This window comes from Pseudoflavonifractor sp. SW1122 (assembly GCF_012027765.1).
In the GTDB taxonomy this organism is placed as follows: Bacteria; Bacillota; Clostridia; order Oscillospirales; family Oscillospiraceae; genus Enterenecus; species Enterenecus faecium.
Genome location: NZ_SJOS01000006.1, coordinates 1 through 56,453, shown reverse-complemented (window position 1 = coordinate 56,453; position 56,453 = coordinate 1). Strand labels below are relative to the sequence as shown.

52 protein-coding genes, 2 tRNA genes and 1 pseudogene are annotated in these 56,453 nt (G+C 59.6%); 29 read left to right on the top strand and 26 right to left on the bottom strand.

Features of this window, described 5'->3' with window-relative positions:
* Window positions 1–98: 98 nt before the first annotated feature.
* On the top strand, window positions 99–575 hold the full coding sequence (locus E0L15_RS02785; protein WP_347565967.1) for an SLOG family protein: 477 nt from the start codon (window positions 99–101) through the stop codon (window positions 573–575).
* A 361-nt stretch (window positions 576–936) separates the two neighbouring features.
* Here the strand turns inward: E0L15_RS02785 and E0L15_RS02780 are convergent.
* Window positions 937–1,013, bottom strand: a tRNA-Arg gene (locus E0L15_RS02780).
* 194 nt (window positions 1,014–1,207) lie between these two features.
* On the opposite strand from E0L15_RS02780, the gene E0L15_RS02775 reads away from it, so the two are divergent.
* The 9 genes from E0L15_RS02775 to pgsA all read left to right on the top strand — a co-directional run bounded on the left by E0L15_RS02775 (window position 1,208) and on the right by pgsA (window position 10,416).
* The gene (locus E0L15_RS02775) at window positions 1,208–2,578 is read left to right on the top strand and encodes a VCBS repeat-containing protein (RefSeq protein WP_168124481.1); all 1,371 of its coding nucleotides are present in this window, start codon (window positions 1,208–1,210) and stop codon (window positions 2,576–2,578) included.
* Between the two features lie 14 nt (window positions 2,579–2,592).
* Window positions 2,593–3,282 carry a response regulator transcription factor gene (locus E0L15_RS02770; protein ID WP_087232548.1) on the top strand — a complete coding sequence of 230 codons (690 nt, stop codon included), beginning with the start codon at window positions 2,593–2,595 and terminating at the stop codon, window positions 3,280–3,282.
* A gap of 31 nt (window positions 3,283–3,313) precedes the next feature.
* A complete protein-coding gene (locus E0L15_RS02765) occupies window positions 3,314–4,783 on the top strand; it encodes a HAMP domain-containing sensor histidine kinase (RefSeq protein ID WP_168124480.1) in 1,470 nt (489 codons plus the stop codon).
* A 104-nt stretch (window positions 4,784–4,887) separates the two neighbouring features.
* A complete protein-coding gene (locus E0L15_RS02760; RefSeq protein ID WP_168124479.1) occupies window positions 4,888–5,868 on the top strand; it encodes a DUF1385 domain-containing protein in 981 nt (326 codons plus the stop codon).
* A 31-nt stretch (window positions 5,869–5,899) separates the two neighbouring features.
* Window positions 5,900–6,793: a peptide chain release factor N(5)-glutamine methyltransferase gene (gene prmC, locus E0L15_RS02755; protein WP_087232539.1), complete on the top strand. Its 894-nt coding sequence runs from the start codon at window positions 5,900–5,902 to the stop codon at window positions 6,791–6,793.
* 3 nt (window positions 6,794–6,796) lie between these two features.
* Window positions 6,797–7,897, top strand: coding sequence for a recombinase RecA (recA, locus tag E0L15_RS02750; protein WP_087232536.1), 1,101 nt, complete (start codon window positions 6,797–6,799; stop codon window positions 7,895–7,897).
* Window positions 7,894–8,550 carry a regulatory protein RecX gene (locus tag E0L15_RS02745; RefSeq protein WP_087232533.1) on the top strand — a complete coding sequence of 219 codons (657 nt, stop codon included), beginning with the start codon at window positions 7,894–7,896 and terminating at the stop codon, window positions 8,548–8,550. Before recA ends, E0L15_RS02745 begins: the two co-directional genes overlap by 4 nt.
* Before the next feature lie 13 nt (window positions 8,551–8,563).
* Window positions 8,564–9,889 carry a 30S ribosomal protein S12 methylthiotransferase RimO gene (gene rimO, locus E0L15_RS02740; RefSeq protein WP_168124478.1) on the top strand — a complete coding sequence of 442 codons (1,326 nt, stop codon included), beginning with the start codon at window positions 8,564–8,566 and terminating at the stop codon, window positions 9,887–9,889.
* 5 nt (window positions 9,890–9,894) lie between these two features.
* The gene (gene pgsA, locus E0L15_RS02735) at window positions 9,895–10,416 is read left to right on the top strand and encodes a CDP-diacylglycerol--glycerol-3-phosphate 3-phosphatidyltransferase (RefSeq protein ID WP_087232527.1); all 522 of its coding nucleotides are present in this window, start codon (window positions 9,895–9,897) and stop codon (window positions 10,414–10,416) included.
* Between the two features lie 686 nt (window positions 10,417–11,102).
* Here the strand turns inward: pgsA and E0L15_RS02730 are convergent.
* The gene (locus E0L15_RS02730) at window positions 11,103–12,140 is read right to left on the bottom strand and encodes an aldose epimerase family protein (protein WP_168124477.1); all 1,038 of its coding nucleotides are present in this window, start codon (window positions 12,138–12,140) and stop codon (window positions 11,103–11,105) included.
* Between the two features lie 66 nt (window positions 12,141–12,206).
* Window positions 12,207–12,773 carry a manganese efflux pump MntP family protein gene (locus tag E0L15_RS02725; RefSeq protein WP_168124476.1) on the bottom strand — a complete coding sequence of 189 codons (567 nt, stop codon included), beginning with the start codon at window positions 12,771–12,773 and terminating at the stop codon, window positions 12,207–12,209.
* 328 nt (window positions 12,774–13,101) lie between these two features.
* Here E0L15_RS02725 and E0L15_RS02720 point away from each other — a divergent pair, with 328 nt between their 5' ends.
* Genes E0L15_RS02720 through E0L15_RS02710 form a run of 3 tightly spaced genes read left to right on the top strand, consistent with a single transcriptional unit; the run spans window position 13,102 to window position 17,512 of the window.
* The gene (locus E0L15_RS02720; protein ID WP_206020539.1) at window positions 13,102–13,803 is read left to right on the top strand and encodes an ABC transporter ATP-binding protein; all 702 of its coding nucleotides are present in this window, start codon (window positions 13,102–13,104) and stop codon (window positions 13,801–13,803) included.
* Window positions 13,797–17,012 carry an ABC transporter permease gene (locus tag E0L15_RS02715; protein ID WP_168124475.1) on the top strand — a complete coding sequence of 1,072 codons (3,216 nt, stop codon included), beginning with the start codon at window positions 13,797–13,799 and terminating at the stop codon, window positions 17,010–17,012. Before E0L15_RS02720 ends, E0L15_RS02715 begins: the two co-directional genes overlap by 7 nt.
* A 2-nt stretch (window positions 17,013–17,014) precedes the next feature.
* The gene (locus tag E0L15_RS02710; RefSeq protein ID WP_242961594.1) at window positions 17,015–17,512 is read left to right on the top strand and encodes an N-acetyltransferase; all 498 of its coding nucleotides are present in this window, start codon (window positions 17,015–17,017) and stop codon (window positions 17,510–17,512) included.
* A 36-nt stretch (window positions 17,513–17,548) separates the two neighbouring features.
* Here E0L15_RS02710 and E0L15_RS02705 read toward each other — a convergent pair whose 3' ends face one another.
* On the bottom strand, window positions 17,549–18,577 hold the full coding sequence (locus tag E0L15_RS02705; RefSeq protein WP_168124474.1) for a sugar-transfer associated ATP-grasp domain-containing protein: 1,029 nt from the start codon (window positions 18,575–18,577) through the stop codon (window positions 17,549–17,551).
* Window positions 18,578–18,714: 137 nt separating this feature from the next.
* On the opposite strand from E0L15_RS02705, the gene E0L15_RS02700 reads away from it, so the two are divergent.
* On the top strand, window positions 18,715–19,272 hold the full coding sequence (locus tag E0L15_RS02700; protein ID WP_168124473.1) for a biotin transporter BioY: 558 nt from the start codon (window positions 18,715–18,717) through the stop codon (window positions 19,270–19,272).
* Between the two features lie 20 nt (window positions 19,273–19,292).
* Here E0L15_RS02700 and E0L15_RS02695 read toward each other — a convergent pair whose 3' ends face one another.
* The 14 genes from E0L15_RS02695 to rpmG all read right to left on the bottom strand — a co-directional run bounded on the left by E0L15_RS02695 (window position 19,293) and on the right by rpmG (window position 33,765).
* A complete protein-coding gene (locus tag E0L15_RS02695) occupies window positions 19,293–21,488 on the bottom strand; it encodes a hydratase (protein ID WP_243155363.1) in 2,196 nt (731 codons plus the stop codon).
* A 153-nt stretch (window positions 21,489–21,641) separates the two neighbouring features.
* Window positions 21,642–22,934 carry a zf-HC2 domain-containing protein gene (locus E0L15_RS02690; RefSeq protein WP_168124471.1) on the bottom strand — a complete coding sequence of 431 codons (1,293 nt, stop codon included), beginning with the start codon at window positions 22,932–22,934 and terminating at the stop codon, window positions 21,642–21,644.
* A complete protein-coding gene (locus tag E0L15_RS02685) occupies window positions 22,918–23,409 on the bottom strand; it encodes a sigma-70 family RNA polymerase sigma factor (RefSeq protein ID WP_168124470.1) in 492 nt (163 codons plus the stop codon). The genes E0L15_RS02690 and E0L15_RS02685 overlap by 17 nt, the downstream gene beginning before the upstream one ends.
* Before the next feature lie 354 nt (window positions 23,410–23,763).
* Window positions 23,764–25,890: a sodium-translocating pyrophosphatase gene (locus E0L15_RS02680; protein WP_168124469.1), complete on the bottom strand. Its 2,127-nt coding sequence runs from the start codon at window positions 25,888–25,890 to the stop codon at window positions 23,764–23,766.
* A 125-nt stretch (window positions 25,891–26,015) separates the two neighbouring features.
* Window positions 26,016–27,455, bottom strand: a complete 1,440-nt coding sequence (locus tag E0L15_RS02675; protein WP_168124468.1) for a TrkH family potassium uptake protein — start codon at window positions 27,453–27,455, stop codon at window positions 26,016–26,018.
* Window positions 27,452–28,837, bottom strand: coding sequence for a Trk system potassium transporter TrkA (gene trkA, locus E0L15_RS02670; RefSeq protein WP_168124467.1), 1,386 nt, complete (start codon window positions 28,835–28,837; stop codon window positions 27,452–27,454). Before trkA ends, E0L15_RS02675 begins: the two co-directional genes overlap by 4 nt.
* Window positions 28,838–28,881: 44 nt before the next feature.
* On the bottom strand, window positions 28,882–30,060 hold the full coding sequence (locus tag E0L15_RS02665; RefSeq protein ID WP_168124466.1) for a MalY/PatB family protein: 1,179 nt from the start codon (window positions 30,058–30,060) through the stop codon (window positions 28,882–28,884).
* 197 nt (window positions 30,061–30,257) lie between these two features.
* Window positions 30,258–30,629, bottom strand: a complete 372-nt coding sequence (rplL, locus tag E0L15_RS02660) for a 50S ribosomal protein L7/L12 (protein ID WP_087232494.1) — start codon at window positions 30,627–30,629, stop codon at window positions 30,258–30,260.
* A gap of 70 nt (window positions 30,630–30,699) precedes the next feature.
* Complete coding sequence (rplJ, locus tag E0L15_RS02655) at window positions 30,700–31,233, bottom strand: 50S ribosomal protein L10 (RefSeq protein ID WP_087232491.1); 534 nt, start codon at window positions 31,231–31,233, stop codon at window positions 30,700–30,702.
* A gap of 278 nt (window positions 31,234–31,511) precedes the next feature.
* A complete protein-coding gene (rplA, locus tag E0L15_RS02650) occupies window positions 31,512–32,210 on the bottom strand; it encodes a 50S ribosomal protein L1 (RefSeq protein ID WP_087232488.1) in 699 nt (232 codons plus the stop codon).
* 20 nt (window positions 32,211–32,230) lie between these two features.
* Complete coding sequence (gene rplK / locus E0L15_RS02645) at window positions 32,231–32,656, bottom strand: 50S ribosomal protein L11 (RefSeq protein WP_087232485.1); 426 nt, start codon at window positions 32,654–32,656, stop codon at window positions 32,231–32,233.
* Between the two features lie 83 nt (window positions 32,657–32,739).
* Entirely contained in the window at window positions 32,740–33,261 is a 522-nt protein-coding gene (gene nusG, locus E0L15_RS02640) for a transcription termination/antitermination protein NusG (protein WP_087232482.1), read from the bottom strand.
* Between the two features lie 12 nt (window positions 33,262–33,273).
* The gene (gene secE / locus E0L15_RS02635) at window positions 33,274–33,567 is read right to left on the bottom strand and encodes a preprotein translocase subunit SecE (RefSeq protein WP_087232479.1); all 294 of its coding nucleotides are present in this window, start codon (window positions 33,565–33,567) and stop codon (window positions 33,274–33,276) included.
* Between the two features lie 33 nt (window positions 33,568–33,600).
* Entirely contained in the window at window positions 33,601–33,765 is a 165-nt protein-coding gene (gene rpmG / locus E0L15_RS02630) for a 50S ribosomal protein L33 (RefSeq protein WP_087232476.1), read from the bottom strand.
* 298 nt (window positions 33,766–34,063) lie between these two features.
* On the opposite strand from rpmG, the gene ruvX reads away from it, so the two are divergent.
* The 9 genes from ruvX (at window position 34,064) to E0L15_RS02585 (ending at window position 42,736) form a co-directional block, all read left to right on the top strand.
* A complete protein-coding gene (gene ruvX / locus E0L15_RS02625) occupies window positions 34,064–34,483 on the top strand; it encodes a Holliday junction resolvase RuvX (RefSeq protein WP_168124465.1) in 420 nt (139 codons plus the stop codon).
* Window positions 34,484–34,505: 22 nt separating this feature from the next.
* Complete coding sequence (locus tag E0L15_RS02620) at window positions 34,506–35,150, top strand: hypothetical protein (protein WP_143482908.1); 645 nt, start codon at window positions 34,506–34,508, stop codon at window positions 35,148–35,150.
* 827 nt (window positions 35,151–35,977) lie between these two features.
* Window positions 35,978–36,346, top strand: coding sequence for a GntR family transcriptional regulator (locus tag E0L15_RS02615; RefSeq protein ID WP_168124464.1), 369 nt, complete (start codon window positions 35,978–35,980; stop codon window positions 36,344–36,346).
* Between the two features lie 2 nt (window positions 36,347–36,348).
* Window positions 36,349–37,701: a hypothetical protein gene (locus tag E0L15_RS02610; protein ID WP_168124463.1), complete on the top strand. Its 1,353-nt coding sequence runs from the start codon at window positions 36,349–36,351 to the stop codon at window positions 37,699–37,701.
* 142 nt (window positions 37,702–37,843) lie between these two features.
* The gene (locus tag E0L15_RS02605; RefSeq protein ID WP_168124462.1) at window positions 37,844–39,397 is read left to right on the top strand and encodes an ABC transporter substrate-binding protein; all 1,554 of its coding nucleotides are present in this window, start codon (window positions 37,844–37,846) and stop codon (window positions 39,395–39,397) included.
* 57 nt (window positions 39,398–39,454) lie between these two features.
* On the top strand, window positions 39,455–40,399 hold the full coding sequence (locus tag E0L15_RS02600) for an ABC transporter permease (protein ID WP_343223921.1): 945 nt from the start codon (window positions 39,455–39,457) through the stop codon (window positions 40,397–40,399).
* A gap of 6 nt (window positions 40,400–40,405) precedes the next feature.
* Window positions 40,406–41,206 carry an ABC transporter permease gene (locus tag E0L15_RS02595; RefSeq protein WP_168124461.1) on the top strand — a complete coding sequence of 267 codons (801 nt, stop codon included), beginning with the start codon at window positions 40,406–40,408 and terminating at the stop codon, window positions 41,204–41,206.
* Complete coding sequence (locus E0L15_RS02590) at window positions 41,206–42,012, top strand: ABC transporter ATP-binding protein (RefSeq protein ID WP_087369753.1); 807 nt, start codon at window positions 41,206–41,208, stop codon at window positions 42,010–42,012. Before E0L15_RS02595 ends, E0L15_RS02590 begins: the two co-directional genes overlap by 1 nt.
* Entirely contained in the window at window positions 42,005–42,736 is a 732-nt protein-coding gene (locus E0L15_RS02585; RefSeq protein WP_087232452.1) for an ATP-binding cassette domain-containing protein, read from the top strand. The genes E0L15_RS02590 and E0L15_RS02585 overlap by 8 nt, the downstream gene beginning before the upstream one ends.
* Window positions 42,737–42,790: 54 nt before the next feature.
* On the opposite strand, the pseudogene E0L15_RS02580 reads toward E0L15_RS02585, so the two are convergent.
* Both E0L15_RS02580 and treP read right to left on the bottom strand, forming a co-directional pair.
* A pseudogene (locus tag E0L15_RS02580) lies at window positions 42,791–44,162 on the bottom strand (alpha-amylase family glycosyl hydrolase).
* A gap of 10 nt (window positions 44,163–44,172) precedes the next feature.
* Window positions 44,173–45,891, bottom strand: coding sequence for a PTS system trehalose-specific EIIBC component (treP, locus tag E0L15_RS02575; RefSeq protein ID WP_168124460.1), 1,719 nt, complete (start codon window positions 45,889–45,891; stop codon window positions 44,173–44,175).
* Window positions 45,892–46,137: 246 nt separating this feature from the next.
* Between treP and E0L15_RS02570 the strand changes: the two genes are divergently transcribed.
* Window positions 46,138–46,881: a UTRA domain-containing protein gene (locus E0L15_RS02570; protein ID WP_168124459.1), complete on the top strand. Its 744-nt coding sequence runs from the start codon at window positions 46,138–46,140 to the stop codon at window positions 46,879–46,881.
* Window positions 46,882–46,939: 58 nt separating this feature from the next.
* On the opposite strand, the gene E0L15_RS02565 is transcribed toward E0L15_RS02570, so the two are convergent.
* Window positions 46,940–47,455: a hypothetical protein gene (locus tag E0L15_RS02565; protein WP_168124458.1), complete on the bottom strand. Its 516-nt coding sequence runs from the start codon at window positions 47,453–47,455 to the stop codon at window positions 46,940–46,942.
* A 161-nt stretch (window positions 47,456–47,616) separates the two neighbouring features.
* Between E0L15_RS02565 and E0L15_RS02560 the strand changes: the two genes are divergently transcribed.
* On the top strand, window positions 47,617–47,937 hold the full coding sequence (locus E0L15_RS02560) for a helix-turn-helix transcriptional regulator (protein ID WP_168124457.1): 321 nt from the start codon (window positions 47,617–47,619) through the stop codon (window positions 47,935–47,937).
* 261 nt (window positions 47,938–48,198) lie between these two features.
* Here E0L15_RS02560 and E0L15_RS02555 read toward each other — a convergent pair.
* Window positions 48,199–48,275, bottom strand: a tRNA-Pro gene (locus E0L15_RS02555).
* Window positions 48,276–48,460: 185 nt separating this feature from the next.
* On the opposite strand from E0L15_RS02555, the gene E0L15_RS02550 reads away from it, so the two are divergent.
* Complete coding sequence (locus E0L15_RS02550; RefSeq protein ID WP_168124456.1) at window positions 48,461–48,976, top strand: YcxB family protein; 516 nt, start codon at window positions 48,461–48,463, stop codon at window positions 48,974–48,976.
* Between the two features lie 48 nt (window positions 48,977–49,024).
* Here the strand turns inward: E0L15_RS02550 and E0L15_RS02545 are convergent, their stop codons facing one another.
* The 4 genes from E0L15_RS02545 to E0L15_RS12615 all read right to left on the bottom strand — a co-directional run bounded on the left by E0L15_RS02545 (window position 49,025) and on the right by E0L15_RS12615 (window position 52,098).
* Complete coding sequence (locus E0L15_RS02545; protein ID WP_168124455.1) at window positions 49,025–49,777, bottom strand: carboxymuconolactone decarboxylase family protein; 753 nt, start codon at window positions 49,775–49,777, stop codon at window positions 49,025–49,027.
* Between the two features lie 14 nt (window positions 49,778–49,791).
* Window positions 49,792–50,766, bottom strand: a complete 975-nt coding sequence (locus tag E0L15_RS02540; RefSeq protein WP_168124454.1) for an alpha/beta hydrolase — start codon at window positions 50,764–50,766, stop codon at window positions 49,792–49,794.
* Window positions 50,767–50,780: 14 nt separating this feature from the next.
* Window positions 50,781–51,317, bottom strand: a complete 537-nt coding sequence (locus tag E0L15_RS02535) for a flavodoxin family protein (protein WP_087390734.1) — start codon at window positions 51,315–51,317, stop codon at window positions 50,781–50,783.
* A gap of 169 nt (window positions 51,318–51,486) precedes the next feature.
* The gene (locus tag E0L15_RS12615) at window positions 51,487–52,098 is read right to left on the bottom strand and encodes a 4Fe-4S binding protein (protein WP_347565966.1); all 612 of its coding nucleotides are present in this window, start codon (window positions 52,096–52,098) and stop codon (window positions 51,487–51,489) included.
* Between the two features lie 68 nt (window positions 52,099–52,166).
* Between E0L15_RS12615 and E0L15_RS02525 the strand changes: the two genes are divergently transcribed.
* The 3 genes from E0L15_RS02525 (at window position 52,167) to trxB (ending at window position 56,349) form a co-directional block, all read left to right on the top strand.
* Window positions 52,167–54,914: a LamG-like jellyroll fold domain-containing protein gene (locus E0L15_RS02525; RefSeq protein WP_168124453.1), complete on the top strand. Its 2,748-nt coding sequence runs from the start codon at window positions 52,167–52,169 to the stop codon at window positions 54,912–54,914.
* A 168-nt stretch (window positions 54,915–55,082) separates the two neighbouring features.
* Window positions 55,083–55,406, top strand: a complete 324-nt coding sequence (trxA, locus tag E0L15_RS02520) for a thioredoxin (RefSeq protein ID WP_087369736.1) — start codon at window positions 55,083–55,085, stop codon at window positions 55,404–55,406.
* A gap of 13 nt (window positions 55,407–55,419) precedes the next feature.
* Entirely contained in the window at window positions 55,420–56,349 is a 930-nt protein-coding gene (gene trxB / locus E0L15_RS02515; protein WP_168124452.1) for a thioredoxin-disulfide reductase, read from the top strand.
* The last annotated feature ends 104 nt before the right edge of the window (window positions 56,350–56,453 follow it).

The following is a 56,453-nucleotide window of genomic DNA, read 5'->3' as shown; positions in this document are numbered from 1 at the left end:
ACACTCCTTGCACTAGTTCTGGTGCAGTTTGTGTTGATTCTATTCGATTCTTTCTTTATAATTGCACCTATATAGGTGCACAAAAGGAGAGAAAGAACATGGAGATGGGAATGAGGGATAAAACCTGTTGTTTCACTGGGCATCGAACTCTTCCTCAGAATGAGAAGAGCGAAGTCCAGGCGCATTTATACATTGTATTACAGAAATTGATTGAAAAAGGGATACAGTATTTTGGAAGCGGGGGAGCCATGGGATTTGATCTGTTGGCGGCGGAAGTTGTCCTAGAGTTGAGAAAGCGGTATCCCCACATTCGTCTCATTATGGTCTTACCGTATGAGAATCAAGAGCGGGGGTGGGATGAGGAGGAGGTGAGACGCTATCACACGGTTTTGGAGCAGGCGGATAAGGTGGTATATTTGCAAAGGGAGTATCGCTGTGGATGTATGTTGAGGCGCAATCGGTATTTGGTGGATAACAGTGGAGTATGTGTGGCCTATTGTACCCGTGTGTTTGGCGGGACTGCCTATACGGTGAACTATGCCAAGAGAGTGGGAATTCCCATTCTTTATATCTAAGAAAGAAAAAAGGAGCACTTGCCGCTGCAAGTGCTCCTTATATATAATCGGTGCCGCTATGCGGCACACCATACTTCTTCCCTATTCACTATCACTTATTCACTTCCAAAAATCGACCCATCAGATTTAGTGAAGAGTGAATAGTGAATAGTGAATAAGTAAAAATCGACAAGCTCCTTGCGGAACTTGTCGATTTTTGGTACGCCCGAAGCCGAAGCGAGGAAAAGGTGCCTGCGGCACGTTTTCCCGCTGCGGGTCCCTTCCCAAGAAGGCGAGTCCTGTGGACGAAGCCTGATTGGCGGTAGACGCAGAAGGCAGGAAAAGAAAAAAGCTAGGGTAGACCTTGCGATCTATCCTAGCTTGGTACGCCCGAAGGGACTCGAACCCCCAACATTCAGAACCGGAATCTGACGCTCTATCCAATTGAACTACGGGCGCATCTTCATGATGCTTAAATAGTATAGCAGGAAAATTTCCGTTTGTAAAGAAGAAAATAAAAAATAACTCCCAGAGACGGAAATAAGCATAGGCAAGGGCGGGGGATTGTGGTATCATATTATAATGGTAAGCTACGAAATTCCCCTCAGACAGCCGGAGGGGTCAAGCCCAGCAAAAGAAATGAGGTTAGAACGGTGAAAAAACGAGTGTTTCGCGGTGTGGGGCTGTGTGCCATGCTGCTGTGCCTATCGTTGAGCTTATGCGGTTGTATGTTTGAGCAGTCCGAGGGAATGTACGCCCTGCCCATCCTGCCCGAGGCGTATTCCCAGCTCCAGAGCACCATCCAGGACGTGATGGACCAGCAGGGGGCGGAGTACGCCACCATTAGCTCGGGCAGCAACACCTCCACGGTGCAGCTGCTGGACCTCAACGGAGATGGAGAACAGGAGATGGCGGCGGTGTTTCTCCGGGTCACCTCGGCAGAGGAGAAGCCGCTGCGGGTGTGCCTGTTCCGCAAGGGGGCGGACAACGACTACCGCCTGACTTATGTGGTGGAAGGGGACGGCACCTCCATCAACTCCGTGACCTATGAGGACGTGACGGGGGACGGGACTTTAGACCTCATCGTCTCCTGGCAGATGAGCGCCAAGGTGCACATCCTCTCCGCCTATGCCCTGTTGGACGCAGGGGTCAGCGAGCTGATGAGCACCACCTATAATGAGAGCTATCTGGTCACCGATCTGGACCAGGACGGCGCCAAGGAGATCGTGGTCTGTCACCAGGACAGCACCGGAGACGGGGCCAACCTGGCGGAATTTTACGACTATAACGGCGGTGTGATGACCATGACCTCCTCCGCCCCCCTGTCCAATGGCATCTATGGGGTGTACTCCATGGTGCCGGGCAAGCTGGCCGACGGCACCCCGGCGGTGTTTGCCTCCTCGCTGTTCTCCGGCGGGACCCTCACCGACGTGATGACGGTGGCGGACGGACGCCTGCACAATGTCACCTTGAACAAGCAGGCGGGCTACAGCGAGGTGACTTCCCGGGTGGACACCGGGGTGTCCCTGTCCGACATCAACAAGGACGGCGTGCTGGAAATCCCCATCCCCGTGAAGCTGCCCAGCGTCAAGGAGGGGGAGGAGTCCGAAGAGTCGGTGATTTACTGGTGCCAGGTCAACGCCAACGGCAGCCTGGCCATCAGCTGTGTCACCTACCACTGCCAGGCCGACGGCTGGTACCTGGTGTTGCCGGACAACTGGCCGGAGAACATCGCCGTGGCCCGGGACGACTCTCTCAGCCACCGGGGCGAGCGTTCGGTGGTGTTCTACTATAACTCCGGGGAAGAGGGCCAGGAGCCCAAGCCCTTCTTGACCATCTACCGCCTGACCGGCAGCAACCGTCAGGCCCGGGCCATGCTGCCTGGCCGCGTGACCCTGTACAGCGACAGTACCACCATCTACGCCGCCTCCCTGGAAGAGGGCGTGTGGGATTGCAAACTGAAAGCCAACGAACTGGCCCAGCGGTTCTTCCTCATCACCGTGGCCTGGGACAGTGAATCTTAAAGGAGTGAGCCACCATGAAAAAAGTATTGGTATTGGAGGACGAGTCCAACATCCGCAGCTTTGTGGTCATCAACCTCAAGCGTGCGGGATATGAGACCATTGAGGCGGGCACCGGGGAAGAGGCCCTGGAGCAGATCGCCCGGCACCCGGACATTCGGGTGGCGCTGCTGGACATTATGCTCCCCGGCGAGATGGACGGCTTTGAGGTGTGCCGCCGCATCCGGGCGGGCAATTCCCAGATCGGCATCATCATGCTCACCGCCCTCACCCAGGAGATGGACAAGGTCACCGGCCTGATGACCGGGGCGGACGACTATGTCACCAAGCCCTTCTCGCCCGCCGAGCTCACCGCCCGAGTGGACGCTTTGTACCGCCGCACCGGCGGAGAGACCACCCGGGAGACCGACGAGATTCATCAGCCTCCCTTCCTCCTCAACACCCGCAACCGCACCCTGGAGAAAAACGGCCAGCGGGTGAAGCTGACCCAGGTGGAATACTCCATCGTCAAGCTGTTTATGGACAACCCGGGGAAGGCCCTGGCCCGGGAGGAGATTCTGGATGCGGTGTGGGGCAAGGACTACATCGGAGAGCTGAAGATCGTGGACGTGAACATTCGCCGCCTGCGCATCAAGCTGGAGGACGACCCCCAGAACCCCACCTACATCAACACCGTCTGGGGCTTTGGCTATAAATGGGGCTGCTAATGCGGCGTGAAGAGCATGGAGAGGATATAAGATGATTTGGAAGAAGATCCCCCTTCCCGGCAAGCGGAAGAAGGAGGGACAGGAGCAGAAGAAAAAGGCGGTGCGCCGGGGCGTGCTGCGTCGCCGCTGGCTGGTGAATACCCTGGTGACCACCTTTGCCATTGTGGCCATTGCCGTGTCCGCCTTCTCCCTGGCCATTTACAACTACTACCTGGCCACCATCGCCGCCACCCTGGAGAGCAAGGCCCAGACGGCGGCCGGGATGTTTCAGAACTACACCGAGACCACCTACCTCTATGCGGCCCGGCAGTTCATCAACCAGTTTGAGGAGAAAAACACCATTGAGGTGCAGTTCCTCACCCCCGACGGCGAGGTGCGCATGACCTCCCTCATGGACATCTCCGGTGCCACCCCCCAGGGGGATGACATTGAGGAGGCCATCCAGACCAAAGTGCTGTCCACCTGGCGGGGAGAGGACACCTCCACCCAGGACTACCTCATGGCCGCCTCCGCCCCCATCGTGTACAACGGCTCGGTGGTGGGTGTGGTGCGCCTGGTCACCTCTCTGCGCCTGCTCCAGGCCCAGATGTTGAAGGTGGTGGGCATCAGCGTGCTGGTGGGCATGGTCATCATCGCCCTGATGGTGCTCTACGCCTCCTACTTCATCCGCATGATTCTGGAGCCGGTGACCCGGGTCACCGAGACCGCCAAGCGCATCGCCGCCGGCAGCTACGGGGTCCAGATGGAGGTGCGGGGCGACGACGAGATGGGCCAGCTGGTGGACGCCATCAACGACATGTCCATGAAAATCGACCAGGCGGAGAAGACCCAGTCGGAGTTTATCTCCTCGGTGTCCCACGAGCTGCGTACTCCCCTCACCGCCATCAACGGCTGGGCGGAGACCCTGTACAACGGGGAAGTGCGGGACGCAGAGGACGTGAAAAAGGGCATGGGCATCATCGTTTCCGAGGCCCGACGCCTGACCAACATGGTGGAGGAGCTGCTGGAGTTCTCCCGCATTGAGACCGGGCGGTTCAACCTGTCCGTGGAGCCCATTGATATCAAAGCGGAGCTGGAGGACGCCGTGTACACCTACCGGGAGTTCTTCCGCCGCAAGGGCTTGAAGCTGGAGTATATCGAGTGCGAAGAGGAGTTCCCCCCCATCAGCGGCGACCCGGAGCGGCTGCGCCAGGTGTTCTGCAACCTGCTGGACAACGCCGACAAGCACGGCGGGTCCGGGGGCGAAGTGGATGTGTCCATCCACCCCGAGGGGAACATGGTGGCCATCCGGGTGCGGGACTTCGGCCCCGGCGTCCCCGAAGAGGAGCTGCCCTACGTCAAATACAAGTTCTACAAGGGCTCTTCCAAGGCCCGTGGCTCCGGCATCGGCCTGGCCGTGTGTGAGGAGATCGTCACCTGCCACGGCGGCACCCTGGATATTGAAAACGCCATGGGCGGCGGCTGCGTGGTCACCCTGCGCCTGCCCATGACCCTGGAATAATGAAACAAATGTACGAAAACCCTTGTCATTTTTCCCGCCATCTGCTAAGATGTTCCGTGGAAGGACGGGGGGGGAGTACGCCCGAGATAAAGGAGTTCAATCCCATGTCCAATCAGTCTGCGCCCCCCTGTGGGACGCCTTACAAGACCACCTGCGGTGGTCAGGCCCTCATTGAGGGCATTATGATGCAGGGCCCGGAGAAGCGGGCCATCGTGGTGCGCAAGCCCAATGGGGAGCTGGATATCACCACCAAGAAGATTCAGCCCCGCAGCCGCTTTGCCAAGCTGCCCCTGGTGCGAGGGGTGTTCGTCTTCGGCTCGGCCATGGTTCACGGAGTCCAGGCCCTGATGCACTCCGCCGAGGTGTCCGAGGAGGGGCTGGAGCAGGAGGAGGACGAGGAACCCGGCTGGCTGGAGAAGTGGCTGGACGCCCACTTCACCCAGGAGAAGGCCGCCTCCATTTTCATCACCATAGCGGCGGTCCTGGGGATCGCCTTTTCCGTGGGCCTGTTCATCCTGCTGCCCACCGCCCTCACCGGCCTCATCCGCCTGGTGTGGCCCCAGATGCCTCTGTGGGTCCAGGCGGTGGTGGAAGGCGTGATGAAGGTGGCCATTTTCCTGTGTTACCTGTGGCTGTGCTCCCGGACCAAGGAGATGCGCCGGGTGTTCTCCTACCACGGGGCGGAGCACAAGGCCATTTACTGCTATGAGAATGGCCTGGAGCTCACCGTGGAGAACGTGAAAAAGCAGCCCCGCCACCATCCCCGCTGTGGCACCAGCTTTCTCTTTGTGGTGATTGTGGTGTCCATTTTCCTCTCCATTGTGATTTTCACCCCCTTGCAGATCAAAAACACCCTGCTGCGCATGGTGCTCCACCTGGTGCTGCTGCCCATCATTGTGGGTGTGACCTATGAGTTCAACCGCTATGTGGGCGGCCATGACAACGCCCTGTGCCGTGCCCTGCGGGCTCCGGGGATGTGGATGCAGAACTTCACCACCTTTGAGCCGGACGAGAGCATGATCGAGGTGGCCATTACCGCTTTGAAGCTGGTGCTGCCCCGGGAAAAGGGCGCCGACGCCTGGTAATGGATGAGCAAGAGAGAGAAAGGCGGCAGACATGCAGACGTATAACGACATTTACTTAGCGGTACGGCGCACCCTCAAGGAGTCCGGCGTGGAGCAAGCCCAGCTGGAGGCCATGGAGCTGATGTGCGCCGCCCTGGGCAAGCGCCGGGAAGAGGTGCTCCGGGACCTGTCTCTCTATGCCAGCGAGGCCATCGAGGGGCAGGTGGACGCCCTGCTCCAGCGCCGACTGGCCGGGGAGCCCATCGCCTATATCCTTGGAGAGTGGGAGTTCTACGGCCTCACCCTCACCGTCACCCCCCAGGTGCTCATTCCCCGCCCCGACACCGAACTGCTGGTGGAGCGGGGGATTTTGGCGGTGCGGGACCTGCCCCAGGCCCGGGTGCTGGACCTGTGCACGGGCAGCGGCTGCGTGGGGCTGGCTCTGGCCTACAACTGTCCCAACGCCCAGGTGGTGCTGGCCGACTGGTCTCAGGACGCCCTGGAGGTGGCCCGGCAGAACCTGATGCGCTGCCAGCTGGCCGACCAGGTGGAGCTGGTCCAGGTCAACGCCCTCCAGCCGCCCCCCCGGGAGCTGGGCGAGTTTGACCTCATTGTATGCAATCCCCCCTACATCCCCCGCCAGGTGGTGGAGGAGGAGCTGGACCACTCGGTGCGGGACTACGAGCCCCACCTGGCTCTGGACGGGGGCGAGGACGGCCTGGACTTCTACCGGGCCATCACCCTGCACTGGAACTGGGCCCTGCGTCCCGGCGGCAAGCTGATCTTTGAGATCGGCTACGACCAGGAGGAAGCGGTGAAAAAGCTCATGGTGGACCGAGGCTTTCAGCAGGTCCGCAGTTTTCAAGACCCTGGCGGCCACTGGCGGGTCGTGGAGGGCATACTAGAACCCATACAGCCGGACGAGCCGGCAGGAAAGGAAGAATGACGCATGGCAGATAAGAAACGGCCCGTGGACCCTGTGGGGCCTGCATCGGATAAGAAGAAGGCGCTGGAGACCGCCATTGCCCAGATCGAGCGGGATTACGGCAAGGGCTCCATCATGCGCCTGGGAGAGAACGCCGACGTGATGGTGGAGGCCATCCCCACCGGCTCTCTGTCCTTGGACATCGCCCTGGGAATCGGCGGCGTGCCCAAGGGACGTATTATTGAGATCTATGGCCCCGAGTCCTCCGGTAAGACCACTCTGGCCCTCCACGTGGTGGCAGAGGCCCAGAAGCGGGGCGGCGAGGTGGCCTTCATCGACGCCGAGCACGCCCTGGACCCCACCTATGCCCGTGCCCTGGGCGTGGACATTGACTCCATGCTCATCTCCCAGCCGGACACCGGCGAGCAGGGCCTGGAGATCTGCGAGGCCCTGGTGCGCTCCGGCGCCATTGACGTGGTGGTGGTGGACTCGGTGGCCGCCCTCACCCCCCGGGCGGAAATTGAGGGCGACATGGGCGACTCCCATGTGGGCCTGCTGGCCCGCCTCATGAGCCAGGCCCTGCGTAAGCTGGCCGGCTCCATTGCCAAGACCAACTGTGTGGTCATCTTCATTAACCAGCTCCGTGAAAAGGTGGGCGTGGTGTACGGCAACCCCGAGGTCACCACCGGTGGCCGTGCCCTGAAGTTCTACGCCTCGGTGCGCATGGAGGTGCGCCGGGTGGAGGCCCTGAAAAACGGCACCGAGGTGGTGGGCAACCGCACCCGGGTGAAGATCGTGAAGAACAAGGTGTCCCCCCCCTTCCGGGAGGCAGAGTTTGAGATCATGTACGGCGAGGGCATTTCCAAGCTGGGCGAGCTGGTGGATCTGGGCGTGAAGCTGGACCTCATCCAGAAGTCCGGCTCCTGGTTCTCCATGGGCGACACCCGCCTGGGCCAGGGCAAGGACGCCGTGAAGAAGTACCTCACCGACAACCCCGAGATCGCTCAGGAGATCGAGGACCAGATTCGGGCCAACTCCTTCAAGCTCATGAGCCGTCAGTCCCAGATCGCCGCCCGGGCCGCCGGGCGGGCCGTGGACGTGTCGGCGGACGACTTTGAAGGATGAAACTAGTCAAGCTGGAGCCCTCGTCCCGGGTGGAGGGGCGGTGGCTTGTCTGGCTGGAGGACGGCTCTCTGCTGCGGGTAGGGGAGGGGGACGTGGTGTCCTTTTCCCTCTACGCCGGGATGGAGCTGAGTGAGGAGCAGCTGGAAGGGCTCAAACAGGCCCAGGAGAAGGCTAAGCTGAACAACAAGGCCCTCACCCTTCTGGCCGCCCGGCCCATGTCCCAGCGGGAGCTGGAGCGCAAGCTGTCCGCCAAGTCCCCCAGAACGAGAGACCCTCAGGAGGGGGAGGAGCAGCGGCAGCAGCGCCGGGAGCTGGCCCAGGAGGTGGCCCAGCGCATGGCCCAGGTGGGGCTGGTGGACGACCGGGAGTACGCCTCCACGGTGGTGCGCCACTACAGCCGCAAGGGCTACGGCCCGGCCAAAATCCGGGATGAACTGTACCGCCGTGGCGTGCCCAGAGAGTTCTGGGATGAGGCCATGGAGGAGCGGGACCAGGGGGACGACAAGCTCCGGGCCCTGGTGGAAAAGAAGCTCCGGGGGGCAGCGCCCACCCGGGAAGAACTGAAAAAAGTGTCCGCCTATCTGGCCCGCCGTGGCTTCGGCTGGGAGGAGATCTCCCGGGTGCTGAGCCAGGTGGAGCAAGAGGCGGAGTGAAAGGATGGAACCAATGAGTTATACCGTGGCATTCCAGTCTCTGGGCTGCTCCAAGAACCTGGTGAACACCGAGCAGATGATGGCCCTGTGCCGGGCCGCTGGCTATCACGTCACCGGGGAGCCCCGGGGGGCGGACGTGGCGGTCCTCAACACCTGCGGGTTTATTGAGGCGGCCAAGAGCGAGGCCATCGACTGCATTTTGGAGCTGGCCCAGCTGAAGAAAGAGGGGCAGTTGAAAAAGCTGCTGGTCACCGGGTGCCTATCCCAGCGCTACCCCCAGGACATCCGCACCGAGCTGCCCGAGGTGGACGGCCTGCTGGGCACCGGCAGCTACACCGACGTGGTGTCCGCCATTGAGGAGCTCATGGCCGGGGAAGAGGCCCAGCACTTCGGGGACATCCACCGCACCTATGAGGACGGGGAGCGGATGGTCACCACACCCCCCTATACCGCATACCTGAAAATTGCGGAGGGATGCAGCAACGGCTGTGCCTTCTGCATCATCCCCAAGCTGCGGGGCCGCTACCGTAGCCGCTCCATGGAGCACATCCTGGAGGAGGCCCAGAAGCTGGCGGACAACGGGGTGCAGGAGCTCATCGTCATCGCCCAGGACATCACCCGTTACGGCCAGGACCTGGAGCAGCCCACCACCCTGGCAGCGCTGCTCCGCGAGCTGTGCAAGTTGCCCTTCCACTGGATTCGCCTCCACTACCTCTACCCCGAGGCAGTGACTGACGAGCTCATCGAGGTGATTGCCAAGGAGCGGAAGATCGTCAAATACCTGGACATTCCCATCCAGCACGCCAACGACGGCATTTTGAAGGCCATGCGCCGCCGCAGCACCAAGGCGGAGATTGAGACCCTCTTTGCCAAGCTGAGAGCCGCCATGCCCAAGGTGGTCATCCGCACCTCCCTTATCTGCGGCCTGCCCGGCGAGGGCGAGGAGGAGTTTGAGGAGCTGTGCGAGTTCCTGAAAGAGCAGAAGATTCAGCGGGCGGGTGTGTTCCAGTTCTCCCCCGAGGAGGGCACCCTGGCTGCCGCCATGGAACACCAGGTGGACCCCGAGGTGGCCGCCCGCCGGGTGGAGCTGGTGGTGGACCTCCAGTCCCGCATCATGGATGAGTACAACCAAGAGCGTCTGGGCACCTGCATGGAAGTGTTGTGTGAGGGCTTTGACGCCAATGAGGGTTGCTTTGTGGGCCGTACCTATGCCGACTCGGTGGACATTGACGGCCGGGTGCTGTTCACCGCCGCAGGCGACGTGAAAGCAGGAGAATTTGTGTGGGTCCGCATCACCGGCACTGCCGACGGGGACCTCACGGGCGAGATTGAGGAGTGAGCGACATGGAATGGAATACCGCCAATAAACTGACCATGCTCCGGGTGATTTTGATTCCCGTGTACCTGGTGGTGTGGTACCTGAACCTGAAATACAGCGCTCTGCTGGCCCTGGCCGTGTTTGTCATCGCCAGCGTCACCGACTTCCTGGACGGCTATGTGGCCCGGCACTACAACCAGGTGACCACCTTCGGCAAGTTCATGGACCCTCTGGCAGACAAGATTCTGGTGATCACCGCCATGATCTGGTTTGTCTCCGTGGGGCTGCTCCCCGTGTGGGCCCTGGTCATCGTGGTGGCCCGGGAGTTTGCCGTGTCTGGCCTGCGGCTCATCGCCGTGGACAATGGCCGAGTCATCGCCGCCGCCTGGTCTGGCAAGGTGAAGACTTTCTCCACCATGGTGTGCCTGTGCCTGATGCACTTGCCCATTCCTGAGATTTTGGTGCAGGTGTGCGTGTGGGTGATCGTGATCACCACCGTGTACTCCGGCATTGAGTACTTCTGGAAGAACAAAGACGTGATGAAATAAGTGAATCGTGGAAGTGGCCGTTGTGGCTGCTTCCACGTTCTTTTTCTCTTCTGTGCACTTGCCAGTGCGGTGGGGACGCTCCCCGCTGGGGGTTTCTTTTGAGCGGGCAAAAGAAACCAAAACCCGCTTAGGGCGTTCCCCCCTAAGTACCCCCCTGAGGTACCAGGCTGTCAATGCGTCAAGACTAGGTTCGGCCCGTCACTCTTATTGTGGCTCCTGTTTCTGCCACCACACCAGGTCACCCTGGGAAGCTGGCCCTACAGCCAGGTGGTTTTCACAGCCGGGCCTACCCTGGAGAAGCGGCGTTCCCGCCGCCGGGAACCAGGCCGCCGAGCGCTGGAAACAGCAGCTCACCAGGGTAAGGCCCTGGTGAGAGAAGCATAGTTTTGCAGAGAAGCAGGTACATTCTGTAGCACTGCCATGCTATCTATGTGACCCCACCAAGCCAAGGGCCGAGAAGAGAAGAACGCAGGGGCTCCCAGTACCGCGGGGTGGATTCCACAAGGCGGGGGAAGACCCCGCCTTTGGCGATTCTTTCCCCGATTTCTCATCGGGGAGAAATCGGGCCCAGCGGAGCGCCCCCAGGCTGGCAAGCCGGAACAGGGTGATTCTGATAAGAAAATCATTCCAGGATAAGAGAAATGACCTGCTGCGTTGCCGCAACAGGCCATTTCTCATTTTATGTATTACACAAACTTGTACACGGTCTCCTCTTTATACTCCTGACCGGGCTTGAGCACGGCGGAGGGGAAGTTGGCGTGGTTGGGGGCGTCGGGGAAGTTCTGGGTCTCCAGGCAGAAGCCCCAGCGCTTGTCGTAGGGGGCGCCGTCCTTGCCCACGGGGCAGCCGTCCATGTAGTTGCCGGAGTAGAACTGCACGCCGGGAGTGGTGGTGTGCACCTCCATGGTGATACCAGTGGCGGGGGAGTGGGCGGTGGCCACGTGGCGCAGCTGGCCCGCCTCACCGTCCAGCACCCAGTTGTGGTCGTAGCCTCGGGCCATGGTCAGCTGATCAAAGTCGTCGTCCCAGTGGGCCCCCATGGCCACAGGGGTACGCAGGTCCATGGGAGTGCCCTCCACGCTGGCGATCTCCCCGGTGGGGATGGACCCGGCGTCGGTGGGGGTATAGGACTGGGCCTTGATGCAGATGGTCTGGTTATCTACCGGGCCGCTGTCGTGACCGGAGAGGTTGAAGTAGCAGTGGTTGGTGAGGTTGCACAGGGTGTCCGCGTCGGTGTTGGCGTGGTAGGAGATGGACAGCCCATCTTCGGTGAGGGTGTAGGTGACGATGACGGTGAGGGTGCCGGGATAGTTCTCCTGGCCATCGGGGCTGACCAGGGAGAGCACCACCTGGTTCTCGGTCTGGTCCTCTACGGTCCAGATCTGCTTGTCAAAGCCGATGTCGCCGCCGTGAAGGTGGTTGGGGCCGTTGTTGGTGGCCAGAGTGTAGTCCACCCCGTTGAGGGTAAATTTGCCCTGGTTGATACGGTTGCCGAAGCGACCAATGAGGGCACCGATGTAGCAGGTCTGGGTCATGTAGTCCTCGATGGTGTCGAAGCCCAGGGCCACGTCCACGGGGTTGCCGTCCTTGTCTGGGACCACCAGGGAGCGGATGGCGCCGCCATAGGTGAGGATGGAGCAACGCAGAGCGCCGCAGCGGAGGGTGAGTTCTTCCACCAGGTCACCGTTGGGCATGGTGGCAAAGAGGGTGCGATTGTCAGACATGGGAAAAACCTCCTTATGTGCTTTTTTCGATTGTAGCACTGGAAGGGCCCCTGCGTCAACTACCCCTTACAGGGCCAGCAGCCCCAGGTGCTCCAGCAAAATTTTGGCGCCGATGAGCACCAGCACCACGCCGCCCAGCAGCTCCGCCTTGGATTTGAAGCGGGCCCCGAAGACGTTGCCGATCTTTACCCCCGCCGCCGAGATGACAAAGGTGCACACCCCGATGATGGCCACCGCCAGCCAGATGTTCACCCGCAGGAAGGCGAAGGTGATGCCCACCGCTAGAGCGTCAATGGAGGTGGCCACCGCCAGCAGGAACATACCCGGGACAGCCAGGGAGGGGGAGACTTCCTCCTCGTCGCCGCTGAATGCCTCCCGAATCATATTGCCGCCGATGATGAGCAGCAGCACAAAGGCGATCCAGTGGTCCAGCACCTGGACCAGCTGAGTGAAGGCGGAGCCCAAAACGTACCCCAGCAGGGGCATGAGGGCCTGGAAGGCCCCAAACCACAGACCCACGATGACCATGTGGCGCAGATTGAGCTTGCGGATGGACAGGCCCTTGCAGATGGACACGGCAAAGGCGTCCATGGCCAGGCCCACGGCTAAAATCAACAGTTCCCAAATTCCCATACTCTTCTCGCCTTTCTGTTTTCCGATTTGGGCGGGCATAAAAAAAGAGACTACCCGCCCTTTGTAGCGGATAAGTCTCACTGTTTCAGACCCGGCCAGACGGACACGCCGCCAGTATGTTGACCAGGCCACGGCGCAAACACGCCGCCAATTACTCCCTTATCGTGTGGGTATTGTACCAGCGGCAAGAGGAGTTAGTCAACGATAACACAGGAGACCTCGGGGGATTCATAAACTTTCTTTAAACAATGGTAAGGAAGGATTGCAGGTGGAGGGGAGAACGTGTACTATATAGTTAAGATAACAATATAGCGGGATGGTGGTAATTATGAGTTATATCTCTTTCAAACAAGTACGCAAGGAATACGTCATGGGAGAGGTGACCATCAAAGCGGTGGATGGGGTGGATTTCCACATCGAAAAAGGGGAATTTGCCATCATTGTGGGGCCATCCGGCGCAGGTAAGACCACGGTGCTGAATATGCTGGGGGGCATGGACGCCTGTACCAGCGGAGAGATCCTGGTGGATGGCACCCAGGTCAGCGGTTTCAACGCCCGTCAACTCACCCAGTACCGCCGCAACGACATCGGATTTGTCTTCCAGTTCTACAACCTGGTGCAGAACCTCACTGCCCTGGAGAATGTGGAGCTGGCCGCCCAGATCTGCAAAGAGCCCCTGGACGCCAAGGACGTGCTGGAGCACGTGGGGCTGGGGCATCGCCTCAACAACTTCCCCGCCCAGCTCTCCGGCGGCGAGCAGCAGCGGGTGGCCATCGCCCGTGCCCTGGCCAAAAATCCCAAGCTGCTGCTGTGCGATGAGCCTACCGGCGCGCTGGACTACGTCACGGGCAAGGCCATTTTGAAGCTCTTGCAGGATACCTGCCGCCTGCAGGGGATGACAGTGGTGGTCATCACCCACAATACCGCCCTCACCCCCATGGCAGACCGGGTCATTCACATCAAAAACGGGCGTGTGGAGGAGATGACCTGCAATCCCAACCCCACCCCGGTGGAGGCGATTGAATGGTAAAGAGGAAAAACAGGCTGCTCACCGATTTTATTCGGGAAGTCCGCCATACCTACAGCCGCTTTCTATCCATTCTCCTCCTCTCCGCTCTGGCTGTGGCCTTTTTGGTAGGCCTGCGGGCCACGGCCCCGGATATGGAGTATACGGCGGACAACTATTACGACTCCCACCACCTCATGGACGGCTACATTCTGTCCACCATGGGGCTCACCCAGGAGGACTTGCAGGCCTTAGCCCAAGCCGACGGCGTAGATCAGGTGGAAGGGGCGTGGAGCGTGGATGCCACCGCGGTGGACTCCATCGTCTCCATGCGCTCCATGCCGGAAGAATTGAATTTACTCAACGTGGTGGAGGGCCGCCTGCCCCAGCAGGCGGACGAGTGCGTCACCGAGCAGATGCTCCTCACCGCTCTGGGGCTGGAGATTGGGGACACCCTCACCGTCACGTTGGACGAGGCGGACCAGGACAGCCTCACCCGCACCAGCTACACCATTGTGGGCACGGTGCAAAGCCCGCTGTATGTGGGCACGGACCGAGGCAGTACCACCCTGGGCAGCGGCAGCATCGATGCCTTTGTCTACATCCCTGGGGAGAATTTCAACCTGGACGTATACACCACCGCCTATTTCACTGGCGATGGAATGGAGGCCCTCAACAGCTACAGCCAGGCCTACGCCGACCAGCTCAGCGCCCTGGTGGACAGCCTGGACCCCTTGGCCCAGGAGCGGGCCAGCCTGCGGGACGAAGAGGTGCGCAGCGAGGCCCAGAAGGAGCTGGATGATGCCCGAAGCGAGCTGGCAGACGCCCAAAAGGAACTGGACGACGCCAAGAAGGAGCTGGACGATGCCCGAGCGGAGCTGGACAGCGGCTGGGCGGACTATAAGAGTGGTTTAGCCACCCTGGAACAGGAGATCAAGGACGGCCAAGCCAAGCTGGACGCCGCCCGGTCTCAGTTGGAGGAGTCCCAGACCCGGTATGAGCAGGGTAAAGTGGACTATCAGGAGGGTCTGGCCCAGTATCAGGATGGCCAGACCGCCTATGAGGAGAACCTGGCCCAGCTGGACACCCAGCAGGAAGAGGTGGCCAAGGGCTATGAGGAGTATTACGACGCTCTGAAGCCCTTTGAGGGCACCCCTATGTATGACCAGATGGTGGAGCAGTTGGCTCCTCAGAAGGCCAAGCTGGATGAAGCTGCCGCCCAGATTCAGGCGGGGTACACCCAGCTAGCCCAGGTAAAGACTCAGTTGGAGGAATCCAAGGCGGAGCTGGACGCTGCTCAGGCCCAGTTGCAAGATGCCGCCCAGCAGTTGGATACCGGATGGGCAGAGTACCAGTCCGGGCAGCAGACCCTGGACCAGGAGGAGGCCCGTGGCCGCAGCCAGCTGGCCGAAGCCAAGGCAGAGCTGGACGACGGCGAGGCGGAGTACCAGAAGGGCCTGGAGGAGTACGAGCAGGCCAAGGCCGACGCCCAGCCGGAGCTGGAGCAGGCCCAGGCGGACATCGACCAGGGCCAGAAGGAGTTAGACGCGATGGCCACTTGTGAGTGGTATGTGCTGGGCCGGGACACCAATTCCGGCTTTGTCAGCTACTCCCAGGACGCCGAGCGGGTGGATAACCTGTCCAGCATCTTCCCGGTCATCTTCTTTGTGGTGGCCGCGCTGGCCTGCCTGACCACCATGACCCGTATGGTGGAGGAGCAGCGCACCCAGATTGGCTCTTTGAAGGCTCTGGGATTCTCCCGGCTGGCCATCTCACAAAAGTACATTGGATACGCCTTTGTGGCCAGCCTGGTGGGCGGCCTCATTGGCTTAGGGGTAGGGGCTACCCTCATCCCGGCGGTGATCGCCAACGCCTTCCAGATCATGTACGCCATCCCCGGGCTGGACTATAAGATGCAGCTGCCCCTGTTTGTGTTGGCGGTGCTGGCGGCGGTGGCTTGTACCACCGGGGCCGCCCTGTGGGCTTGCCTGTCCACGCTGATTGACACCCCCGCCAACCTCATGCGGCCTCGGGCCCCCAAGGCGGGTAAGCGGGTCTTCTTGGAATACATCAAGCCCATTTGGCGCAGGCTAAGCTTTACCTGGAAGGTGACCATGCGCAACCTGTTCCGCTATCAAAAGCGGTTTTGGATGACGGTCATCGGCATTGGCGGCTGTACTGCCCTGATTGTCACGGGCTTTGGCCTGCACGAGTCCATTTTCGACGTACTGGATAAGCAGTTTGATGAGATCTCCCTGTATGACGCCACCGTGGGCCTGGACGAGGACCTGACGGAGGAGCAGAAGCAGGGGATTGAGGACTATCTGGACGGGGAAGAGGCTGTGGCGGACTATATGTTCACCTATCAGCAGATGATGGACGCCTCTACCACCGGCACCTCCTACGACGTGTACCTCTTTGCGGTGGACGACGTGGAGGAGTTCGGTCGCTTTGTGGATTTGCGCCACCGCTCGGACCACTCCCCGGTGGAGCTGGACGGCTCCGGCGTGGTCATTGACGAGAAGCTCTCCGAGCTGCTGGGTGTGTCGGTCGGGGACACCATCACCCTGGAGGGAGACCAGCGGGTGGAGGCCGTGGTGGCGGACATCACGGAAAACTACGTCTACCACTATGTGTACCTCACCCGGGACCTGTATACCCAGCTGTATGGGGAGGACTATCAGAACAATGTGATGCTCCTGGTCTACCAGGACGGCATGGGGGTGGACGTGTCCAACCAGACCTCGGAGACCCTGATGAAGATGGACGGTGTGGCCTCCTACTCCTACATTGCCACCATCCGGGACAGCTTTGAGGACAGTATGGACGCCATCAACTACGCCGTGGTCATCATCATTGTGGCCGCCGCCGCGCTGGCCTTTGTGGTGCTGTACAACCTGACCAACATCAACATCACGGAGCGCAGAAGCGAGCTGGCCACCTTGAAGGTGCTGGGGTTCTATGACGGAGAGACCACCGCATATGTATTGCGGGAGAACGTGTTCCTCACCATCTTTGGCGTGATTCTGGGGCTGGTGTTGGGCCGGTTCCTCCACAGCTGGATGGTGCTGACGGTGGAGGTGGACCTGGTGATGTTTGGCCGCACGGCGCCCCCCTATGCCTATGTGCTGGCTGCGGCCTTGACTGCCCTGTTCTCCCTCATTGTCAATGTGGCGGCACACTTTAGGTTAAAGAAAATTGATATGGTAGAAAGTTTGAAAACGGTGGAATGAACATGAACAGTGGAACCAATTTTTTGATTCGTCGGGGCAACATCCGGGACCTGCCTGCCCTGGAGCAGCTCTACGCCCAGGCCCGGGCCTTTATGCGGGAGTCCGGCAACCCGGACCAGTGGGGGGAGGATAAACCAACCCTGGAGCAGATCCAGCAGGATATCAACCTGGGGTACAGCTTTGTGTGTATGGAAAATGGCCGCCTGGCCGCGGCCTTCTCCTTCCACACCAAGGGAGAGCCCACCTACGCCCACATTGAAGGGGAGGGGTGGCCGGACAACGGGGACTATGGCGTGGTGCACCGCCTGGCCACCGGAGCCTCCCGCACCGGGGCGGCGGCCCACTGCCTGGCCTGGTGCCGGGCCCACTGCCGCCAGCTGCGCATCGACACCCATGAGAAGAACATCCCCATGCAGCAGCTGCTGGAGAAGATGGGGTTCACCCCCTGTGGCACCATCTATTTGGAGGATGGCAGCCCCCGACTGGCCTATTATCTATAAAAAATCCCTCGGCTTTCCGAAAAGCCGAGGGATTTTTTAGCGCTTAGCCTGCTGCTCCTGGGCCTCAATCTCCCGGAACCGGGGCATGATGCCGATCTTGTCCGGGGTGTGCACAGGCAGCTGATAGATGTCGTGGCCGGGGAAGGGGTTGCCCTCCACCAGACAGGGACCGTTGGGGGTAAAGCACACGTCCCAGCCCACATACCCCACCTGGGGGATGACCTGGGCGGCCTCGGACACCATGGCCACCGCCTTGTCCCAGTCCGGGAACTGAAAGCCCTTGATGGGGGTGCCGGTGGCGGGGTGGTTTTCATACAGGTTCTTGGCCTTGTCCAGGGCTCGGTCAATGACCACACCCCGCTCTGGGTCCATGGGGGCCACCATGCCGCCGCTGTTGAAGTTGTCCACAAACTTGCCGTTGCCGATGCGGAACATGGCGGTGACCAGATACACCTTGCCGTGTTTGCCCCGGATGGTCACCATGCGCACGGTGTTGATGGAGCCGGGGTAGATGGCGGACACCTGGGGGTGCTGCTCCAGCACCTCCTCCAGCTCCAGCTTTGGGGCCCGCTGCGCCAGATAGTCGTAGAGGGCGTCCAGAGAGGGATAGTCGGCCCGGCGGAGCTTCTCAATGCCCCAGCCGCAGCTGCCCTGGGAGGGCTTGGCCATAAACACCTCGTGGGCTGCCAAAAACGCCATCACCTGTTCCCGGTTGTCCCCGGTCACTGGCACCCAGTCCCGGTGCAGGTACTTGCCAAAGAGAGTGTTGAACTGCACCTTGTCATCAAATTGGCCCGTGTAGGCCTTGTCGTTGTACTTCACCACCAGGGCGTTGTTGCGGCCTCGGGTGAGGTAGGTGTCCCGCTGCTCCGGTGTGAGATTGTACATCTCAAACAGGTCGTAGTCCATATACCCCGCTCCGTACTTCACGGCGCAGTCCTTCATGTCCCGGAAAATGGCCAGCCGGGACCGCCCGGTCTTTTTGTGGATGGAGCTGATTTTCTCCCACATGGCCTTGTAGTTCATATTCATCACGCGCTGGAATAGATACTTCACGTTTGCCACGGTTCGTCCCTCACATTTTTCATAGAGTAATCCCATCTAAAGTATCACACATTGGGGGCAAAGGCAAGCGGTTGACAGGGGAAAAGTTATATTGTATACTTACAAGCAAATTTAGTATACAATCGGAGGGCTACCATATGAAGCATGAGACCATACAAAAGTTGTGCAGCTGCGGGGTACTGGCGGCGGTGATCTGTGTCCTCAGCCCCTTTTCGGTGCCCATTGGCCCGGTGCCCGTGGCCTTTGCCAACCTGGCCATCTTTCTGGCGGTGTATCTGCTGGGGTGGAAGTGGGGGACGGTGAGCTGCCTGGTGTATTTGCTGGTGGGTCTGGCCGGTCTCCCGGTGTTTTCCGGGTTTGGCAGTGGAGCGGCCAAGCTGCTGGGGCCCACCGGGGGCTATTTGCTGGGCTATCTGCCCATGGCCCTGGTGGGGGGCTGGATCATTGACCACACCCGCTCCAAGTGGCTCCACGCCCTGGGGCTGGTGTTGGGCACCGCCCTGTGTTATCTGCTGGGCACCGCCTGGTTCTGCTGGCAGGGGGGCTACACCGTGGGGGCGGCCCTGGGGCTGTGCGTGACCCCCTTCATTCCCTTTGACTTGGGGAAAATCGTCATTGCCATTGGTCTGGGCAGCCTGCTGCGCCACCGATTGGCTCAGGCGGGCTTTTATAAAGAGAAACGGGTTGCACGTTAAGTGCAACCCGTTTTGAGTTATTATTGTGCGTAGTAGTTGATGAGGCAGCCAGCCAGGATGATATCCCGCTCTTCCCGGGTCAGGCCGGGGAGGGAGAGAGTGACGGGGGTAGAGGTACCATCCCGCAGCACCTGGGCCTCCACGGTCTCGCCGTCTCCCTGGAGGAGGGCACGGATGCCGGGGATGTACACCCGGTCACCGGGCTGGAGGTTGAGCTGCTCCAGCTGGCTGGCGATGAAGGGGAGCATGCCCCAGTTGACCACGTTGGAGCGATAGCGCTTGGTGGCGTACTCCTGGGCGATGTTGGCGCAGCCGCCCAGCACCCGCTGGCAGGAGGCGGCCTGCTCTCGGGCAGAGCCGTCGCCGGGCTTCAGGGCCATCACCAGGGAGCCCAGTCCGGTGTTGGCGGGGTCGTAGCCCTCCAGAGCGGCCACCACCTGGGGGTCCTGGGGATTCTGGCGGCGCAGCTGCTCCACCTTCTGAATCTCCTTAGCTCGGGGCACATACTGGGGGTCCTTGCGGCTGAGGGCGAACTCCGACAGGCGCAGGGGGTTGGAGCGGTAAGAGGAGGTCTCACCGGAGGGGATGAGCTCGTCGGTGGTGGTGACGGGGTCGTAGATGGCGCAGGCCACGGTGAGCATCAGGTTTTCCGGCAGGGCGATCTGCTGGGGCCAGTCGGCGATGTTGGGGCCGAACACCAGCTCCTCGTCGGGGTTTGCCTTGCCCACGCCGTAGTAGACCCGGGCCTGGTAGGAGGAGCCGTCATAGGTCCACTGCTCGTCGGCCCGGTCGGCGGGCACGTCAGGCAACTGGTCGGCGGCGGTGAGCACGCCGCCCATCTTGGCGGTGGCGGCGATGGAGCGGGCGTCCATCAGGGCCACATAGGACACCTGGCCCTCGCCGGGCTTGGAGCCCTCCCGGTTGGGGAAGTTGCGGGTGGAGTGGCGGATGGAGAAAGCTCCGTTGGCGGGCACGTCTCCGGCACCGAAGCAGGGGCCGCAGAAGCAGGAGCGCACCGAGGCGCCAGCGGCCATGAGGGTGGTGATATAGCCCTGGCGGGTCAGTTCCTGCATCACGGGCATGGAGCCGGGGTAGCAGGACAGCCAGAAGTGGTCGGACCCGGTGGCGGTGGTGCCCAGAATCTCAGCGGCCCGGCGCAGGTTCTGATAGGTGCCGCCGGAGCATCCGGCGATGACGGCCTGGTCCACGTGGAACTTGCCGTCGCGGATCTTAGCGGACAGGGGAGCGGGGGGCTCGATGCCCAGTTGGTCCCGGGTGTTCTGCTCCACCATGTGGAGCATGTCCTCCATGTTCTCCTGGAACTCGGCGATGGGGAAGGCGTTGGAGGGGTGGAAGGGCAGGGCGATCATGGGCTGCACCTTGTCCAGCTCCACGCACACCACCCGGTCATAGTAGGCCCCCTCTTTGGGCTGCATGGGGTGATATTCCGCGCCACGGCCCAGGAGGGTGAGGGCGGTCTGGGTGTTGGTGTCGGTCTGCCACACCGAGGACAGACAGGTGGTCTCGGTGGTCATCACGTCGATGCCGGACCGGTAGTCCATGGACAGGTTGGCCACGCCGGGGCCGAAGAACTCCATGACGGCGTTCTTCACCGCGCCGGACTGGAAGGTGGCCTTGACCAGGGCCAGGGCTACGTCCTGGGGGCCCACGCCGGGGCGGGGAGCTCCGGTGAGGTAGATGCCCACCACCTGGGGATAGGCGATGTCATAGGTCTTGCACAGCAGCTGACGGGCCAGCTCGGGGCCACCCTCGCCGATGGCCATACAGCCGTAAGCGCCGTACCGGGTGTGGGAGTCCGAGCCCAGAATCATCTTGCCGGGGGCAGCGTACCGCTCCCGCATGTAGGAGTGGATGACGGCCTGGTGGGCGGGGACAAACTCGCCGCCGTACTTCTTGGCAGCGGACAGGCCGAAGTTGTGGTCATCCTCGTTGATGGTGCCGCCCACCGCACACAGAGAGTTGTGGCAGTTGGTGAGCACGTAGGGCAGGGGGAACTCCTTGAGACCGGAGGCCCGGGCGGTCTGGATGATGCCCACATAGGTGATGTCGTGGGAGGCCATGGCGTCAAAGCGGATGGAGAGCCGCTCCATGGAGCCAGAGGTGTTATGGGCTTTCAGGATGGAGTAGGCCATGGTGGACTCCACGCCAGCCTGAGTCTTTTCCGCCGGGACCAGCTGGCCCTTCTGCCAGCGCATGCCCTGGTTGTGAATGGTAATCATATGGGTTACCTCCTTGGGAGTAATATGACGCATTTGCTTTAGTGTAGCAAACAAACGAAGTCTTTGCAAGAGGGGGGCGGTGGAAATTGCAAAAAAATCCCCGAACCTCGGTTCGGGGATTTTGGAAGGTCACTGGGAATAGGGGACAGCCCAGGCGTGCATGCGCTCCAGAATGGTGTCGTCATAATCGAAGGAGAGGAAATAGGTGGCGTCCTGGCTGGGAAGGGAGCCTGCTTCAAACCCTACTTTCAGAAGGTTGGGGTATAGGATCAGTCGATCCAGGTCAAAGGCCTCCTCCATCTCCTGACGCAGGGTGGGGTCGGTGATTTCGGCCTCATCCAAAAGGGCCTGCTCCAACTCCTCCGAGGTGCAGGTGAACAGGTCTTCCATGTCCACCCGTTCTCCAGTGTCTCGGTAGAACGCCGTGCCCACCTCCAGATACGTGGAAGGTGCTTGGAGGGATGTGGTGAAATAGATTACCCTGGGACTGGATGCAGAGAGGTAGGTATCTTGGAGAATGAGACAGGTGGAGAAGGATGCAGGGGAGCCTGCCTCGAGATAGGACTGGTAGACGGCTTCCAGCTCTTCCAGTTCGTCATACAGAAGACCCTGTTTTTCGTAGTACGCTACAATATTGTCCTGAGCCTCCTGGGATAGTTCCTCCAGACCCTGGACACCGTCCAAAGCGATGTCGGGAGGATAGGGGGTATGCACGTCCAGCAGCTCCGGGCCTTTGGGAAGAGCGTACAACACGCCTCCGTTTTTCTGCCAGACCTCCACCTGGGTGCCATCCTGCAAGAGAATGGGGTCAGGGGTTTTATAGGCGTTGATTTCCACCAGTTGGGCGGAATAAGTGGGGAGTTTCTTCCCATCCCGGTTGCTGATGGACTCTTTGGAGTTGCCCAGTTCGGCGTAAATGCGCAGACCGTCGTAGATGGCTCCATCCAGGAAGTCCTGGTCGGTATAGGCATCAAAGAAGGATATAACTTTGGTGTACTCCTCCATGATCAGCCCAAACTGCTCTCCTCGGGAAGTATACACCACATAGGACACCTCTCCGGTGGTGTTGTTCACATGGGTCTCCACGATTCTTCCGGTCAACTCTCGGGGAGGGGTGTGGAACAAAAACCACAGGCCGATGAGGCTACTGATCACCGCCACCAGCACAGCGGCAATGACAAAGCCCTTGGAAAAGGCCCGCCGCCGCCCCCGCTTCCAGGCAGAGGAGGCCGCCTGGGCCACGGTGCGCTCCTCCACTTGAGGGTGAGCGGTGGGAATGGGGGCACTCATACGCTCCCACTCTGCCCGGCAGGTCTCACATTCCTCCAGGTGCTCGGCCACCAGCTGACGGCTCTCTGGGCTGCACACGCTGTCCTGGTACAGGGGGAGCAGGTCCCGGATGACGTTACACGGTGTTTTCATCGAAATCCCTCCTCAGCTTGGTTTTGGCCCGGTAGAAGATGACTCTGGCCCAGCTGTCCGTCTTGCCAAACAGTTCTCCGATTTGGGCAAAGGGTAGCTCGCCAAAGACCCGCAGGGAAAAGACCTCTTTGTACGGCTCCGGGAGCTGGTGGAGCAGCACGTGGAGCCTGCGGGCGGTCTCCTGGTCCATGAGGTCCCGCTCAAAGTCCGGGGCAATCTCCTGGGACAAGTCTGCCGCCTCCTCTGAGACCTGGCGTTTTTGCTTTTGGTGGTAGGTGAAATAGGTGTTTTTTGCGATTTGGCACAGCCAGACATACAGCTGACAGGTGCCGTCAAATTGGTCCATGTGCATCATGGCCTTGTAAAAGGCCTCTTGGGTCACCTCTTCGGCAGTCGCCGGGTTCCGACATAGGGAAAAGATGTATTTGTATACGCTGGGAAAATGGTCGGTGTATATCCGCTCAAAATCTGCCACACCATCACCCCCTTCACCCATAAGACTGGGAAGCTGTGAAAACGTTGCAAAGAAGTTCAAAAAAATTGTACCACGAATGCCAAGGCAGAAAAAGACCTCCCCGAACCGAAGTTCAGGGAGGCTGAGACAATGATAAGAGCCTAAAGATATGTGAAAATTTCCCGGAAGGAAAGCCCTCGGCAGAGTTTTCCCGCCAGGGGCGGGAAAATAAATTGAAATCCCTTTTTCCCGGGGACATGCGCATCGGGAAAAACACTTCTCAGCCCGCCAGTGTGGCCTTGGGTTGCCCTTTGACCCAAGGATGCATGCAGCGGGCTGCAATCCTCTCAAAAATGCTGGCATTTTTGAGAAGCGTCAGCTCATAAACGCCTGGACGGCTACGATCAAACCAGAGAACACGATGGAAACCGTGGACACCAGCTTGATGAGGATGTTCAGAGAGGGGCCGGAGGTGTCCTTGAAGGGGTCGCCCACGGTGTCGCCGATGACGGCGGCCTTGTGGCAGTCGGAGCCCTTGCCGCCGTGGTGTCCGGCCTCGATGTACTTCTTGGCGTTGTCCCAGGCGCCGCCGGCGTTGGACATGAACACGGCCATGGCAAAGCCGGTGACGGACACGCCGCCCAGCAGACCTACTACGCCCTCAGGGCCCAGAATAAGGCCGGTGAGAATGGGAACCACGATGGCCAACAGAGAGGGGGCCACCATCTCTTTCAGAGCGCCCTTGGTGCACAGACCCACACATGCGGCGTAGTCGGGGTCAGCGGTGCCTTCCATGATGCCCCGGATTTCCCGGAACTGGCGGCGTACTTCCATGACGATGGACTGGGCGGCCCGCTGTACGGCGCTCATGGTGAGAGCGGCAAAGACGAAGGTGAGCATGGCGCCCACAAACAGGCCCACCAGCACGGCGGGGTTGGTGAGGGACAGGTCAATGGCCAGGCCCTTGGCCTCCAGCTTCACGGATACAATGTCCACATAGGACACCAGCAGAGCCAGAGCGGTGAGGGCGGCGGAGCCAATGGCAAAGCCCTTGCCGGTGGCGGCAGTGGTGTTGCCCAGGGAGTCCAGGGCGTCGGTACGGTTGCGCACTTCCTCGCCCAGGCCGGACATCTCGGCGATGCCGCCGGCGTTGTCCGCCACGGGGCCGTAGGCGTCGGTGGCCAGGGTGATGCCCAGGGTGGAGAGCATACCCACAGCGGCGATGCCGATGCCGTAGAGGCCCTTGGAGAACAGCTCCGTGTAGTTGTCGGCGCTGGTGGTCAGAGTGCCGCCAGCGGCCACAAAGGAGACGATGACCGCCACGCCCACAATGAGGATGGGGGCGATGGTGGAGAGCATACCCAGGGACAGACCGCCAATGATGGTGGTGCCGGCTCCGGTCTCGGTGGCCTCAGCCAACTCACGGGTGGGTTTGTAGGTGTCCGAGGTGTAGTATTCGGTGAAATAGCCGATGGCACAGCCGCCTACCAGACCGCAGAGGATGGCCACGTACACGCCCCAGCTGCCCAACAGGAAGTAGGTGAGGGGGGCGGCGATGACGGCGGCCAGCACGGCAGCGGTGTAGGTGCCCCGGCGCAGGGTGGCCAGCAGCTCCCGCTGGGTGGCTCCCTCTTTGGTGCGGATGAGGAAGGAGCCGATGATGGAGCACAGAATGCCTACCACGGCCAGGGCGATGGGCAGCAGCATGGCCTCCCAGGCTTTGCCTGCCCCGGTGTAAGCGGTGACACCCAGGGCAAAGGTGGCCAGGATGGAGCCCACGTAGGACTCGTACAGGTCGGCGCCCATACCGGCCACGTCACCCACGTTGTCGCCCACGTTGTCGGCGATGGTGGCGGGGTTGCGGGGGTCATCCTCGGGGATGCCCGCCTCCACCTTGCCCACCAGGTCCGCGCCCACGTCGGCGGCCTTGGTGAAGATGCCGCCGCCCACACGGGCGAACAGGGCCATGAAGGAGGCGCCCATGCCGAACATCACCATGGTCTGGGCGATGCGAGCGGCGTCATAGTGGGCGATGTACCTGAGGATGTGGAACCACACCGAGATGTCAAACAGGCCCAGACCCACCACGGTGAAGCCCATGACGGCGCCGGAGGAGAAGGCCACGTTCAGTCCCTTGTTCAGACTCTCCGAGGCCGCCTGCGCCGTGCGGGCGTTGGAGGAGGTGGCGATTCTCATACCCACAAACCCGGAAATGGCGGAGTAGATGCCGCCGGTGAGGAAGGCAAAGGGGATAAACCAGTTGTCCAGAAGTCCGAACCAGCACAGCACAAGCAGGAGCAGGAACACCACGGCGAACACCTTGAACACGGTGGCGTACTGATGTCGCAGATAGGCGTTTGCCCCTTTGCGGATGGCGGCGGCGATCTTCTTCATGGTGTCACTGCCTTCCGAGTAGGCCAGCACCTTGCGGCTTTGCGCAAAGGCAAAGAGCAGAGCCAGAATGGCACCTAAAATGCCCAGCCAAAACAGGTTTTCCGTCATGAGAACTACAACTCCTTTTTCTGAATTTTGCCAATGGGTGAACACTCATAACACCCCTCCCAGGGGTGGCAGGGACTTCAAGAGCAAAGAGCTGAGGGGACTTGTATTCGATTGTGAAAGGGAACTTAAGAGCGCTTCCAGGCGCTGCGGCTGAAGAGCACCAGGATGGGGAAGATCTCCAACCGTCCAATGACCATGCACATGCTGAGGACAAGTTTGCTCAAAGGGGAGAAGGCGGCAAAGTTGCCCATGGGTCCCACGGCCTCCAAACCAGGTCCCACGTTGCTGATGCAGGTGATAACGGCGGTGAGGGTGGTTCCGAAGGAGAAGTTGTCCAGACCCACCACCAGAGCAGAGGCAAAGATGATGATGATATACGTGGCCGAGTAGGTGTAGATGGTGCGCACGGTGGAGTCAGACAGAGGAGCTCCGTCCAGTTTGACCACCGATACCGCCCGAGGGTGGATGATGGAACGCACCTGAGCGCCGATGGTGCGCAGGATGACCAGGATGCGGGAGCACTTCATACCGCCGCCGGTGGACCCGGCGCAGGCGCCAATGAACATCAGAATGACCAGTAGTATCCGGGATAGCTCAGGCCACAGGTTAAAATCCACTGTGGAGAAGCCGGTTGTGGAAATCACCGAGGCTACCTGGAAGGCAGCAGCCCGGATAGCATCAGCATATGTGGGCATGCTGGCCGCTATGTTTATGGAAATGATGGCGGTGGCAATGGCGGTGACCGCCAGGAAGAACCGCAGCTCATCACTTTTCAGTGCCTGTTTGATCTTGCCCGTGAGTACCAGGAAGTACAAAGCAAAGTTCAGAGAGAACAGGATCATGAAAATGGTGATGATGATCTCAAAGGTGGGATTGCCGTAGGCGCCCACCGACAGGTTGCGGTTGGAGAAGCCACCGGTACCAGCGGTGCCAAAGGCGTGGATGAAGGAGTCATACCAGGGCATTCCCGCGATCCGCAGGCAGAACACCTGGATGACAGTCAGCGCCAGGTAGATGGCGTAGAGAATTTTGGAGGACTGGGAGGCCCGGGGCACCAGCTTGCTCTTCACCGGGCCGGGGCTCTCCGCCCGGATCAGGTGGGTGGAGTTGATGCCCAGGAAGGGGAGCAGGGCGGTGGTGAGAATGAGCACCCCCATGCCGCCCAGCCAGTGGGTGAAGGAGCGCCAGAACAGAAGGCCCAGGGGGAGCCCTTCAATGACGGTGAGGATGGTGGAGCCGGTGGTGGTAAACCCCGAGATGGTCTCAAAGAAGCAGTCCACATAGCTGCCGAACTGGCCGGAAAACCAGAAGGGCAGGGCGCCGAACACGCCGGAGAGCACCCAGATGAGGCCCACGGAGAAAAAGCCTTCCCGGGCAAAAAACTTGTGCTCCCCCCGCAGGCCAAACACGGATGCCAGGCCCACCACCACCATGATGCCGATGGTTTTCCAAAAGGGAGAGGGGTCCTCCCCGTAGTACAGGGCCACCGCCATGGGCAGCAGCATGGCCGCCGCCTCCACCAGCAGGGTAAACCCTGCCACGCGAAATACGGTTTTAAAATTCATAGGGCGCCTCGCAGGCCGAAGGAGTCGGCATAGATGTCGTTGAGGTCTACAATGCCGCTGTCCTTGGCAATGACGATGACAATGTCATCCACCTGGAGGTAGCTGTTGCCCTCGGGGATGATGACCTGGTCGCCCCGTACAATGCCGGCAATGAGAACGCCGTTTTTCAGCTTCAAGTCCTTCAGCGGGGTGCCCAGGTTGCGGGTGGAAGAGCAGACCACAAACTCCATGGCCTCTGCCTGTCCGTTGGCGATGTGGTGCAGGGCGGTCATACGGCTGCCCTTGGAGTTTTGAATGCCACGCACCATGCGGAGAATCTGGTAGGCGGTGGTGAGCTTGGGGGACACCACCGACTCCACCCCGGCGGAGCGGGCGATGAGGGAGTAGTTCTGCCGGTTGGACTTGGCAATGATCTTGTGTACGCCGCACTGGTGGGCGTAGAGGGAGATAATCAGGTTGTCCTCGTCCCGGTCGGTGAGGGCGATGAACACGTCACTGGCGGGCATACACTCCTCCGTGAGCAGCTCCGGGTCGGTGCCGTCTCCGTGGAGGATGAGGGTGTGGGGGAACCACTCGGCCAGCTGTCTGCACCGGGCCTCGTTTTTCTCCACCACCTTGCACTGGATGCCCAGTTTCTCCAGCTGCTGGAGCAGGTAGTAGGTGACCCGTCCGCCGCCGATGATGAAGGCGGAGCGGACCCGGTGGCTGTGGCGGCCCAGTACCTTGAAGAACTGGCTCACCCCGCTGGGGGTGCCCGCCACGTAGACCTTATCCCCCACTTGAGGGACGAAGGAGCCGTTGGGAATCATCACCTCTGCACCGCGCTCCACGGCGCAGAAGAGGATGGGCAGATTCTTGATTTTGGTGGCCAGGTGGGACAGGGGCTGATCGGCCATATGGTCCCCGGGCTGGACGTGGAAAGAGATGATCTCCGCCTTGCCCTTGGCAAAGGTGTCCACGTCAGCGGCGTTGGGCAGGCGAATCATCCGGGAGATGTCCATGGCGGCGGCGGACTCGGGGTTGATGAGCTTGGTGATGCCCAGGTCTCGGCGCAGGTTGTCCAGATCGGCCAGGTAGTCCCGGTTGCGCACCCGGGCCACGGTATAGGGCACGCCCAGGCGCTTGGCGGTGTGACCGCACAGCAGGTTGATTTCGTCCGAGCTGGTGGCGGCGACGACAACGTCCGCATCCTCAGCCCCTGCGTCCTCCAACACGGTGCGGGAGGCACAACTGCCCTTGATGCACATCACGTCCAACTGGTTGGAGATGCGGGTCAAGGTATCTTCGGAGATGTCCACCACGGTGATGTTGTGGTGCTCCGCGGCCAGGTGGTGGGCGACGGTGGCGCCCACCTTTCCGGCTCCGGCTATGATAATATTCAAAATGAATCCTCTCGTTTCTCTCTTCTAGATGGGTTGGGGATGGTTTACACCAGGCCGCGCCGCTGGGCAGCCGCCAGCAGTCGCTCCAGGGCGGCGGCCAGTACGTCCCGGGAACAGGCCAGGTTCAGGCGCATAAATCCGGCCCCGCCGTAGTTGATGCCGTGGCTGAGGTACAGCTGGGCCTCCTGCTCCATGAAGTCGGCCAGGGCTTCATCGTCCAGCCCGAAGCTGGAGAAGTCTATCCAGGACAGATAGGTGCCCTCCAGGGGGGCAATCCAGACGTTGGGGAAATGCTGGGCCATGAAGTTCCGGAGGTAGTGGTCATTCTCCTTGAGATAGTCCACCAGCTGCTCCACCCAGGGCTCACACTGCTCATATCCTACCTCCAGGGCAAGGGTGCCAAAGGAGGAGTTGGAGTAGGCCCCAGAGCGGGCCACCTCGGCTTCCAGTTTGGCCTTGTTGTCCCCATCGGGCACGATCATATTGCCGCAGGCCAGTCCGGCCAGGGAGAAGGTCTTGCTGGCGGCCATGCCGATGACACAGTGCTTGGCGTACTCCTCTCCCAGAGAGGCGTACGCCGTGTGGGGGTGGTCCGGCTGGCACAGGTCACAGTGGATTTCGTCGCTGATTAGGAATACCCCGTGGGCCAGACACAGGTCGCCCACCCGCTGCAGCTCTGCTCGGGTCCACACCCGCCCCACGGGATTGTGGGGGGAGCAGAGAATCATGGCGGTGGTGGTGGGCCGGGACAGCTTGTCCTCCAGGTCGTCAAAGTCCATCTCATAGTGGCCGTCCACCAGCTTCAGGGGATTTTCCAGAAGGGTGCGCCCGTTCTCCCGCACCGCCCGGTAGAAGGGGGGATAGACGGGAGTTTGGATGACGATGCCGTCCCCGGGCTGGGTGAAGGCCCGGACGGCGGCGTTGATGCCGTGGACCACACCGGTGGTGCGGATAATCCAGTCCCGCTGGACCTCCCAGCCGTAGCGGCGGGACACCCAGGAGCGGATGGCGTTATAGTAGCGGTCGCTCCAGCCCGCATAGCCCCACAGCCCAGAGCGGGCCATTTCCTCCAGGGCCTGGACAATGGCGGGGGGAGAGCGGAATTCCATGTCTGCCACGGACAGAGGCACCACACCGGGCTGGGGATTGGGGCCCATCAGGTCCCACTTCTCCACCTCCACGCCGACGCGGGGGGGAATGGGCTGGTCGAAGAATTGATTCACGGGAGACACTCCTCACAATGATAGCGGTATTTTCTAAAATCATATCACAACTGCACAACTGTCGCAAGGTCTGACCTGCAAAATGTTGGCAGAATCACAAGACAGGAAGAATGTGACAGGAAAGTAAAAAACACAGAAGGACTTGCCGCAGTGTGAACTGCGACAAGCCCTTCTGAAAAAGACTGTGGGGAAGTAACTTACTTCAGCTCCACCTTGGCGCCAACCTCTTCCAGCTTGGCCTTCAGAGCCTCGGCGTCCTCCTTGGAGATGCCCTCCTTCAGAGCCTTGGGAGCGGACTCAACCAGACCCTTGGCGTCAGCCAGGCCCAGGCCGGTGATCTCGCGGACAACCTTGATGACCTTGATCTTCTCGGAGCCAACCTCAGTCAGCACCACGTCGAACTCGGTCTTCTCCTCAGCGGGAGCAGCAGCAGCGCCAGCGGCGGGAGCGGCCATGGCGGCGGCGGAAACGCCGAACTCCTCCTCCAGGGCCTTGACGAGCTCGTTGAGCTCCAGAACGGTCAGGGACTTAACCTCTTCGATCATAGCAGTAATCTTCTCGCTAGCCATGATGAAATACCTCCTTAAATAAATAATATAAAGTAGAATGTGGGCGGGTCAGGGTTGACCCGATGCTGAATTATTCAGCGGCAGTCTCCTCAGCAGCAGCAGCGGGCTCGCCGTCCTTCTCGGCGATGGCCTTCAGGACGATAGCCAGGCTGGTAATGGGAGCCAGCATCATGCCGAGCAGCTGAGCCACCAGGCCATCCTTAGAGGGCAGCTCGGCCAGAGCGGCGATGTCCTCCAGGGGGATCACCTTGCCGTCCATGAAGCCGGCCTTGATGTTGAAACGATCGCCCATCTGCTTGGCGTACTTGTTGACAATACGCATGGGAGCGATGGGGTCGTCCTTAGAGATGGCGATGGAAGTAGTACCGTTGAGCACTTCATCCAGCTCACCGAGACCGACGTTGTCGGCAGCGCGGCGCAGCAGGGTGTTCTTCACGACGGAATATTCCACACCATTCTCTCTCAGTTCAGCACGCAGAGCAGTGTCCTCGGCCACGGTGATACCCTTGTAGTCCACCAGCACACCGGAAGAAGCGCTCTGCAGGGTCTCGGTCAGAGAGGCCACGATGGCTTGCTTTTCACTGAGAACCTTTGCGTTAGGCATTTGGAATTCACCTCCGGAAAATTTAGTGCAGCGGTCTTTGCCAAATAAGCAAAAACGCCGCTTTCGTGTCAAGACGAAAACAGCGCAAACATATCGTTATGAGCTGCATTCTCGGTAGGGCTTACGGCTTGCGCCACCTACTGTCTCCGAACACGAAGTGTATTATATCAACCCGGGAGGAGTTTGTCAAGCAAAAATCGCCCGAATTGGATATAATTTTGGGGAAATTCCCGGCCCGTGCCCATACCTTGGTATGGACACGGGGCTGGGATCAAACATTAGTTGCCGAACTTGGCAGCGCTGACCTTCACGCCGGGGCCCATGGTGGAAGCAGCCACACAGCTCTTCACGTACTGGCCCTTAGCGGCGGCGGGCTTAGCCTTGACGATAGCGGTCATCAGAGCGTTGAGGTTGTCAGAGAGCTTCTCAGCGCCGAAGGAGACCTTGCCGATGGGGCAGTGGATGATGTTGGTCTTGTCCAGACGATACTCCACCTTACCGGCCTTGATCTCGTTGACAGCCTGGGTCACGTTGGGGGTCACGGTGCCAGCCTTGGGGGAGGGCATCAGGCCCTTGGGGCCCAGAACCTTACCCAGACGGCCAACCACGCCCATCATGTCGGGGGTAGCCACGACCACGTCGAAGTCGAACCAGTTTTCCTTCTGGATCTTCTCCACCATGTCCATATCGCCCACGAAGTCGGCGCCAGCGGCACGGGCCTCCTCGGCCTTGTCGCCCTTGGCGAAGACCAGCACGCGGGCAGTCTTGCCGGTGCCGTGGGGGAGAACGATGGCGCCGCGCACCTGCTGGTCAGCGTGACGGGAGTCAACGCCCAACTTCACGTGCAGCTCCACGGTCTCGTCGAACTTGGCGGTGGCGGTCTTGATGACCAGCTCCATGGCCTCGTTCACATCATACTGAGCAGCGCGGTCGATGAGCTTCGCGCTGTCCACATACTTCTTACCCTTAGTTGCCATTGCTTATGTCCTCCTTTCCCTTACTCTTCCACCAGAACGCCCATGGAACGGGCAGTGCCGGCGATCATGCTCATGGCGCTCTCCAGGCTGGAGGCGTTCAGGTCGGGCATCTTGGTCTCGGCGATCTTCTGCAGATCGGCCTTGCTCAGGGTAGCCACCTTGGTCTTGTTGGGCACGCCGGAGCCGGACTCAATGCCACAGGCCTTCTTGATGAGCACGGGGGCGGGGGGAGTCTTGGTCACGAAGGTGAAGGAACGGTCGGCATACACGGTGATGACCACGGGGATGATCAGGCCCATGTCCTTCTTGGTGCGCTCGTTGAACTCCTTGGTGAACGCGGCGATGTTCACGCCGTGCTGACCCAGAGCAGGACCAACAGGGGGGGCGGGAGTTGCCTGACCGGCGGGGATCTGAAGCTTTACATATCCAGTAACTTTCTGTGCCATTTGAAACAGCACCTCCTACATAAAATGTGGTGGTGACGGAGCCGCTTTGTGCTCCTCCCACGGTTTGCGACGGAATCGTTCCGTCAGTTGAGAGGCTCGACCTGATCCAGTTCCAGTTCCACGGGAGTCTCCCGTCCGAACATGGACACGACCACCCGAACCTTGCTGCGCTCGGTGTCGATTTCCTCCACGGTGCCAATGAAGGATTCCAAGGCACCATCGGTAATTTTCACGTTGTCACCCACGGCATAGGACACCATGACCTCACGCTTCTCCACACCCAGAGCGGCGATTTCCTCGTCGGTGAGGGGGATAGCCTTGTTGGCAGAGCCCACGAATCCGGTGACGCCACGGATGTTGCGCACCAGGTGCCAGGTCTCATCGGTCATGACCATTTTGACCAGCACGTAGCCGGGGAACACTTTGCGCTCCACGGTCTTGGGGCCGTTGTCGGTGATCTCAGTGACGGTCTCCATGGGGATGGAGACCTCGGCAATGACGTCGTGCATGTTGCGGTTTTCCACGGCCTGCTCAATGGAGACGGCTACGGTGTTCTCATAGCCAGAGTAGGTGTGGGCCACATACCATTTCATTTCCTCAGCCATTGTGTTGACCTCTTAAGCGAAGAGCTTGAGCAGAGCCTCAACCACCTGGCGAGCAATCCAGTCGAAGACCCAGATGAACACGCCGACCAGGAGCACGCAGACAATCACGGTGCCTACGTTCTTCAGGGTATCCTTGCCGGAGGGCCAAGTGACCTTCTTCAGCTCACCCTTCAAGTCCTTCACCCAACGGGCGAGACGGTTCGGCTTTTTGTCCTTCTTCTTCGCAGCAGTCTTGGCCTTTTTGTCGGCGGAGCTTACGGACTCCTTGCCAGCGACGACCTCATCACGCTTGTTCAGTTCAGACATTCTTGTACCCTTCTTTCTTTGAGCGAGGGCTCATTACTTGGTTTCGGTGTGCAGAGTGTGCTTTCTGCAGAAGGGGCAGTACTTGTTGAGCTCCAGACGCTCAGTGGTGTTGCGCTTGTTTTTGTTGGTGTTGTAGTTACGCTGCTTGCACTCAGAACAACGCAGGGTAATCTTCACACGGCTACCGGCTTTCGCCATTCTCGGCACCTCCTTTTGAATTTGCCGCCCGGCATCAAAAAACGCCGGAACGGCCATGGCCAATTCCAGCGCTTCAAAAGGGTGCCGGGGCACCCTACATCTGCTACGGGAAACCGGCCTTTGCCTCCCTGTGACCCTATCGAAGAGGGGAGAGGGTTTTTGTGTTCATCCCGTAAAAATGCGCACAAAAAGAAAGCCCTGCTCACAGGTGCATCTAGCATATCACAGGGGTGAGGGGTTGTCAAGAGAAAATTTATCCTTTATAATCGTTTTACCAAACAATCAGGAGGACGAACCTATGCGAGTGATGGCGGTGGACTACGGAGACGCCCGGACCGGGGTGGCCATTTCCGATGCCTTGGGGATGCTGGCGGGATTCACCACGGTGATTCACAGCCGGAAGGCGGACCAGGTGGCCCAGGAGATCGGCAAACTGGTGCAAGAGCACCGAGTGGAGGAGCTGGTCATGGGCTTTCCCCGGAACATGGACGGCACAGAGGGCCCCCGGGCGGAGCTGTACCGGGCCTTTGCCCAGCAGCTTCAGGAGGTGACGGGGATGGAGGTGCACCTGTGGGACGAGCGGCGCACCACCATTGAGGCCCACCAGATTCTCCACGCCTCGGGGAAGAAGATGAAACAGCATAAAAAGAATGTGGACGCCGTGGCCGCTACCTTAATATTAGAGGGGTATCTCAATAAACTGCGACGCAATTTCTGAACGTAGCCGAATGGGGGAAGTTATGAACCAAACACTATCCCGTACGCTAATGCGTTACTTTGAAAATCCAAACAATGTATGGCAATATGGTAATTCTGTGCTATACAATATGTGTGCTCAGGAACCTTACCATAATAAGAAAGACGTTATTATAGGAAAACTGTGGTTAATTGGGCGTAGTTATTCGGCTGCACTAGAAAGAAGAAAAACAGGAGATGGTTGTGACTCAACGGAATTTTATGCCGATGTAGTAGCACCAAAGATGTTGGAAATCGGAGATGAACTCGATAGAAGAATAGGAGTGTTGAAGGAATATGATAGGCTGACAGACGATAATCTAGATAGTCTACTTAGTACTCATATGTTTCTGACAGATGTGTTTAACCAATTAACGAAGCTGGATAAGAGGTCTTTAGCGTCCAAGTACTTACACTTTCATTCTCCAAATGCAGTTTATATCTATGATAGTCGGGCAAGCAATGCAATCAGGAAAGTTGTTAGAAAGAATAAATATCAGCTATACAAACACTATTCCTGTGGGTGTGATACTATTTATGCAGATTTCTGTGTGCGAGCATTGAATTTGCAAGAATTGGTCTCTCAAAAATATGGGAGAATTTTATCATGTAGGGAGATAGATGATTTCCTGTTATATTATACTGACTGATTGAGCAGTTTTATAAAGATGATAAAGTATAAACATTAGTGGAAAGTAGGGGAGTGGCTTGCCCCTCCCGAATCTCTCAGGACAATGCCGGGGAGCCAGCGGGTTGGGCAAGCCACGGCCCTTACCACAGCACCACAGGGGGGCGTCAGATGCTCTCGGCGGCGGGAACGCCGCACCCGCCGGACTAGGCCCGGATGTGGAAACCGCCCAGCTGTAGGGCCAGCTGCCCAGTGCGGCCTGGTGTGGTGGCACGCCTAGGCGCCACAGCAGGAGTGACGGGCCGACTATAGCCTTGACGCATGTACATTTCAGTACCCCAGGGAGGTCCTTAGGGGGGAACGCCCTAAGCGGGTTTTGGTTCCTTTTGACCGAGCAAAAGGAACCCCCAGCGGGAAGCGTCCCCTCCAGGCTGGCAAGCCTGAACTAGGATGTTGAGAAGAACAATCCCCCAGTCAGCCGGACGACTGATAGCTCCCTTTGCATAAGGGAGGCGTTCGGCCTGGTGGAGGTCAGAGAGCTGTTTCCATTGACCGGGGCTGGAACTTCTGGTACACTAATCGTAGGATCTGTACACGGTAAGCATAATACCTTTTGTGATTTTGGGGTGAACCGTATGAAATGGAAGAACATGATTTCCCCGGTTTTGTCTGTGCTGGTGCTGGTTCTGATGGCCCTATGGGGCGTAGGTATGGTGTCAAACCAGGGACATACCCCATAGAGCTCCGCTTAATGGGACGCAAAGTCAACCCCGCGAGGGGTTGACTTTTTATATCTCTTGTATTATAATTTGTAATACAAACAAGACAAAGAGAGGACGGTGAACCCTCATGCTGCTGCAATTGGATTTCAACAGTGAGCGACCCATTTACCAACAGATTCGGGACCAGATTGTGGTGGGCATTGCCCAGGGGGTCTTATCCCCGGGGGAGAAGCTGCCCACGGTGCGGGCCCTGGCCGATGAGGCCGGGGTGAACATGATGACGGTGAGCCGTGCCTACCAGCTGCTGAAACAGGAGGGGTACATCACCACCGACCGGAGAAGCGGGACCGTGGTCAGTGCCCGAGAGGGAGCCCAGACCGTGTCGGAACAGACCATGAAGCGGTTAAAACTGGCCCTGTCCGAGCTGCGGGTGGCCGGGTGGAGTCGAGCGCAGGTGCTGGAACTGTGCCAGAAGCTATATGAACAGGAGGGGTGACTATGATCGTTCGGTTGATTCTTTGGGCGTGTGGAATTATCATCATACCGCTGATGTTTTGGCAGCTGAACAACGAGACCAAGTTTAAAAAGAACATTGCCCTGGGGGTCACGCTGCCCTATGTGGGCCGCACCCACCCCCAGACCGTGGAGCTGTTGAACCGGTTCCGCCGTATTCTGCGGTGGATCTGCCTGGGCTTGCTGGTATCGGTGGTGGTGCTGGTGCTTTTGCCCATGTCCACGGGGCTGTCCCTGACTGTGTGGCTGATTTGGATTGATGTGGCTATGGTGCTGCCCTTCATCCCCTATGTGAAGTACCACAAAAAGCTCAAGGCACTGAAACAGGAACAGGGCTGGTACCCGGAGGTGCCCCGCACCCATGTGGTGAACCTCACCGCCGCGGCCCAGGCGGAGAAGCCCATCTCGCCCGTTCAGTTTTTGCTTCCCCTGGTGGTGAGCTTGGCGCCCCTGGTGTGGGGCATTGTGAAACAGGATTGGCTGATGACCGCCCTATTCCTCACCGGGCCGGTGTGTGTGTTGCTATTCTGGGCCCTGTATCAGTGGGCCATGCGGCGGCGGGCGGAGACGGTGGACGAAAATGAGAGCCTCACCCAGACCCTCACCCGCATCCGCAGGAGAGCCTGGCGGCGGAGCTGGGTGTGGGGCAGCTGGTTTATGGCAGGGGTCAACCTGGCCATGTGGTTGTCTCTGTCCCACCCGGTTTGGGGCCTGGTGGTGATGTTGGCCCTCACCGTCCTCTTTCTGGTGCTGGCGGTGGGGCTGGAGTTCCACCTGCGCCACCAGCAGGAGCGTCTCACCGCCCAGAGCGGCCAGACCTACTATGTGGACGAGGACAAAAAGTGGATTTGGGGCATGTTCTACTATGACCCCAACGACACCCACTTGGTGGTCAACAACCGCATCGGCATGAACACCACCGTGAACCTGGCCAAGAAAAGCGGCCGGGTCATCATGGGAGCTACGGCGGTTCTGATGCTCCTGATGCCCCTGTTCGGTGTGTGGGTGATGGCAGAGGAGCGCAGCCCTGTGACCCTCACCCTCACCGATACTGTCCTGGTGGCAGAGCACGGCTGGGATCACTATGAGATTCCCCTGGCGGACGTGGACCAGGTGCAGCTGCTGCAAGAGGAGCCGGAAGGGCTGCGGCGCATTGCTGGCACGGCCATGGACAACGTATATAAGGGCCGCTACCAGAGCGACGAGTACGACAAAATCACCGTGTGCATGGACCCCCAGGAGGGGCCCTGGCTGCTTATCACCATGGACGACGGCACCGTCTACCTGGTAGGGGATGGGGCTGAGGACATGGCGGGCCTGTATGAGCAATTGAAATAAGTGGCAAAGTGTGGCGCAGGGGGCCTCCCTGCGCCACACAAATTGTGCAAGAAATACCTTGCAATTCTGCTCCTGTGTGTTAGAATAGACCGGACAACTGAATACAGTTGCGAGAAAAGCAGAAACGAAAGGAAGAAGCAAAATGCCCAAGTTCACGAAACGGGCCCTTTTGCTGCTGCTGGCCGGGGTCATGCTCTCGGCTTCACTGTACGGATGTACAGGAGGCACGAACAATAGCGCCACCCCCACAGCCTCTGCACAAACGGGCGAGTTATCCAAAGGAAACTCAGTCACGGTAGGTATCGCACAGGATTTGGACAGCCTGGACCCCCACAAGGCGGTAGCCGCGGGGACCAGTGAAGTGCTGTTCAACATCTTCGAAGGACTGATGAAAGCCAGTCCCGACGGCGGCGTCATTCCCGCTGTTGCCAGTGACTACACAGTTTCCGACGACGGACTTCAGTACACCTTTACCCTGCGGGAGGGTGTGAAGTTCCACAACGGCAATGCAGTCACCATGGAAGATGTACTATACTCCTTGGAACGCTGCGCCGGGTCAGAGAACGATGGAACGCCTCTGATTTCGGCGTTTTCTAATGTCACCAGCATGGAGGCCACCGACGACACCCATGTGGTGCTCACCCTCAAAGAGCCCAATCTGGAGTTTATCAACTCCATGACTGCCGCCATCATCCCTGCAAATTCCAGCGACACCATTGCCACCACTCCCATCGGCACCGGTCCCTTCGCCTTCACCTCCTACACTCCTCAGCAGAGCATGGAGATGAAGAAGTTTGACGGCTACTGGGGCGAGCCTGCCCAGCTGGACAAGGTGACCTTCCGCATCATCACCGATGTGAACACCCTGGTGATGGGCTTGCAGGGCGGCACCCTGGACATGGTCATCCACCTGCCCAATTCGGTGCGCAAGGAGGTGGAGAAGCAGTTCACCGTGCTCCAGGACACCATGAAGCTGGTGCAGGCCCTGTACCTGAACAACGACGTCAAGCCCTTTGACGACGTGCGGGTGCGTCAGGCCATGTACTACGCCATCAATGTCCCTGAGATCATCGAATTTGTGTGTAACGGGGACGGCGTGGCCACTGGTACCAGCATGTACCCCGCCTACACCAAGTATTTCATGCCCGAGCTGGCGGAAAACTACCAGCAGGACCTGGAAAAGGCCAAGCAGCTGCTGGCTGAGGCCGGTTATCCCGATGGCTTTACCATGACCATCACCGTGCCCTCCAACTACACCCAGCATGTGGAGACCGCTGAGGTGGTCTCCCAGCAGCTGGCTCAGGTGGGCATCACCGCCAACCTCAACCCCATCGAGTGGGAGAGCTGGGTCAGCGATGTGTACCGTGGCCGCGACTTTGAGTCCACCGTGGTGGGCATCGCCGCCAGCGACATGACCGGCCGGGAGATGCTGGAGCGCTACGTCAGCGACAACCAGAAGAACTTCATCAACTTCAACTCAGAGGAGTATGACCAGGTGATGGAGAAGGCCCTGACCACGCTGGACCAGGGCGAGCAGACCCAGCTTTACAAGCAGGCCCAGACCATCCTCAACGAAGAGGCCGCCAGCCTGTGGATTCAGGACCTGTGCGACCTGGTGGTGATGAATCCCGCCCTGGATGGCGTGACCTTCTATGCCACCTATGTGCTGGACATGAGCACCATCCACTATAAATAAGAGACCAACGCTTTGGGGGCCGCACCTGCGGCCCCCAAATTGCAAGAGGTGAGATGTATGATGAAAACCCTGGTCAAGCGGGTGCTGCTGCTGATTGCCACCCTGCTGCTGGTGACCATCCTGGCCTTTGTGGCCTTCTCCATCATTCCTGGCGACCCCACCTCCTCCATCCTGGGGGTGGAGGCCACCCAAGAACAAATCGCAGCCCTCCGAGATCGGCTGGGGCTGGATTTGCCCATTTGGCAGCGGTACCTCCACTGGCTGGGGGGCCTGCTCACCGGGGACCTGGGGGAGTCCTACAACTACGGCATGCCGGTGGCTCAGCTGCTGGCTACCTGCGTCACCCACACCCTCACCCTGGCGGTGCTGGCCTTTGTGCTCATTGTGGCCATCTCTCTGCCCCTGGGTATCATCGCCGCCCGGTATGAGGGGGGCGTGGTGGACCGGGTGCTCACCATCCTCAACCAGATCACCATGTCGGTGCCCAACTTTGTGGCGGGTATCTTGCTGGTGTATGTGTTTGGACTGGTGCTGCGCCTGTTCCAGCCCGGGGCCATTGTCACCCCCCAGGCCGGCTGGGGCCCCTATCTGTGGTACATGCTCTTTCCCGCCCTGGCGGTGGCCCTGCCCCGGTCGGCCATGACGGTGAAAATGCTGCGGGGCTCCATCCTCAGCGAGCTGGGCCAGGACTACATCCGCACGGCGTACAGCAAGGGCAACTCCAAGACCTCGGCCCTGTGGCGGCATGTGCTGCGCAACGCCATGATTCCCGTGGTCACCTTCCTGGCCATGACGGTGGCGGACATTATGGCCGGTTCCATTGTGGTGGAGCAGGTCTTCGGCATCCCCGGCCTGGGCAAGATGCTGGTGACCTCCATTGGCAACCGGGACTATCCGGTGGTGCAGGCCATTGTGGTGCTCATCGCCACGGTGGTGGTGGTGTGCAACTTCGCCGCCGACTTGCTCTACCGGGTCATGGACCCCAGACTGAGAGGACGGTGAGGCGAGATGACAAAACGCAACTGGTATGGACGGCTGGGCCTGGTGCTCACCGTGCTCATGGTGGGCTTTGCCGGGGTGGGTATGTTCTGGACCCCCTATGAGCCCACCGCCATGGTGGGAGCGGACCGGTATGCCGCCCCCTCTCTGGCCCACCCCTTCGGCTGCGATCAGCTGGGCCGGGACATCCTGTCCCGCACCATGGAGGGAGCGGGCAGCACCCTGATGATCGCCCTGGCCGTGCTGGCCATCGGCTTTGTGGCCGGACTGCTCATCGGCGCCTTCTGCGGCTACTTTGGGGGCGTGGTGGACGCCCTGGTCATGCGAATTTGTGACGCCCTGGCCGCCTTCCCCAGCATCCTGCTGGCTCTGGTGGTGTTGGCGGTGATTGGCCCGGGCAAGTATAACGTCATTGGAGCTTTGGGCATTCTCTTTATCCCCAGCTTTGCCCGCCTGGTGCGGGGGGAGTTCCTCAAGGTCCGGGACCGGGACTTTGTGCGCTCGGCCCGGCTCATGGGGGTGTCCAATGGACGCATCCTCTTTGTCCACATCCTGCCCAACACCTGGCCCACCCTGTTGTCGGGGCTCACCATTGGCTTTAACAATGCGGTGCTTTCCGAGGCGTCCATGAGCTATCTGAGCATTGGCGTCACCGCCCCCGACGTGAGCCTGGGACGGATGCTCAACGAGGCCCAGGCGGTGTGGTCCACCGCCCCCTGGTGTATGCTCTGTCCTGCCCTGGTGGTGGTGCTCACCATCCTGGGCGTGAGTTTGCTGGGTGAGGGCCTGCGGGAAAGGATGGCGGCATGATGTTACAGATTGAACATTTGAAAATTGCATTTCCCAACCCCAAGGGTCATTTCGAGGCGGTGAAGGACTTCTCCCTCCATGTGGAGGAGGGCCAAGTCATCGGCATTGTGGGAGAGTCCGGCTCAGGCAAGTCCATGACCGCCCACGCCATCATGGGCCTGCTGGACCGGAAGAGCGTCCAGGTCTCCGGCTCCATCCGCTTTGAGGGAGTGGAACTGCTGGACCTCACCCGCAGCCAGATGCGCAGCTATCAGGGTAAGGACCTGTCCATCATCTTCCAAGAGCCCATGACCAGCCTCAACCCCACCATGAAGATTGGACCCCAGGTGGAGGAGGCCCTGCGCATCCACACCAAGATGCCTCCCAAGGAGCGCAAACAGCGGGCCCTGGAGGCCATGGCCCTGGCCGGGCTGCCCAATGGGGAGCAGTTGTACCACCAGTACCCCCACCAGCTGTCTGGCGGTATGCGCCAGCGGGTGATGATTGCCGCCGCCCTGGTGCTGCGGCCCAAGCTGCTCATCGCCGATGAGCCCACCACCGCCCTGGATGTCACCATCCAGGCACAGATTCTGGACACCCTCAAGGAGATCAACCGGAAAGAGGGCATCGCCATTTTGTTCATCTCCCACGACCTGGGTGTCATCCGGGCCCTGTGCCACCACGTAGTGGTGATGCAGCAGGGGGAGATCGTGGAGGCAGGGGACGTGGAGCAGGTGTTCCACCACCCGCAGCAGGCGTATACCCAGCGGCTCATCGCCTCCCGCCCCACCCGAACCAAACTGAAAGCAGGTGGCAGCCATGGCTGAGAAACCAATGGTAAACATCCAGGGCCTCAACAGCTACTATGGAAAGGGCAAGGAGCGCAAGCAAGTGCTGCGCAACGTCTCCCTCACCCTGGACCCTGGCGAGGTGCTGGGCATTGTGGGAGAGTCTGGCTCCGGTAAATCCACCCTGGCCAAGTGCCTGTTGGGGGTGGTAAAGGACACCGAGGGCACCTTGGAGGTCAACGCTTTCCGGCCTCAGATGGTGTTTCAGGACCCCTACGGCTCCCTGAACCCCGCCAAGTCGGTGGGCTGGTTTTTGGAGGAGCCCCTGCGGGTGCTGGGGGTGAAGGACAAGAAGGAGCGGAAGGCCCAGGCCATTGACATGCTGCAGCAGGTGGGTCTGGGGGAGGAGCACTATTCCCGCCGCCCCTCCCAGCTCTCCGGCGGTCAGCGCCAGCGGGTGGCCATTGCCGCCGCCCTCATCGGGGGCAGCCGCCTCATTGTGCTGGATGAGCCGGTGTCCGCCCTGGACGTGACCATGCAGGCCCAAATCCTCCAGCTGCTGGTGGACTTGAAGGCCAAGTTCCGCCTGTCCTACCTGTTCATCTCCCACGACCTGGCGGTGGTCTACCAGATCTGCGACCGGGTGGCGGTGATGTACCAGGGGGAGATTGTGGAACAGGGGGACGTGGACACCATCTACGACAACCCCCAGCACGACTACACCAAGAAATTGCTCCAGGCCTCTCTGGCATTAGAAGAATGAGACTGTAAAAATACCCCACAGACCAAATCCGGTCTGTGGGGTATTTGGCATAAATCAGTGGCATTCTTTCAGCAGTAGCACCGACTCATAGGGCCGCAGGGTCCACACGGCTTGAGGCACGCTGTCTGAGTAGTTGGACAGCAGCACCCGGTATCCATCCAGCTCCACGGGAGCCTTCCACACGCACTCCTTGCGGTAGAAGTTGCTGACACAGATGAGCTCCTGGCCCTGGTACTTGCGCTGATAGGCCAGCACGGCAGGGTGGTCGGGAGTGAGGGGGGTGAAGTCCCCCTGAGCGAACACGTCGTACTCGTGGCGCAGGCGGATGAGGGCCTGATAGTGGGCGAAGATGGAGTCCTTGTCCTCCACCTGGGCTTGGGCGTTGATGGTGGCGGTGTTGGGGTTCACCGAAATCCAGGGCTCCCCGGTGGTAAAGCCGCCCTGGGCGGTGGCGTCCCACTGCATGGGGGTGCGGCTGTTGTCCCGGGAGTGCACCTTGAGGATGTTGTACACGCTCTCCTCGCTCATGCCCTTGTCCCGGAGAATCTGGAAGTGGTTGAGGCTCTCCACATCCCGGTACTGGTCCAGGCGGGTGAAGTTGGCGTTGGTCATGCCCAGTTCCTCCCCCTGGTAGACGTAGGGGGTGCCCCGCATGGCGTGGACGATGTTGGCCAGCATCTTGGCGGACTCCTTCCAGTACTCCCCCTCGTCGCCGAACCGGGACACCACCCGGGGCTGGTCGTGGTTGCACCAGAACACGGCGTTCCAGGCGTTGTGGGCGGCCATCCCCCTCAAAGTCGTCGGCGTACTCTCCCTTGCTGATGAGGTTCACCACGTCGAAGCGGAAGCCCTTCACGCCCTTGCCCATCCAGAAGCGCACAATGTCCTGGACTTCTTTCCGCACGGCGGGGTTCTCCCAGTTCAAATCCGCCTGGGTCTTATCGAAGAGGTGGAGGTAGTATTTGCCCAGCTGGGGCACGTACTCCCAGGCGTTGCCGCCGAACTTGCTCTCCCAGTTGGTGGGCGGGGTGCCGTCGGGCTTGCCGGGGCGGAAGATGTAGTAGTCCTGGTACACCGGGTCCCCGGCCAGGGCCTTCTGGAACCACTGGTGGTGGGTGGAGGTGTGGTTAAACACCATGTCCAGCATGATGCGGATGTTGTGGGCCTCCGCCTGGTGTACCAGCTCCTCGAAGTCGGCCATGGTGCCATACCGGGGGTCAATGGCCCGGTAGTCCGCCACGTCATAGCCGTTGTCGTTCTGGGGGGAGACGAAGAAGGGGGTGAGCCAGATATAGTCCACACCCAGCTTTTCCAGGTAGTCCAGCTTGGCGGTGACCCCTTTCAGGTCCCCCAGACCGTCCCCGTTGGTGTCCAGAAAGGACTTGGGGTAGATCTGATATACTACACTGTTGCGAAAGTCTTTCATAGTAGGTTCCTCATTCCATGGTGATGATGGCGGTCTGGCCGGCCTGGGCGTCCAGTCCGGTGTGGAAGTTGAAGTGAGCAGAGCCGGGCTCTGTGATGACAAAGGCGGTGGTGGTGGGGTGTCCGGCGGCACGAATCTTCTCGGGGTCAAAGGTGATGAGCTTGTCCCCGGTGTGCACCCGGTCCCCCTCCTTTACGTGGAGCTGGAAGCCGTCGCCGCCCATGGTGACGGTGTCCATGCCTACGTGGATGAGCAGCTCTACGCCGTTGTCCAGCAGCAGTCCACAGGCGTGCTTGCTGTCCTCGATGACGGTGGACACGGTGGCGTCCAGCTTGCGCTTGCCCACAATCAGGGTGAGTACGAAGGGCACCACGATGGCCACAGCCATGGCCAGCAGGAAGGTGAGGTAGAACTGGGGCTTGATGGACAGGATGCCAGGCAGACCGCCCACGCCGATGGAGTAGGCCTCAGAGCCGGTGACAATGGAGATGACAGCGGCCAGGCCGGAGCCGATCATACCGCACACCAGGGGAAAGCCGTACTTCATGTTCACGCCGAACAGGGCGGGCTCGGTGACGCCCAGGTAGCAGGAGATGCAGGCGGGGATGTTCACCTGCTGGGCCCGCTCATTCTTCTTCTGGAGCACTGCCATACCCAGCACCGCAGAGCCCTGGGCGATGTTGGACAGGGCGATCATGGGCCACAGGATGGTGCCGCCGTACAGGTTCACCAGCTGGGTGTCGATGGCGTTGGTCATGTGGTGCAGACCGGTCATGACGATGGGGGCATAGAACAGGCCGAACACGGCGGCAAACAGCCAGCGCACGGAAGAGGTGAGGCCGGCGTAGACCACCGAGGCGATGGCGTCGCCGATGGCCCAGCCGATGGGGCCCACGATGGTGTGGGCGATGATGACCGCAGGCACCAGGGAGAAGAAGGGGACCACGATCATGCTAATGACTTCCGGACAGAGCTTTTTCAAGCCCTTTTCCAGATAGACCAGCACAAAACCAGCCATCATGGCGGCGATGACCTGGCCCTGATAGCCGATCATCTGTACCTGGGCAAAGCCGAAGTCCCACACGGGGATTTCCGTAGCGGTGGCCACAGAGAAGCCGTTGAGCAGCTGGGGAGAGACCAGAGTCAGGCCCAGGATGATGCCGAGAATCTGGGTGGTGCCCATCTTCTTAGAGATGGACCAGCAGATGCCCACGGGGAGCATGTGGAAGATGGCCTCGCCGATGAGCCACAGGAAGCTGTACACGCCAGCCCAGAACTGGGAGGTATCCGCCAGGCTCATGGTGCCGTCGGCAAAGAAGTTGATTTCACCGATGATGTTGCGGAAGCCCAAAATCAGACCGCCGCAGATGAGGGCGGGAATGATGGGGGCGAAGATCTCGCCCAGAGTGCCCACCGCCCGCTGAATGAGGGACTGGTTGGACTTGGCGGCGGCCTTCACGGCGTCCTTGCTTACGCCTTCCACTCCGGCGTAGGCGGTGAACTCCTTGTAGAATACCGCCACGTCATTGCCGATGATGACCTGGAACTGTCCGGCCTGGGTGAAGGTCCCTTTTACGGCGGGGATTTTCTCAATTTCGGCCACGTCTGCCTTGTTGGGGTCCACTAGCACGAACCGCATCCGGGTCATGCAGTGGGAGACGGCCTGGATGTTTTCCCGTCCGCCGATGAGAGGCAGCAGCGCCTCTACGTCTCGTTGATACTTGGACATATGCCCATCCTCCTTCTTTTCTGCACGGAAGCCTCGTTTGTTCCGGGTCCCAGCTCCCTGTGTCTCTGTTGATATTAACGATACACCACTTGTTTAAACAAGTCAACTTGACAAAGGTGATAAACATTCCTCCCAATTTTTAGGCATGTGTACAATTCAGCGGGGGCGGGGTGGGGGACATTGACAAGGTAGAGGGGATATAGTATCTTAAAAGGATAGAGCCTGTTTTGACAAGGTGGAAGAAATATGCCGCGAGAAAAGTTTACCCAAATTTATGCCGCCCTGAAATCCCGCATTGAGTCGGGGGTGTACCCGGTGGGGCAGCTGCTGCCGTCGGAAAATACCCTCATCGGGGAGTTTTCCTGTTCCCGCAACACGGTGCGCCGGGCCATTTCCGAGCTGGTCCGGGACGGATATGTGCAGACCAGCCAGGGCAAGGGCGTTTGCAATATTTTTCAGCCCATTGAGCGCTCGTCCTATACCATGGGCACCATTGAGTCCTTCCGGGAGACGGCCCAGCGCACGGGCCAGCACACCGCCACCCGGGTGGTGGAGCTGGAGCGGTGTGTAGCGGGGGTGAACATCTCCCTGCAAACCGGGTTTCCGGTGGGGACGGAGCTGTTTTCCCTCAGCCGTGTCCACGAGATGGACGGCAAGCCCATCATTTTAAACCACAGCTATCTCCGGGTGGACTGTATGCCGGATTTGACGGAGGAGATCGCCCAGGGCTCCCTATACCGCTACTTGGAGGAGGAGCTGGGCATGGTGATCGTCACCAGCAAGCGCACCATCACCGTGGAGCCGGTCACCGGGGCGGACAAGAAGTGGCTGGACCTGGGAGAGTACAACTGCGTGGCGGTGGTGAGCAACCAGGTGTACAACAGCCAGGGCGTGATGTTTGAGTACACCCAGTCCCGGCATGTGCCCAGCATTTTCCGGTTCCAGGACAACGCCGTGCGGCGGGCTGGGGCGAGAAATCCACTTGTTTAAACAAATATATAACAGTTACTGCCCAGACATTGTACGTCTGGGCAGTAACTGTTTTGCTTTAAGGGATTGTATAGAATGGAAAGTGGTATAGTTGAGAAAATGAGTCATCGCTTTCCGCTATATTCATGTGTTTTTTGCCTATCTTTTTCACATATTGAAACGTCTGGTAAGCACCACCATATGAATGATCAATGTATAGAATAACCAGATCGGAACGGTCAACCATTGCCCGGTTTCGGATTTGAAATGCAACTTTATAATGTGCTGCTGCAGCTTGCTCACAAATTTCTATTTCGTCATAGTATGCAAGGAAGGACCGTTTGTTGTTGCGATACTCGGCAGTGGAATATGGCATATCCCAAATGAGCACACTGTTATCATTACGAATCTGTCTTTTGCACTTGCGTATGGTTGAAGATACGATTTGATCAAATTCTCCATTGCGCCCTACAAGAAATTCTATAAAATCATTTTCTTGCAGCAGATGTGAAATGATTTTTTCCAAGTTCTGCTCCGTTTGAAGTGGGGCTTTCATTTGTCGATGACCAAAAAAGCTGACTGTCGTGGTGCGCATACAATCGCCTCCAAATGGGAAGTGGTAGTGTAATCGTCAAGAATATTATATATTAGTAATTATACTACCAATTGACGGAGGAGTAAATCGTAAATTAACTATTACAGTACCAACGCCATCCCCTGGTTCGTAATAAAATAACGAAAAAGGGAGGGAAGGCAATGGTTGATATGCCATATGAAGATTTCATTAGAACTCGTATTACCGAATTGAGGATGGCCAAAGATGTGTCCGAGCATCGCATGAGCCTGGATTTAGGTAAAAGCGGCTCTTATATTCGAGGCGTCACCAGCGGAGCGGCCTTGCCATCCCTGAAAGAGCTGTTCAACATCATTTCGTACTTCGATATGACGCCGGGAGAATTTTTTGCTCCCTTGGAACAGGATGATTCCGCTTATCATAAACTTTGTGAGCGGTTGAGGTCGTTAAGTGAGGAAGATTTGGAGAAGGTAGCCACGTTTACCAAGTGGATTACCGGATAATTCGCACATAAATAAAACCTGAGTAGCTGGATGGCTACTCAGGTTTTGTTTTTGGTGCCCGGTAGCAGGTGTGCTCTAGAAGGTCAAGAGAAGTTTTCCGGCGACAGGACTTGAACCTATGGCCCCCAGAGCGGACGCTCTGGAGGCCATAGGGCGGCGGATTTTATGTGCCTGACGGCACCAAGAGGCCGCAGGTTCACCAAGCATACAGACCAATAAAAAAGGACACCACCGACCTTTGTCGATGGTGTCTTTTTTAGTTGGTCCGAGTGACAGGACTTGAACCTGCGGCCTCTTGACCCCCAGTCAAGCGCGATACCAAACTTCGCCACACCCGGATCTGAACCGAACTATGACATAATAGCACATGACTTTTGAAATTGCAAGAGGGAAATCAAAAAAAGTTGAAAAAATTTTCGGCCATTTCCAGGGCTCCATCTGGTAAGTGGAAATCTTGCATTTTCCACTGCGGGTTTGCTATACTGTAAAAGAAACAACCGCGCCAAGTTAGGAGGGAATCTCTATGGAATATAGCTGCTATACCATCTATGACCGCCACACTCTGGCCGACATGTCCCGAGCGCTGCGGAAAACCGTTCGGAAGAAGACCGCCCGTCGGTGGTGGATGGCGGGATGCCTGCTTCTGGTCCTGGGGCTGTCCCTCCTGCTGGAGCCCGGCGAACGGCTGTGGTTCAAAGCCGTAATCCTAGTGGCCGTGGTGTGCCTGTTTGTGGTGCAGGGCTGGGGCGACGGCCTCAACGCCCTGATGGCCCAACGCCGCATGTTGCCGGGCAGTGAGCTGTGCAGCAGCAGCTTCTACGGGGACCACTATGAGTGCAAAATCTCCGGCGCCACCACCAGCTGGGAGTATGGGAACATCCTGGCCATCGCGGAGACCCGGGACTATCTGATCTTTGTGCTGGGGAAAAACCACGCCCAGGCGTTTGCCAAGCGAGAGTTAAAAGGGGGTACTGTGGACTCTTTCCGCAGCTTCCTGGAGCATAAGGTGGGAAAACCCGTGGAAAAGATCGGCGGATAACCAAATAGACGACAAAAGGGGGTGACGGTTCCGTCACCCCCTTATTGTTTACTTGAGTTTGTTGTATTCCGCGTCGGAGACGGCCTCCAGCCATTCGTTGGAGCTGTTCTCACCGGGAACCTCCAGAGCCAGGTGGGAGAACCAGCTGTCGGGAGCGGCCCCGTGCCAGTGCTTGACCCCGGTGGGAATGTTCACCACATCGCCGGGGTGCAGCTCCTGGGCCTCCTTGCCCCACTCCTGGTAGTAGCCACGCCCGGCCACACAGATCAGCATTTGACCGCCCCCTTGAGTGGCGTGGTGAATGTGCCAGTTGTTCCGGCAACCCGGTTCAAAGGTCACATTGAACACCCCCACCTGGCTGGTGGACAGGGGGTGCAGATAGCTCTGCCCCACGAAATACTGGGCAAAGCCGTCGTTGGGCGCGCCGATGGGGAAGACCATCTCCTGCTGATGCCGGGCCTTGCCGTCTGCGTCATTTTCCTCCGCCCACACCTCTTTGGACATGCGGAAGGCGGCCCAGGCCTTGGGCCAGCCAGCGTAGAAGGCGGCGTGGGTGAGAATCTCGGAAATTTCCTGTCGGGTGATGCCGTTTTGCTTGGCGGTGGTCAGGTGATACTGGAAGGAGCTGTCCACCAGCCCCTGGGCCATGAGGGCCACCACGGTGACCAGGGAGCGGTCCCGAAGGGAGAGTTTGTCCTCTCGACTCCACACCTCTCCGAACAATACATCGTCATTCAACTGGGCAAACTTAGGGGCGAACTTCCCCAGAGCGTCCCGGCCTGCGGTCTGCTTTACTGCCATCTCAAGGGCCTCCTTTATGCCAAATACGCGTGGAAGAAACTTGTGATCTTATCAAAGGGAATGATGTCCTTCCGGTCATACAGATCGGTGTGGACAGCGTCGGGGATGATGAGCAACTCTTTATTGGAGGTGTAGGGGTTGCCCTCCACCATGTGGGCGAAGGCGTCCCGGCTGAAATAGCAGGAGTGGGCCTTTTCCCCGTGGAGCATCAGCACGGCACTGCGGATTTCGTTGGTGTAGTGCAGAATGGGCATGTTGACAAAGGACAGGGAAGAGGTCACATTCCAGCCGTCGTTGGAGTTGAGGGACCGCTCGGTGTACCCCCGCTGGGTCTTGTAGTAGTCGTAGTAGTCCTTGAGGAAGAAGGGGGCGTCTTCCGGCAGCGGGTCCACCACACCCCCGGCCCGGGCGTAGGTGCCGGACTGGTAGTCCTGGGTGCGCTGGGCGTTGAGGGCTTGTTTCATCTCGTACCGGGCGTCGGCGCTGTCGGTGGAATCAAAGTAGCCCTTGGCGTTGACCCGGCTCATGTCATACATGGTGGAGGTGACCGTGGCTTTGATGCGGGTGTCCATGGCGGCGGCGTTGAGGGCCATGCCGCCAAAGCCGCAGATACCCAGAATGCCGATCTTCTCCCCGTCCACAAAGTCCTGGGTGGCTAAAAAGTCCACGGCGGCGGAGAAGTCCTCAGTGTTGATGTCGGGGGAGGCCACGTTGCGCACCGCACCGCCGCTCTCTCCGATAAAGGAGGGGTCAAAAGCCAGAGTGGCAAAGCCACGGCTGGCCAGCTCTTCGGCGTACAGCCCGGAGCACTGCTCTTTTACCGCCCCGAAGGGGCCGGACACCGCCACAGCGGCCAGCTTACCCGTTGCATTCTGGGGCAGGTACAGGTCTCCTGCCAACTCAATGCCGTAGCGGTTGTGGAACTTCACCTTCTCCCGGCGCACGGTGTCCCGGAGGGGGAAGGAATATCCGTTGTACTTGGATTCCATGGCGTATTCCCTCCTTACACGTTCTTGCCCATCCGGTAGGCAGCGTCCAGCTTGTCCTGGCCCATCTCGCCGGGATCGTTGGCGCCGCCGCCCCGGACCACACCCGCCAGTCGGGCCCGCTCAAAGCAGGCAATCCAGCCGTTGAGGCCGTGGACAGGTCCATCCGAGGCGCTGTCCTCCTCCTCAGCGGAGGCGGTGAGCAGGTAGATGTCCCGGAAGGCGTAGTCGGAGTCATACAGGGAGTTGGCCCGGTCCAGCAGGGTCTTCATCTGACCGGCCATCTCATAATAGTAGACCGGAGTGGCAAAACAGATGACGTCCGCCGCCCCCATCTTCTCCACAATGGCGTTGGCGTCGTCCTCAATGACACACCGGTGGGCCTCCAGACAGGCCATGCAGCCGTTGCAGAAGTGCAGCTGTTTCCCTTGCAGGGAGACAAGCTCCACCTGGTGCCCAGCGTCCTGGGCGCCCTGGGCAAACTGCTGGGCCAGCAGATGGGAATTGCTGCGGGAGCGCAGGCTGGTGGAGATGACCAAAACGTGTTTACTCATATGAGTTCCTCCTTATGTGAGTGGATCTTTGATTCTGATTCTAACACTCCAGAGATAGAATCACCAATACTTATACAGAATGCATCACCATGCTTAAAACCTATACTTGAGGAAAGGAAAGAGGTGTTGGCCCCCGTTGGATGGGGACCAACACCTCTTTGTGGTACGGTTACAGGAACAGCTCGCCCTCTTTCCGGTCCGAGCAAACCTTCTTCAAGGCCACCTGTGCGGCGGTGAGCATGACGGGGTTTACCTTCCGGGCACCCTGGGGACACACGGCCACGCAGCGCATGCAGGAGATACACAGCTCCTTGTCGGTGCGGCTGGGGTCGGCGGGGTCAATGGCCTGGACGGGGCACTGCTGGGCACACAGGCCGCAGCGGTTACAGTCCTTGGCGGGCTTGGGCACCATGCCGACTCCGCCCGCCTTTTTGTAGGGGCGGTTGCCGGGCAGCGTGGGCTGGGAGTGATCTCCGGCTTGCAGCTTGTCCCAGATGTTCCGTCCAAAGTCCTGCAATCGGAGTTTGTCCTGGCTGTCTGGACGTCCGGCGGCGTACTGGTGGGCGATGGAGTGCTCGGCAATGGCGGCCACTCCGGCCACCACCTGGAAGCCTGCCTGGACGGCGGCGTCCTCCAGCTCCACCAGGGTGTCCTCATAGGCCCGGTTGCCATACACGCACACCAGCACCGCCTGGGCGCCGTTGCCCTGCATGGCGGTTAGACGCTGGACGGCAGGGGCGGGAACCCGGCCAGCGTAGGAGGGCACGGCAATGACAGCCACATCTTCTGCGGTGTAGAAAGGACTCGATGATCATGCATCATGTTTGGAAACGAGGAGCGGTAGCCTGCATGGCTGCAGCTCTGCTGATGGGCTCTGTGCCCGCTCTGGCTTGGCAGGCCCCTGAGGATGACGCCTGGCAGGCTGCCAGCCGGGAGGGCGTGGCCGCCCGCTTCTTTGTGGGAAGCGATGTGCACATCGGCCGCAATAGCGACGCCGATGCGAAGCTCACCAACGCCCTCAACGTATTTGAAGAGATCGACCCCCAGGCGGACGGTGTGCTGCTGGTGGGAGATGTCACCAACAACGGCGCTGCCAGCGAATACGATTGCTTGATGGAGCTCATCCTTGCCAATCCTCTCTCGGAAAAAGTGGTGCTGGCCATGGGCAACCACGAGTATAACAATGCTGCGGGTGCCGTGGAGCGCTTTGAGAGCAAGACGGGCCAGGAGACCAACGAGGTCCGCTATTACCGGGATGACAGCGGGGCGCTCACTGCCACAGCGGAGAATGCGGAAGCTCCCGTGATCGTGCTGGGGCACCACGGCATCCGCAACACCGCCTATGTGACCCATGAATGGTATGGCAACTACGGGGAGGGGACCGACCGTGATATGGTGGCCCTGATGAAGGAGTATCCCCAGGTCATTCACATCTCTGGCCACTCCCACTCCACCCTGGAGGATGCCCGGTCCATCTATCAGGACGATGGCTACACCGCCATCCAGGACAGCACCATAGGCGCCTATTTTGAAAATGAGAGCGGAAAGGTGGACCCCAATACTGGAAGCGGGGAAACCTGTCCTGTGGATGCCGAAGAGTCCTCTCAGGCCCTGCGCATTGACGTGATGGAGGACGGCACGGTGGATATCTACCGCTTGGACCTCACCGACGGGGACTATATGTACGCCGAGGAGCCCTGGACCTTTGATGCCAACGATGCCAGTGACCGACCCTATACCAGCGCTCGGGCCGATCAGAGCGATGTGCCCAGCTTTGCCGCAGATGCCGCCGTCACGGTGAGCGCTGTGACCAAGAACTCCGCAGTGGTTCATTTCCCTGCCGCTCAGGCCGCCAGCGATGAGAACGTGGATATGATTCAGGCCTATCGCATCACCCTCACCCCGGACAACGGCGGTGCTGCCAAAACGGTCCAGGTGTTCAGCGACTACTACAAGGATGCCAGCCGTCAGCGGGAAGAGTGGACGGTAAAGGTCACAGGACTGGAGCAGGGCGTCACCTATACCCCCTCTGTGGAAGCCCTCACCTCTTATGAGAAGGCCAGCACTCCCATCACAGGCGAGGCCTTTAACACCTCCAATCCTGCCTATGTCACCCCCCAGGCGGACGTGTTGAATGTGGACTTTGACCTGGATCAGACCGGCACCGATGTCAACGGCCACGAGATCAAAGTCTTTGGACAGCCTACCGTGAAGTACGATGAAGAGCTGGGCCGCAACGTGATGGTCTTTGACGGCCAGGATGACGGCCTGCGCTATGCCATGAGCCAGAGCGACTACACCGAACTGGTGGACGGAATCACGGTGGAGCTCTACTACAAGCCCCTGGACAACAAAAACAACGACCCCATGGGAAATACCCAGCTGTCCGGTTTCTGCTTTGAGCAGAAGAGCGGCACCAATACGGTGGAGTTCTGGACCCGTGTGGGTGGGACCTATGTCAAGCCCGCAGCTCAGGTCACCCAGGGCGCCTGGAACCACCTGGTGGGCACCTTCGACGGCAGCTCTGTAAAACTCTACCTCAACGGTGAGCTTCAGGACACCAAGTCTGCTTCGGGCAGCATGGCAGTGCCCCCTCTCTACATGTTCCTGGGCGGTGATACCACCAGCAACGGCAATCTGGAATACGCAGCCAACTGTGAGATCGCCCTGGCTCGCGTGTACACCGGTGCCATGAATGCTGAGGACGTGCAGAAGGCCTATGAGGAGGCCACTCAGCCCGATGATGTCCAGCCCGGCGAGGTAAACACCTATCTGCTGGAGAAGACCGTGGAGTATGCCCAGAGCCTGGTGGACTCGGGTGCCACCAACGGTGTCACGGACGCCGCCAAGGCCGCCTTTGACAAAGCCCTGAGCGATGCCAAGGCTGTCTTGGAGAAAGCAAACCCCAGCCAGGCTGAGGTGGATGCCGCTTGGGACGCCCTGCTGGAGGGCATTTGGGCCCTGGGCCTGGTAAAGGGTGACGTGACCATGCTGGAGCAGCTGGTGGCAAAGGCCGAGGCCATGGTGGCCGAGCAGGACAAGTACGTGCAGACCGACTGGCAGCAGCTGGTGGACGCTTTGGCCCAGGCCCAGGAGCTGCTGGAAGACAGCGGCAATGCCTTGGCAGGGGATGTGGAAGAGGCCAGCGAAGCACTGTTGAACGCCATTCTGGCCCAGCGCTACAAGGCCAACAAGGAGAACCTGGAGGATATTCTGAACCAGGCTCAGGCTGTGGACCTCTCCGGCTATACCGCCCAGAGCGTGGCCGTGTTCCAAGCTGCATTGGCTGAGGCTCAGGCGCTGATGGCGGACGAGACCCTCAGCGTGGAGGATCAGGACGCGGTGGACGCCGCGGTGGAAGCGCTGGCCTCCGCCATGAACGGACTCACCGCTGAGACCACTCCCCAGCCCACTCAGACCCCTGAGGCCAGCCAGACCCCCGAGGCCACTCAGAAGCCTGTGGTGTCTGAGAAACCCGAGACCAACGTACCCCAGACGGGGGATGCCAGCCAGCTGGCTGCCATGGTGGGCGTGCTGATGAGCAGTGCCACCGCTCTGGGCGGCGTGGCCATTGCCCGCAAGCGCCGCAACGGCTAAGCGGATACGTAGACCATCACACAGAGTAGAAACAAAGCAGGTCGCAGTCAATTAGCTGCGACCTGCTTTTCAGTGTCAAAGAATGGGCCGTGTTTGGTGATGTGGTCACAGAAGAAATCTCGCAGTTTGGGTATACTAACCTCAGACAAAGGAAAGGAGCTGACCCACATGGCGGCGATCAATATAAATAAGGAACAATTTCAACAACTGACCCAGGGCGATCAGCCCGTGCTGGTGGATTTTTGGGCACCCTGGTGCGGCTACTGCCGCCGGATTGGCCCCGCATTTGAAAAGATTGCAGAAGAGTATGGACAGCAACTGGTGGTGGCCAAGGTGAACATCGACGAGGAGGCCCAGCTGGCTCAGGAGCAGCAGATTGAGGTGATTCCCACCCTGGTGCTGTACCGGAACGGGGAGGCCATCTCCTCCATTGTGGCCCCCGAGTCCAAGGCTATGATCGACCAGTTCATCCGCCAAGCGTTGGAGCAGTAAGGAGGAGACGGTTATGGGCGAACACCACATCTATGATATGATCATCGTGGGCGGCGGGCCGGCCGGTTACACCGCCGCCCTGTACGGGGCCAGAGCTGGACTGGATACCCTGGTGCTGGAAAAGCTGTCCGCCGGGGGCCAGATGGCACTGACGCAGGAGATTGACAACTACCCCGGCTTTGAGGACGGGGTGGATGGCTTTACCCTGGCGGAGAATATGCAGCGTCAGGCGGAGCGGTTCGGAGCCAAGACGGAGTACGCCCAGGTTTTGCGTATGAATCTCACAGGGGCACCCAAGGAGCTGGAGACCAGCGAGGGGACCTTCTACGCCAGAACGGTGGTTCTGGCCACCGGGGCCAACCCCCGGGAGCTGGGCTTAGACCAGGAGGCCGCTCTGGTGGGGAAAGGCGTGGCCTACTGCGCTGCCTGTGATGGCATGCGGTACCGGGATAAGACGGTGGTTGTGGTGGGCGGCGGCAATTCCGCCGCTGAGGACGCCCTTCTCCTCAGTCGAGTGGCCCGGAAGGTGATTTTGGTGCATCGGAGAGACACTCTGCGGGCCACCAAGGTGTACCACCAGCCTCTGATGGAGGCGGAAAACGTGGAGTTCCGGTGGAACAGCACGGTGGAGGAGTTGCTGCACGAGGACAAGGTCACCGGCGTGCGGCTCCGGGACGTGAACACCGGGGCGGAGACCACGGTGCCCTGCGACGGGGTATTTATCAGCGTGGGCAGAAAGCCCGCCACCGAATTGGTGCAGGGACAGCTGGAGCTGGACCGCGGGGGCTATGTGGTGGCGGATGAGACCACCGCCACCAATCTTCCCGGGGTGTTTGCCGTGGGCGATGTGCGCACCAAGCTGCTGCGCCAGGTGGTGACGGCAGTGGCAGACGGCGCGGTAGCCGTGCACATGGCCGAGGAATATTTGGCCGCCACCAACTAAACGTGTGTTTTGTGCAAAAAACGGGCCTGTTGCAAAATAGGCCAGAACAACAAAACGAGAGGCTAACCTTTTTGGGGGTTGGCCTCTCGTTTCATTTGCTTTAC

What these genes read in the sequence shown, in the direction of transcription:
- E0L15_RS02785 (WP_347565967.1), top strand. Translation starts at nt 99, where the DNA reads ATGGAGATGGGAATGAGGGATAAAACCTGTTGTTTCACTGGGCATCGA.
- E0L15_RS02770 (WP_087232548.1), top strand. Translation starts at nt 2,593, where the DNA reads ATGAAAAAAGTATTGGTATTGGAGGACGAGTCCAACATCCGCAGCTTT.
- E0L15_RS02765 (WP_168124480.1), top strand. Translation starts at nt 3,314, where the DNA reads ATGATTTGGAAGAAGATCCCCCTTCCCGGCAAGCGGAAGAAGGAGGGA.
- E0L15_RS02760 (WP_168124479.1), top strand. Translation starts at nt 4,888, where the DNA reads ATGTCCAATCAGTCTGCGCCCCCCTGTGGGACGCCTTACAAGACCACC.
- prmC (WP_087232539.1), top strand. Translation starts at nt 5,900, where the DNA reads ATGCAGACGTATAACGACATTTACTTAGCGGTACGGCGCACCCTCAAG.
- recA (WP_087232536.1), top strand. Translation starts at nt 6,797, where the DNA reads ATGGCAGATAAGAAACGGCCCGTGGACCCTGTGGGGCCTGCATCGGAT.
- E0L15_RS02745 (WP_087232533.1), top strand. Translation starts at nt 7,894, where the DNA reads ATGAAACTAGTCAAGCTGGAGCCCTCGTCCCGGGTGGAGGGGCGGTGG.
- rimO (WP_168124478.1), top strand. Translation starts at nt 8,564, where the DNA reads ATGAGTTATACCGTGGCATTCCAGTCTCTGGGCTGCTCCAAGAACCTG.
- pgsA (WP_087232527.1), top strand. Translation starts at nt 9,895, where the DNA reads ATGGAATGGAATACCGCCAATAAACTGACCATGCTCCGGGTGATTTTG.
- E0L15_RS02730 (WP_168124477.1), bottom strand. Translation starts at nt 12,140, where the DNA reads ATGTCTGACAATCGCACCCTCTTTGCCACCATGCCCAACGGTGACCTG.
- E0L15_RS02725 (WP_168124476.1), bottom strand. Translation starts at nt 12,773, where the DNA reads ATGGGAATTTGGGAACTGTTGATTTTAGCCGTGGGCCTGGCCATGGAC.
- E0L15_RS02720 (WP_206020539.1), top strand. Translation starts at nt 13,102, where the DNA reads ATGAGTTATATCTCTTTCAAACAAGTACGCAAGGAATACGTCATGGGA.
- E0L15_RS02715 (WP_168124475.1), top strand. Translation starts at nt 13,797, where the DNA reads ATGGTAAAGAGGAAAAACAGGCTGCTCACCGATTTTATTCGGGAAGTC.
- E0L15_RS02710 (WP_242961594.1), top strand. Translation starts at nt 17,015, where the DNA reads ATGAACAGTGGAACCAATTTTTTGATTCGTCGGGGCAACATCCGGGAC.
- E0L15_RS02700 (WP_168124473.1), top strand. Translation starts at nt 18,715, where the DNA reads ATGAAGCATGAGACCATACAAAAGTTGTGCAGCTGCGGGGTACTGGCG.
- E0L15_RS02695 (WP_243155363.1), bottom strand. Translation starts at nt 21,488, where the DNA reads ATGCGCTGGCAGAAGGGCCAGCTGGTCCCGGCGGAAAAGACTCAGGCT.
- E0L15_RS02690 (WP_168124471.1), bottom strand. Translation starts at nt 22,934, where the DNA reads ATGAAAACACCGTGTAACGTCATCCGGGACCTGCTCCCCCTGTACCAG.
- E0L15_RS02680 (WP_168124469.1), bottom strand. Translation starts at nt 25,890, where the DNA reads ATGACGGAAAACCTGTTTTGGCTGGGCATTTTAGGTGCCATTCTGGCT.
- E0L15_RS02675 (WP_168124468.1), bottom strand. Translation starts at nt 27,455, where the DNA reads ATGAATTTTAAAACCGTATTTCGCGTGGCAGGGTTTACCCTGCTGGTG.
- rplL (WP_087232494.1), bottom strand. Translation starts at nt 30,629, where the DNA reads ATGGCTAGCGAGAAGATTACTGCTATGATCGAAGAGGTTAAGTCCCTG.
- rplJ (WP_087232491.1), bottom strand. Translation starts at nt 31,233, where the DNA reads ATGCCTAACGCAAAGGTTCTCAGTGAAAAGCAAGCCATCGTGGCCTCT.
- rplA (WP_087232488.1), bottom strand. Translation starts at nt 32,210, where the DNA reads ATGGCAACTAAGGGTAAGAAGTATGTGGACAGCGCGAAGCTCATCGAC.
- rplK (WP_087232485.1), bottom strand. Translation starts at nt 32,656, where the DNA reads ATGGCACAGAAAGTTACTGGATATGTAAAGCTTCAGATCCCCGCCGGT.
- nusG (WP_087232482.1), bottom strand. Translation starts at nt 33,261, where the DNA reads ATGGCTGAGGAAATGAAATGGTATGTGGCCCACACCTACTCTGGCTAT.
- secE (WP_087232479.1), bottom strand. Translation starts at nt 33,567, where the DNA reads ATGTCTGAACTGAACAAGCGTGATGAGGTCGTCGCTGGCAAGGAGTCC.
- rpmG (WP_087232476.1), bottom strand. Translation starts at nt 33,765, where the DNA reads ATGGCGAAAGCCGGTAGCCGTGTGAAGATTACCCTGCGTTGTTCTGAG.
- ruvX (WP_168124465.1), top strand. Translation starts at nt 34,064, where the DNA reads ATGCGAGTGATGGCGGTGGACTACGGAGACGCCCGGACCGGGGTGGCC.
- E0L15_RS02620 (WP_143482908.1), top strand. Translation starts at nt 34,506, where the DNA reads ATGAACCAAACACTATCCCGTACGCTAATGCGTTACTTTGAAAATCCA.
- E0L15_RS02615 (WP_168124464.1), top strand. Translation starts at nt 35,978, where the DNA reads ATGCTGCTGCAATTGGATTTCAACAGTGAGCGACCCATTTACCAACAG.
- E0L15_RS02610 (WP_168124463.1), top strand. Translation starts at nt 36,349, where the DNA reads ATGATCGTTCGGTTGATTCTTTGGGCGTGTGGAATTATCATCATACCG.
- E0L15_RS02605 (WP_168124462.1), top strand. Translation starts at nt 37,844, where the DNA reads ATGCCCAAGTTCACGAAACGGGCCCTTTTGCTGCTGCTGGCCGGGGTC.
- E0L15_RS02600 (WP_343223921.1), top strand. Translation starts at nt 39,455, where the DNA reads ATGATGAAAACCCTGGTCAAGCGGGTGCTGCTGCTGATTGCCACCCTG.
- E0L15_RS02595 (WP_168124461.1), top strand. Translation starts at nt 40,406, where the DNA reads ATGACAAAACGCAACTGGTATGGACGGCTGGGCCTGGTGCTCACCGTG.
- E0L15_RS02590 (WP_087369753.1), top strand. Translation starts at nt 41,206, where the DNA reads ATGTTACAGATTGAACATTTGAAAATTGCATTTCCCAACCCCAAGGGT.
- E0L15_RS02585 (WP_087232452.1), top strand. Translation starts at nt 42,005, where the DNA reads ATGGCTGAGAAACCAATGGTAAACATCCAGGGCCTCAACAGCTACTAT.
- treP (WP_168124460.1), bottom strand. Translation starts at nt 45,891, where the DNA reads ATGTCCAAGTATCAACGAGACGTAGAGGCGCTGCTGCCTCTCATCGGC.
- E0L15_RS02570 (WP_168124459.1), top strand. Translation starts at nt 46,138, where the DNA reads ATGCCGCGAGAAAAGTTTACCCAAATTTATGCCGCCCTGAAATCCCGC.
- E0L15_RS02565 (WP_168124458.1), bottom strand. Translation starts at nt 47,455, where the DNA reads ATGCGCACCACGACAGTCAGCTTTTTTGGTCATCGACAAATGAAAGCC.
- E0L15_RS02560 (WP_168124457.1), top strand. Translation starts at nt 47,617, where the DNA reads ATGGTTGATATGCCATATGAAGATTTCATTAGAACTCGTATTACCGAA.
- E0L15_RS02550 (WP_168124456.1), top strand. Translation starts at nt 48,461, where the DNA reads ATGGAATATAGCTGCTATACCATCTATGACCGCCACACTCTGGCCGAC.
- E0L15_RS02545 (WP_168124455.1), bottom strand. Translation starts at nt 49,777, where the DNA reads ATGGCAGTAAAGCAGACCGCAGGCCGGGACGCTCTGGGGAAGTTCGCC.
- E0L15_RS02540 (WP_168124454.1), bottom strand. Translation starts at nt 50,766, where the DNA reads ATGGAATCCAAGTACAACGGATATTCCTTCCCCCTCCGGGACACCGTG.
- E0L15_RS02535 (WP_087390734.1), bottom strand. Translation starts at nt 51,317, where the DNA reads ATGAGTAAACACGTTTTGGTCATCTCCACCAGCCTGCGCTCCCGCAGC.
- E0L15_RS02525 (WP_168124453.1), top strand. Translation starts at nt 52,167, where the DNA reads ATGGCTGCAGCTCTGCTGATGGGCTCTGTGCCCGCTCTGGCTTGGCAG.
- trxA (WP_087369736.1), top strand. Translation starts at nt 55,083, where the DNA reads ATGGCGGCGATCAATATAAATAAGGAACAATTTCAACAACTGACCCAG.
- trxB (WP_168124452.1), top strand. Translation starts at nt 55,420, where the DNA reads ATGGGCGAACACCACATCTATGATATGATCATCGTGGGCGGCGGGCCG.